Origin of the sequence: Lactiplantibacillus xiangfangensis (assembly GCF_001438845.1) — a bacterium.
In the GTDB taxonomy this organism is placed as follows: Bacteria; Bacillota; Bacilli; order Lactobacillales; family Lactobacillaceae; genus Lactiplantibacillus; species Lactiplantibacillus xiangfangensis.
In genome coordinates, this window is sequence record NZ_JQCL01000057.1 from 240,582 (window position 1) to 298,252 (window position 57,671).

Annotated in this window: 55 protein-coding genes and 1 other annotated feature (2 of these 56 cut by a window edge); of the genes, 45 read left to right on the forward strand and 10 right to left on the reverse strand. The window is 46.1% G+C overall.

Going from position 1 to position 57,671, the window contains the following annotated elements:
• Window positions 1–771 carry the 3' portion of a Nif3-like dinuclear metal center hexameric protein gene (locus IV64_RS06695; RefSeq protein WP_057706455.1) on the forward strand. It extends 69 nt beyond the left edge of the window, so the window shows 771 of its 840 coding nt (coding positions 70–840); its start codon lies beyond the left edge, outside the window; its stop codon occupies window positions 769–771.
• A 234-nt stretch (window positions 772–1,005) separates the two neighbouring features.
• Here IV64_RS06695 and rpiA read toward each other — a convergent pair whose 3' ends face one another.
• Window positions 1,006–1,677 carry a ribose 5-phosphate isomerase A gene (gene rpiA, locus IV64_RS06700; protein WP_057706457.1) on the reverse strand — a complete coding sequence of 224 codons (672 nt, stop codon included), beginning with the start codon at window positions 1,675–1,677 and terminating at the stop codon, window positions 1,006–1,008.
• Between the two features lie 209 nt (window positions 1,678–1,886).
• Between rpiA and IV64_RS06705 the strand changes: the two genes are divergently transcribed.
• The 3 genes from IV64_RS06705 (at window position 1,887) to IV64_RS06715 (ending at window position 4,736) form a co-directional block, all read left to right on the forward strand.
• A complete protein-coding gene (locus IV64_RS06705; RefSeq protein WP_057706458.1) occupies window positions 1,887–2,450 on the forward strand; it encodes a matrixin family metalloprotease in 564 nt (187 codons plus the stop codon).
• A gap of 292 nt (window positions 2,451–2,742) precedes the next feature.
• Window positions 2,743–4,248 (forward strand): multicopper oxidase family protein, encoded by a 1,506-nt coding sequence (locus tag IV64_RS06710; RefSeq protein ID WP_057706460.1) that lies wholly within the window; start codon window positions 2,743–2,745, stop codon window positions 4,246–4,248.
• Window positions 4,249–4,367: 119 nt separating this feature from the next.
• Window positions 4,368–4,736: a DUF1304 domain-containing protein gene (locus IV64_RS06715; protein ID WP_057706462.1), complete on the forward strand. Its 369-nt coding sequence runs from the start codon at window positions 4,368–4,370 to the stop codon at window positions 4,734–4,736.
• Window positions 4,737–4,914: 178 nt separating this feature from the next.
• Here IV64_RS06715 and IV64_RS06720 read toward each other — a convergent pair whose 3' ends face one another.
• Window positions 4,915–5,424, reverse strand: a complete 510-nt coding sequence (locus IV64_RS06720) for a YbhB/YbcL family Raf kinase inhibitor-like protein (RefSeq protein ID WP_057706464.1) — start codon at window positions 5,422–5,424, stop codon at window positions 4,915–4,917.
• Between the two features lie 31 nt (window positions 5,425–5,455).
• Window positions 5,456–6,652, reverse strand: coding sequence for a DUF2075 domain-containing protein (locus IV64_RS06725; protein WP_057706466.1), 1,197 nt, complete (start codon window positions 6,650–6,652; stop codon window positions 5,456–5,458).
• A gap of 112 nt (window positions 6,653–6,764) precedes the next feature.
• Between IV64_RS06725 and IV64_RS06730 the strand changes: the two genes are divergently transcribed.
• The 3 genes from IV64_RS06730 to IV64_RS06740 all read left to right on the forward strand — a co-directional run bounded on the left by IV64_RS06730 (window position 6,765) and on the right by IV64_RS06740 (window position 8,354).
• Window positions 6,765–7,235: an Rrf2 family transcriptional regulator gene (locus IV64_RS06730; RefSeq protein ID WP_057706468.1), complete on the forward strand. Its 471-nt coding sequence runs from the start codon at window positions 6,765–6,767 to the stop codon at window positions 7,233–7,235.
• Between the two features lie 150 nt (window positions 7,236–7,385).
• On the forward strand, window positions 7,386–7,706 hold the full coding sequence (locus IV64_RS06735; protein ID WP_157061080.1) for a hypothetical protein: 321 nt from the start codon (window positions 7,386–7,388) through the stop codon (window positions 7,704–7,706).
• A gap of 102 nt (window positions 7,707–7,808) precedes the next feature.
• On the forward strand, window positions 7,809–8,354 hold the full coding sequence (locus IV64_RS06740) for an acetyl-CoA carboxylase biotin carboxyl carrier protein (protein WP_057706471.1): 546 nt from the start codon (window positions 7,809–7,811) through the stop codon (window positions 8,352–8,354).
• A gap of 197 nt (window positions 8,355–8,551) precedes the next feature.
• On the opposite strand, the gene rihC is transcribed toward IV64_RS06740, so the two are convergent.
• Window positions 8,552–9,463, reverse strand: coding sequence for a ribonucleoside hydrolase RihC (rihC, locus tag IV64_RS06745; protein ID WP_057706473.1), 912 nt, complete (start codon window positions 9,461–9,463; stop codon window positions 8,552–8,554).
• A gap of 133 nt (window positions 9,464–9,596) precedes the next feature.
• Here rihC and IV64_RS06750 point away from each other — a divergent pair, with 133 nt between their 5' ends.
• Both IV64_RS06750 and IV64_RS06755 read left to right on the forward strand, forming a co-directional pair.
• A complete protein-coding gene (locus IV64_RS06750; protein WP_057706475.1) occupies window positions 9,597–10,511 on the forward strand; it encodes an oxidoreductase in 915 nt (304 codons plus the stop codon).
• A 50-nt stretch (window positions 10,512–10,561) separates the two neighbouring features.
• A complete protein-coding gene (locus IV64_RS06755) occupies window positions 10,562–10,867 on the forward strand; it encodes a hypothetical protein (protein ID WP_057706477.1) in 306 nt (101 codons plus the stop codon).
• A gap of 72 nt (window positions 10,868–10,939) precedes the next feature.
• Here IV64_RS06755 and IV64_RS06760 read toward each other — a convergent pair whose 3' ends face one another.
• Window positions 10,940–11,389, reverse strand: coding sequence for a ribonuclease H family protein (locus IV64_RS06760; RefSeq protein WP_057706478.1), 450 nt, complete (start codon window positions 11,387–11,389; stop codon window positions 10,940–10,942).
• 206 nt (window positions 11,390–11,595) lie between these two features.
• Here IV64_RS06760 and IV64_RS06765 point away from each other — a divergent pair, with 206 nt between their 5' ends.
• Genes IV64_RS06765 through IV64_RS06775 form a run of 3 tightly spaced genes read left to right on the forward strand, consistent with a single transcriptional unit; the run spans window position 11,596 to window position 15,443 of the window.
• A complete protein-coding gene (locus tag IV64_RS06765; protein ID WP_057706480.1) occupies window positions 11,596–13,122 on the forward strand; it encodes an ABC transporter permease/substrate-binding protein in 1,527 nt (508 codons plus the stop codon).
• Window positions 13,123–14,094 (forward strand): ABC transporter ATP-binding protein, encoded by a 972-nt coding sequence (locus IV64_RS06770; protein ID WP_057706482.1) that lies wholly within the window; start codon window positions 13,123–13,125, stop codon window positions 14,092–14,094.
• Between the two features lie 14 nt (window positions 14,095–14,108).
• A complete protein-coding gene (locus tag IV64_RS06775; RefSeq protein ID WP_057706484.1) occupies window positions 14,109–15,443 on the forward strand; it encodes a dihydrolipoyl dehydrogenase family protein in 1,335 nt (444 codons plus the stop codon).
• Between the two features lie 87 nt (window positions 15,444–15,530).
• On the opposite strand, the gene IV64_RS06780 is transcribed toward IV64_RS06775, so the two are convergent.
• The 3 genes from IV64_RS06780 to IV64_RS06790 all read right to left on the reverse strand — a co-directional run bounded on the left by IV64_RS06780 (window position 15,531) and on the right by IV64_RS06790 (window position 18,416).
• Window positions 15,531–16,679 carry an MFS transporter gene (locus IV64_RS06780; protein ID WP_057706486.1) on the reverse strand — a complete coding sequence of 383 codons (1,149 nt, stop codon included), beginning with the start codon at window positions 16,677–16,679 and terminating at the stop codon, window positions 15,531–15,533.
• 2 nt (window positions 16,680–16,681) lie between these two features.
• On the reverse strand, window positions 16,682–17,473 hold the full coding sequence (locus IV64_RS06785) for a Cof-type HAD-IIB family hydrolase (protein WP_057706488.1): 792 nt from the start codon (window positions 17,471–17,473) through the stop codon (window positions 16,682–16,684).
• Between the two features lie 70 nt (window positions 17,474–17,543).
• Window positions 17,544–18,416 (reverse strand): AraC family transcriptional regulator, encoded by an 873-nt coding sequence (locus IV64_RS06790; RefSeq protein ID WP_057706490.1) that lies wholly within the window; start codon window positions 18,414–18,416, stop codon window positions 17,544–17,546.
• Window positions 18,417–18,576: 160 nt separating this feature from the next.
• Here IV64_RS06790 and IV64_RS06795 point away from each other — a divergent pair, with 160 nt between their 5' ends.
• The 3 genes from IV64_RS06795 (at window position 18,577) to IV64_RS06805 (ending at window position 22,461) form a co-directional block, all read left to right on the forward strand.
• Window positions 18,577–19,392 carry a Cof-type HAD-IIB family hydrolase gene (locus IV64_RS06795; RefSeq protein ID WP_057706492.1) on the forward strand — a complete coding sequence of 272 codons (816 nt, stop codon included), beginning with the start codon at window positions 18,577–18,579 and terminating at the stop codon, window positions 19,390–19,392.
• A gap of 67 nt (window positions 19,393–19,459) precedes the next feature.
• Window positions 19,460–19,705 (forward strand) — a binding site (T-box leader).
• A 151-nt stretch (window positions 19,706–19,856) separates the two neighbouring features.
• Window positions 19,857–21,233, forward strand: a complete 1,377-nt coding sequence (gene brnQ / locus IV64_RS06800; RefSeq protein ID WP_057706495.1) for a branched-chain amino acid transport system II carrier protein — start codon at window positions 19,857–19,859, stop codon at window positions 21,231–21,233.
• Between the two features lie 43 nt (window positions 21,234–21,276).
• Window positions 21,277–22,461 (forward strand): cation:proton antiporter, encoded by a 1,185-nt coding sequence (locus IV64_RS06805; protein ID WP_057706602.1) that lies wholly within the window; start codon window positions 21,277–21,279, stop codon window positions 22,459–22,461.
• A 542-nt stretch (window positions 22,462–23,003) separates the two neighbouring features.
• Here IV64_RS06805 and helD read toward each other — a convergent pair.
• Window positions 23,004–25,313 (reverse strand): RNA polymerase recycling motor HelD, encoded by a 2,310-nt coding sequence (helD, locus tag IV64_RS06810; protein ID WP_057706497.1) that lies wholly within the window; start codon window positions 25,311–25,313, stop codon window positions 23,004–23,006.
• A 174-nt stretch (window positions 25,314–25,487) separates the two neighbouring features.
• Here helD and IV64_RS06815 point away from each other — a divergent pair, with 174 nt between their 5' ends.
• The 16 genes from IV64_RS06815 to IV64_RS06890 all read left to right on the forward strand — a co-directional run bounded on the left by IV64_RS06815 (window position 25,488) and on the right by IV64_RS06890 (window position 41,042).
• Window positions 25,488–26,264, forward strand: coding sequence for a carbon-nitrogen family hydrolase (locus tag IV64_RS06815; protein ID WP_057706499.1), 777 nt, complete (start codon window positions 25,488–25,490; stop codon window positions 26,262–26,264).
• Window positions 26,265–26,312: 48 nt separating this feature from the next.
• Window positions 26,313–27,482: a pyridoxal phosphate-dependent aminotransferase gene (locus IV64_RS06820; RefSeq protein ID WP_057706501.1), complete on the forward strand. Its 1,170-nt coding sequence runs from the start codon at window positions 26,313–26,315 to the stop codon at window positions 27,480–27,482.
• Window positions 27,483–27,787: 305 nt separating this feature from the next.
• On the forward strand, window positions 27,788–28,804 hold the full coding sequence (gene trpS / locus IV64_RS06825; protein WP_057706503.1) for a tryptophan--tRNA ligase: 1,017 nt from the start codon (window positions 27,788–27,790) through the stop codon (window positions 28,802–28,804).
• A 378-nt stretch (window positions 28,805–29,182) separates the two neighbouring features.
• Window positions 29,183–29,704, forward strand: a complete 522-nt coding sequence (locus tag IV64_RS06830) for a hypothetical protein (RefSeq protein WP_057706505.1) — start codon at window positions 29,183–29,185, stop codon at window positions 29,702–29,704.
• 4 nt (window positions 29,705–29,708) lie between these two features.
• Window positions 29,709–30,233, forward strand: coding sequence for a hypothetical protein (locus IV64_RS06835; protein ID WP_057706507.1), 525 nt, complete (start codon window positions 29,709–29,711; stop codon window positions 30,231–30,233).
• Between the two features lie 14 nt (window positions 30,234–30,247).
• Window positions 30,248–30,784 (forward strand): hypothetical protein, encoded by a 537-nt coding sequence (locus tag IV64_RS06840; RefSeq protein ID WP_057706509.1) that lies wholly within the window; start codon window positions 30,248–30,250, stop codon window positions 30,782–30,784.
• Window positions 30,785–30,796: 12 nt separating this feature from the next.
• Window positions 30,797–31,321 (forward strand): hypothetical protein, encoded by a 525-nt coding sequence (locus IV64_RS06845; protein ID WP_057706511.1) that lies wholly within the window; start codon window positions 30,797–30,799, stop codon window positions 31,319–31,321.
• A 23-nt stretch (window positions 31,322–31,344) separates the two neighbouring features.
• A complete protein-coding gene (locus IV64_RS06850) occupies window positions 31,345–31,818 on the forward strand; it encodes a GNAT family N-acetyltransferase (protein WP_057706513.1) in 474 nt (157 codons plus the stop codon).
• Between the two features lie 105 nt (window positions 31,819–31,923).
• Window positions 31,924–32,922: a tRNA dihydrouridine synthase gene (locus IV64_RS06855; RefSeq protein WP_057706515.1), complete on the forward strand. Its 999-nt coding sequence runs from the start codon at window positions 31,924–31,926 to the stop codon at window positions 32,920–32,922.
• A gap of 162 nt (window positions 32,923–33,084) precedes the next feature.
• Window positions 33,085–34,008, forward strand: coding sequence for a Ppx/GppA family phosphatase (locus IV64_RS06860; protein WP_057706517.1), 924 nt, complete (start codon window positions 33,085–33,087; stop codon window positions 34,006–34,008).
• Window positions 34,009–34,030: 22 nt separating this feature from the next.
• Window positions 34,031–35,305 carry a hydroxymethylglutaryl-CoA reductase, degradative gene (locus tag IV64_RS06865; RefSeq protein WP_057706519.1) on the forward strand — a complete coding sequence of 425 codons (1,275 nt, stop codon included), beginning with the start codon at window positions 34,031–34,033 and terminating at the stop codon, window positions 35,303–35,305.
• Window positions 35,298–36,257, forward strand: a complete 960-nt coding sequence (locus IV64_RS06870; RefSeq protein ID WP_057706520.1) for a hypothetical protein — start codon at window positions 35,298–35,300, stop codon at window positions 36,255–36,257. Before IV64_RS06865 ends, IV64_RS06870 begins: the two co-directional genes overlap by 8 nt.
• 21 nt (window positions 36,258–36,278) lie before the next feature.
• Entirely contained in the window at window positions 36,279–36,980 is a 702-nt protein-coding gene (locus IV64_RS06875; RefSeq protein WP_057706522.1) for an NAD-dependent protein deacylase, read from the forward strand.
• Window positions 36,977–37,819 carry a DUF72 domain-containing protein gene (locus tag IV64_RS06880; RefSeq protein WP_057706523.1) on the forward strand — a complete coding sequence of 281 codons (843 nt, stop codon included), beginning with the start codon at window positions 36,977–36,979 and terminating at the stop codon, window positions 37,817–37,819. The genes IV64_RS06875 and IV64_RS06880 overlap by 4 nt, the downstream gene beginning before the upstream one ends.
• A gap of 311 nt (window positions 37,820–38,130) precedes the next feature.
• A complete protein-coding gene (gene metG, locus IV64_RS06885) occupies window positions 38,131–40,182 on the forward strand; it encodes a methionine--tRNA ligase (protein ID WP_057706603.1) in 2,052 nt (683 codons plus the stop codon).
• Window positions 40,183–40,343: 161 nt separating this feature from the next.
• Entirely contained in the window at window positions 40,344–41,042 is a 699-nt protein-coding gene (locus IV64_RS06890) for a hypothetical protein (protein ID WP_057706524.1), read from the forward strand.
• Between the two features lie 187 nt (window positions 41,043–41,229).
• Here IV64_RS06890 and IV64_RS06895 read toward each other — a convergent pair whose 3' ends face one another.
• A complete protein-coding gene (locus IV64_RS06895) occupies window positions 41,230–42,069 on the reverse strand; it encodes a helix-turn-helix domain-containing protein (RefSeq protein ID WP_057706525.1) in 840 nt (279 codons plus the stop codon).
• A gap of 84 nt (window positions 42,070–42,153) precedes the next feature.
• On the opposite strand from IV64_RS06895, the gene IV64_RS06900 reads away from it, so the two are divergent.
• The 14 genes from IV64_RS06900 to IV64_RS06965 form a co-directional block, all read left to right on the forward strand.
• Window positions 42,154–46,368, forward strand: a complete 4,215-nt coding sequence (locus tag IV64_RS06900) for a MucBP domain-containing protein (RefSeq protein WP_057706526.1) — start codon at window positions 42,154–42,156, stop codon at window positions 46,366–46,368.
• Window positions 46,365–47,075, forward strand: coding sequence for a S8 family peptidase (locus tag IV64_RS06905; protein WP_057706527.1), 711 nt, complete (start codon window positions 46,365–46,367; stop codon window positions 47,073–47,075). Before IV64_RS06900 ends, IV64_RS06905 begins: the two co-directional genes overlap by 4 nt.
• Before the next feature lie 23 nt (window positions 47,076–47,098).
• Window positions 47,099–49,081 (forward strand): hypothetical protein, encoded by a 1,983-nt coding sequence (locus IV64_RS06910; protein ID WP_057706528.1) that lies wholly within the window; start codon window positions 47,099–47,101, stop codon window positions 49,079–49,081.
• A 14-nt stretch (window positions 49,082–49,095) separates the two neighbouring features.
• The gene (locus tag IV64_RS06915) at window positions 49,096–49,641 is read left to right on the forward strand and encodes a hypothetical protein (protein ID WP_057706529.1); all 546 of its coding nucleotides are present in this window, start codon (window positions 49,096–49,098) and stop codon (window positions 49,639–49,641) included.
• 33 nt (window positions 49,642–49,674) lie between these two features.
• Complete coding sequence (locus IV64_RS06920; protein ID WP_057706530.1) at window positions 49,675–50,220, forward strand: hypothetical protein; 546 nt, start codon at window positions 49,675–49,677, stop codon at window positions 50,218–50,220.
• 253 nt (window positions 50,221–50,473) lie between these two features.
• Complete coding sequence (locus tag IV64_RS06925) at window positions 50,474–51,664, forward strand: multidrug effflux MFS transporter (RefSeq protein ID WP_057706531.1); 1,191 nt, start codon at window positions 50,474–50,476, stop codon at window positions 51,662–51,664.
• A gap of 237 nt (window positions 51,665–51,901) precedes the next feature.
• Window positions 51,902–52,678 (forward strand): TatD family hydrolase, encoded by a 777-nt coding sequence (locus IV64_RS06930; RefSeq protein WP_057706532.1) that lies wholly within the window; start codon window positions 51,902–51,904, stop codon window positions 52,676–52,678.
• Entirely contained in the window at window positions 52,665–53,231 is a 567-nt protein-coding gene (gene rnmV / locus IV64_RS06935; protein WP_057706533.1) for a ribonuclease M5, read from the forward strand. The genes IV64_RS06930 and rnmV overlap by 14 nt, the downstream gene beginning before the upstream one ends.
• Window positions 53,228–54,115, forward strand: coding sequence for a 16S rRNA (adenine(1518)-N(6)/adenine(1519)-N(6))-dimethyltransferase RsmA (rsmA, locus tag IV64_RS06940; protein WP_057706534.1), 888 nt, complete (start codon window positions 53,228–53,230; stop codon window positions 54,113–54,115). Before rnmV ends, rsmA begins: the two co-directional genes overlap by 4 nt.
• A 104-nt stretch (window positions 54,116–54,219) precedes the next feature.
• Window positions 54,220–54,471: a Veg family protein gene (locus IV64_RS06945; RefSeq protein WP_057706535.1), complete on the forward strand. Its 252-nt coding sequence runs from the start codon at window positions 54,220–54,222 to the stop codon at window positions 54,469–54,471.
• Window positions 54,472–54,600: 129 nt separating this feature from the next.
• Window positions 54,601–55,467 carry a 4-(cytidine 5'-diphospho)-2-C-methyl-D-erythritol kinase gene (gene ispE / locus IV64_RS06950; protein WP_057706536.1) on the forward strand — a complete coding sequence of 289 codons (867 nt, stop codon included), beginning with the start codon at window positions 54,601–54,603 and terminating at the stop codon, window positions 55,465–55,467.
• 169 nt (window positions 55,468–55,636) lie between these two features.
• Window positions 55,637–56,596, forward strand: coding sequence for an alpha/beta hydrolase (locus IV64_RS06955; RefSeq protein ID WP_057706537.1), 960 nt, complete (start codon window positions 55,637–55,639; stop codon window positions 56,594–56,596).
• On the forward strand, window positions 56,596–57,444 hold the full coding sequence (locus IV64_RS06960) for a glycosyltransferase family 8 protein (RefSeq protein WP_057706538.1): 849 nt from the start codon (window positions 56,596–56,598) through the stop codon (window positions 57,442–57,444). Before IV64_RS06955 ends, IV64_RS06960 begins: the two co-directional genes overlap by 1 nt.
• A gap of 124 nt (window positions 57,445–57,568) precedes the next feature.
• Window positions 57,569–57,671 carry the beginning of a metal ABC transporter ATP-binding protein gene (locus tag IV64_RS06965; protein WP_057706539.1) on the forward strand. The gene runs 599 nt beyond the window's last position, so only the first 103 of its 702 coding nucleotides appear in the window; it begins with the start codon at window positions 57,569–57,571; its stop codon lies beyond the right edge, outside the window.

Below are 57,671 nucleotides of genomic sequence, written 5' to 3' on the forward strand. Positions count from 1 at the left end.
TCGATTGATCAGTTAATTATTGGTAATCCAGATAATGAAGTTCATGGAATTGTTGTGACTTTTATGGCAACTGTCGACGTAATCAAATCTGCGATTAAGGAAGGTTCAAATTTTATTATTACGCATGAACCAACTTGGTTTAGTGGGCATGATCAAACAGAATGGTTGGAGCAAAATAAAGCCTTTCAGGTTAAAAAACAGCTTATTTTGGATAACAACATTACTATCTGGCGTTTTCATGACCATATGCACTTTGCCAAGCATGATTTGATTATGAAAGGTTTTGGGCAACAATTGGGATGGCAGCAATTTTTAAAGCCTGGGGATACAGACGGTAAGAATGTTTTAGAGCAAGCTGAATTATGCTTTGATTTAGCAGATGAAACAACCCTAGAACAAGTTTTGCTAAGATTGAAGCAACGTTTGAACTTACATGCAATCCGGTATATTGGAGACCCAAAGCAAAAAGTTCGAAAGATTGCAGGGCTTGTTGGTGGTGCGAGTCTTGGTCTCGGTGATGAGCGTAATCCAATCGAGTTAATGGCTGATAAAAACGTTGATTTAGCAATTTGTGGAGATATTACTGAATGGACCCTTAGTGCTTATATTCGTGATTGCAACATGCTAGGAATTAACAAGTCGATGGTTATTATTGGGCATGAACGTAGTGAAGAATTTGGGATGAAGTATTTAGTTTCGTTGGTTGAACAACTGACAAACGTTAAAACTACCTTTATCGATGCAAATGAACCGTTTAGTTATTTTGTATAGTTAAAGCTCCGAAAAAATGGTGTTGATGGACTTTTCATCAATACCATTTTTTTGTGGCGTGTTTAGCTGATTACGTATTTACAGATACCAGTCGTAATCAAGGTGAAATTAATTATTGAAGCTAAAAAAAGAATCAATTCAAAAATAAATTGATTCCTTGTCAGATTTCTTTATCAAATACCATTGGTGAAGGACCATATTAACCGATGAGTAGTCCTACATGTCATCAGCGACTTAAAATAACTGGTTAACCGTTTGGGTTTCTGCGTCACCTAACAAGGCGTTAGAAACTAAACGGTCAAAGTAGGACGTTTCAACAACGCCGGCGAGTGCGGATAGTTCTGAATTAAGTTCGTGTAAATTGTCGTAGCTTGGAAAATGACAATCAATGAGTAAATTACCGCTATCAGTAAGGGTGAAACCGTCGCGGTTAGTCGCAGTCCGAATCGTGGCTTGACCACCCAACTCGCTGATGGTTCGCATGGCTAATGATAAGCCGGCGGTCAGCACTTCTAAAACGAGCGGCGTTTTCGTATCAAACTGATTGACGAGGCGTTCCTGCATGGTTAGCAGCCAGTATTCGTCTGCTAAACTGGCAATAATTTTTTCGTTAGCGTGGATACCACCGCCGCTTTTCAGCGCGTTGCCGTGGTGGTCCAGTTGGTCACAACCGTCAAATGCGATGTCGATACGGTCACAGTACTGCGTGTCGATGACGGTATAACCTAGAATAGTTGCAAGTTGCCGGGTCGTGGGTGAAGGGGTGACTACGGTAATGTCGTTGACGTGATTGGCCGCTTCTTTCACGAGTTCGCCAACGGTGGTGCCGCCCCCGAAACCGACGACCATCTGTGGTTTGATGAGTGTCAGGGCTTGCTGCACAATGGCTTGTTTAATACTTTCCATGCTAATTCCTCCAATTTTAAACGCTAGTAGTGATTAGTTTTATGATAGCACGCCGGTTGACGGATAACGTAATTAACTAACAGTTAAAATGGAAGTTGACGCGTTTCAACTCTGAAAACGGTACTTTCGAATACGAGTTTCAAGCAGTGAGTCGGTAGAATTGAACCGTTGATGGCAACCTTCGTTGTGGCGGAAGAAGGTTACAAGCAATGAGCAGAGAGAGAAGCTTTAAGTTAAGTTTAACTGTATTAGCCGTGTTGGTTGGGATAGGATTTACACCGATGACGAATGCCGGCGCGTCAGCAACGCCGTTTGCCCGTAATCGTTGGCCACGGGCCCGGGTCACCTACGTGATTCAGGGCGCACATTACGACCGCTCCGTTTACGGGGCGGCCATTCGCGCTTGGAACCGAACGGGGCAGTTTAAGTTTGTCGCGGGGACAAGGGCACATCATCAATTGACGCTCACCACGAGTAAGGCCACGACCGGGGAATATTACCAGTTAGCTGGGATCACGTTTATGACTGGCTATAATAATGGTTATTACACGCAGGGACTCGTCAAGTTGTTGACGCGTAATTTCTGGACTTATCGTTACAGTTATTGGGATGAAGTCCACGTTGCGGAACATGAATTGGGGCATTGTATGGGACTTCAACATAGTACGGATAGGCGCAGCGTTATGCTGGCCGACAATCGCTATAATGGGATTAGTCGGGCGGATATTGCGGCGGTTCGATTACGTTATCGGTTACCAGTTGGCGAACTTTGAATTTTAAGTTGGTCATCACACGGGGTTGCCATCGATATCAGTGGGTATGACCGACCCCACTTTGGTTTTTAAACCAAGGCCGTACCCAGGGGGCTGTGACGAATTGCCACGGTCCTTTTTATGTGCCGAGATTGTACGATTGGCGCGGATTCTGAGGGTTAACGGGTCAAATGTTGACCGGGTTAAGATTGACACTCGTTTAAAGTAATTCTAAACTGAGGGTAGCGTGTAAAGCGCTATCAGTATTCTGTTCACAAGTATTTGAGGTTTAGAATTTTAAGGGGATGTCAACATGGCAAAAAAAGTCTATACTGATTATTTTTTTGATGAACCAGCTTACAATACACACGACGGTGGCTATATTCCGTTAGTCACGCCTAAAACGGCCCCACAACCGTTGGCAATTCCGCCGCTGTTAAAGCCGGATAAGCAAACGGCAACGGACGATTATTACACCGTCAAAGCCCAAGCCAGTGAAACACAATTTTTACCTGGCAAGAAGACGAAGACCTGGGGTTATAATGCGGGTTTCTTAGGCCAAACGATTGTTTTTCGTAATGGCAAAAAGACACATATCGATTTAAAAAATGCGTTACCAGAATTAACGACTTTCCATTGGCACGGCTTGAACGTTCCTGGGCCAATTACTGATGGTGGTTGTCACGCACCGGTTTATCCGGGCGAAACGAACCACATTGATTTTAAAGTCCATCAACCAGCCGCAACCACTTGGCTTCACGCGCATCCATGTCCATCAACCGCGACCCAAGTTTGGAAAGGGTTAGCTGCGATGGTCATTATTAAGGATGACGTCGAAGATCAATTACCATTACCACGTAATTACGGGGTCGATGATATTCCGATGGTTTTACAAGATCGTGAATTCCACGAAGATAATCAATTCGATTATAAAGCGGACTACGATCCAGACGGTGTGCAAGGTCATACCGCACTAGTTAACGGGACCGTTAACCCATACTTTGATGTCACCACACAACGGGTTCGGCTACGAATCTTGAATGGTTCTAACCGGCGTGAATGGCGCTTGCACTTCGACGATGATTTGGCCTTTGCTCAAGTCGGGTCCGACGGCGGAATTATGCCAGAACCCGTCTACATGACAAAAGTTATGTTGACTTGTGCGGAACGGGACGAATTGGTCATTGACTTTGGCAAGTACCAACCCGGTGATGAAGTTACGTTGATGACTGACGATACGCCACTGTGCCACTTCCGGATCAAAGCCTTCGAACCGGATGACACCAAGTTACCTGACCATTTAGTTGATATTAAGGACGAAGCACCAACCCCTGGTTTACCCGTTCGTAAGATCACGATGGATGGGATGGACGAACAAGTTGCCATGGACGGTAAGAAGTTCGACATGCAACGGATCGATGCCCGTCAAAAAGTTGGCGACGTTGCCATTTGGGAAATTCGGAATACGAATAGTACTAAAAATGGGATGGTTCACCCGTTCCACGTTCACGGGACGCAATTCCAAGTATTAGCCCGTAATGATGGTCCGGTTTATCCTAATGAACATGGTCTAAAAGACACGGTTGGTGTCAACCCTGGCGAAATCGTGCGGATCAAAGTTAAGTTCGAGTTGACTGGGGTCTACATGTACCATTGCCACATCATTGAACATGAAGATGGTGGGATGATGGCCCAAATCGAATCTTATGATCCGGATCATCCAAAGACGTATCATTTAATGGATATGGAAACCTTGCGGAATGCCTTTGCCAAAGAAAAGGGCGTTAAACCGGAAGATGTTTGGATGCCCGGCTGCTAAAAATTAAACGTGTTATTGATTCTCAAGTTTACTAATTAACCGGTATACTAGTAATGAGAATCAGACGGCTGGTTAACGTCTGAGTTAACTGGCCGTTTTTTAGTAGGGGAGGAATTTAGATGCAGATTATTGCAACGATTATGGCTGTGTTGGTCGCCGTAGAACATTTCTTTATTTTATGGTTAGAAATGTTTAATGCGAACAGCGATATGGCCGCAAAGGCGTTTGGGGTACCGCGGGAGTTATTAAAGATGCCAGAAGTTCAAACTTTGTTTAAAAATCAGGGTTTGTACAATGGTTTCTTAGCGGTCGGGATTTTATTCAGTTTATTCGTCATGCCAGCAGCGGCAAGCGCAGGGGCCACACTATTTTTCTTAGCTTGTGTACTCGTTGCCGCGGTTTACGGCAGTGCGACGGCTAGCAAATCGATTATCGTGGTGCAGGGATTGCCCGCGTTGATTGCGTTTGTTTTGGTTTATTTGGCGTAAAAAAAGGAAAAACTGTTCGAAAATTCTCGAACGGTTTTTCCTTTTATGATGGTCGAAACGTGGTCCAAAAGGCAGTTTATTCCGCTTAACCCAAAATCAGCGACTATTCCAAACCCAGGAATAATCGCTGATTTTACGTTAATGCTCACAAACTAACCGCCTTTTGGCCCACTCTAAACTATGCGCGTCCGATGACCTGCGTCTTTGCGGTAGCTAGGACGTGGCCGGCAATGGCATCGTGAAATTCATTGAGCCAGTAACCGGATTGTAGCGGCAATTCAGTATCTAATGCGAATAACTTGAATGAATAGCGGTGATCTTTGTCGGGCGGGTACGGTCCAACGTAGTGTTGGCTAACTTTAGGATCGGTTTCGCCAACGTAACCCCCAGCCGTTGAATTATTCCCTTGGATCATTGGAATAGCACCAGTTTGGCTGGCGTTTTCCGGAATTTGAGTGGTGGTCGCTGGGATGTTTGCGGCAATCCAGTGAATCCAAGTAAAACCACCGACCGGAATGGCGTCGTGGTCGACGAAAGTAAATGCGAGTGAATGAGTTCCCGCTGGTACCCCACTGATGTTAATTGGAAATGAAATGATGGGGTGGCCTTTATACGTCTGTGCGGGCACAGCTTGTTTGGAATACAGCGCGGCTAGCGCGCCGTCAATAGTCGGAATCGAAACTTGCATGTGTTGGCAGCCTCCTTAATTGTTATCCTAATTATAACGCTAATAGGTGCCGCCGTAACACGGGGTCAACCGCATAGAGGTATAAACCGTAACGGCCACGTTTCATTAAAACGTTAATTGAGTTAAAGATGATTTGTTGCTGCAACGGTTCAAGGTTACCGAGGTCTGACCGCTTTTTAAAAGCCTCTTGGTCTTCGTAACGTTCCGGGCGAACGATGACTCGGTTGTGGGCTTCATCGTAACCGACGGAAGGACCTAAAATAACGCCGGCATAATTGAGATCAAACCCCTGGATCGTGTAGATTGACCCTACTTCATTGAGGGTCTCCGGCCGTAACGCCCAGGGTTCGTCCGTCAAATTGACTTTATCCCAGGGCAATTTGAGTTGTCCCGCTGTTACGTACCACGTGCCGTGGTTGACGACGTAGGGAAAGTCAGCGGTGGCAATCATTCGGGACAGCCCGACGCGTTGATCTTGTTGCTGAATTTGGTCGTACATGGGCTGTCCGTCAGCAAAAATCTGCAAATCAAAGTTGGCATCGGTCGGCTTGGAAAGTAGTTTTCCTTGGGTGAAGCCGTCGATCCAATTGATGACTTGGTCGTTACCGGTGACGCGAAACTGTTGGTCGAGGTTAAACGTTGTGTGCGGATAGTGGGCCAAAAATGGCGCTAAATCAGCGCTGTGCCAATAACTTTTCAGCTTGAGCACTTGCCGGGTATCAAAGACGAGTACGACGACGCGACTGTGGTTAATAAGCTCGCTGAGTTGGTTGTGGCCGTTGAACCGGTTATAGCGATCCGACTGGGTCAACAGTAAGTGGGCTTCGTCGATAAAGACGACGTCAGCGGTTTGGCTAGTCTTGGCTAGCCGATTGATCAGTGGTGTCGGTTTTTGAAAGTCCTTTTTACGGAGAGCAGGGTCGTCACCTGCGAGCTGTTTATAAATTTTGAGCATTTCATTGTGATTGACGACGAGGTAATTGTCAGTCCCTTGTAAAGGAGTTGCATCCTTACTCCGACTTTGGGCCTGTAGCCGACTGAATGCGGCGGCTAGTACGGCGCTTTTTCCCGTTCCGGCGTCCCCGTGAATGACGAAGAGCCCGGTTTGTTTCTGGTTCAAATGGGTCGTAATGAAGTTAAATAGTTGAGTTTCTAATCGTTGTTGTGCCGGCGATAATGCGGCTTGATCCGTCAGTTTAAAGGTGGCGGCACTCATATTTGATTGCATGTGTGTTCCTCCCGAGCGCCATTATAACGCAACTTTTAGGCTAATTGAAATGATACTGATTACAGTTGGTGGTAAAATAAGGGTACCAGTAAAAGGCGGGAGGGATTGTTAAATGAAACTCGATTTTTCGGTTGCCGTCCACAGTATTCTCTACTTGGACGCACACCGGCCTAACAAGGTATCTAGCCGTGAATTAGCACAATCGTTGAACTTAAACCCAGTGATGATTCGTAATATCTTATCCGTTTTGCATAAGCAAGGCTATTTGATTGGAACGGTCGGCAAGAATGGCGGGTACCAACTTGAAAAAGAACTTACCGCTATGAATTTAGGTGATCTTTATGATCTCACGATTCCGCCAACCATCAGTTATGCGCGCTTTATTACGGGACCGTCGAAGACCGACGAACGGGTCGGCCAGTCCCCAATTGCGACCAATATTAGTGAAACGTTGACGGACCTGTTCACCGTTGCTGACCGGCAATACCGGGAATACTATCACCAGTTTACGATGGCGGATCTTAAAGAAGATTTGCATCACCACGGTTATTTTTTAGCTAAAGAAGCACATTTAGAATCTTAATTAAAATGGCGGACTAGTTTGGATATTAAGGCGGTTGAACTTAACAACCTTAATTAGAAACGGGTTCGCCGTTTTATATTGCCATGTCCCGGTGACGATGCTATCTTAGACCCAATGTTTAATTGGTAACCGTTGAAAGGGGTCTTGGCAATGAAGCCACGTTTAGTTATTGTTCATGAAGAGGGCCGTTATCGCGAACTTTCTGACAACCGTTACTGGATCGAATCACCTGAATTTTGGGGTGTTGATGGTCGCGGTGACACGGTCAGTGAAGCCATTGGGAATTTTTTGACCAACCTCGTTCAATATTGTCATGATTATTATCAACGGGATCTGTGGCGGCTTGATGACCGGCTACTGCAGTTAGACCACGTTGACGCGGTGTTAGCGTACGCGAATGCGGGCAAGTCCCCAGCGCCACTTTTTTTATTTAAAGTATTGCCGACTAGTGGGGCTCTGGCTTCTGCCTAGGACTTAAAATAAACGAATTCTTAAAAAAGCGTTCATACTTCTAACACAATCCTGCGGTACACTAGCGTTATAATCGATGCGTAACCACAGGAGGGTTGTTTGATGGAATTAGATAAGATCTATCAATTAATGGATAAATTTGAACAAAGTAGTTTAACGAGTTTTGAATATCATGATCAAGATTTTGGCATTCAAATGGGTAAAAAGGGCCATGGCAAACCGGTCGTCACGACGCAGCCAACCCCGTTACCAACGCAACCAGTTGAGAGTCAAGCACCAGTTGCACCGACGCCGGTAGGAACGCCCGCCGCCGCAATGGCTGAACCAGCTGCGACAACGGTCACTCCCGAAACAACTAGTGCCCCCGTTGCTGAGGTTGATCCAATCGACCCTAAGGAATGCGTCACGGCACCGGTTGTGGGGATCTTCTATCAAGCCCATTCGTCCGAAGAAGCACCGTACGTGCAATTAGGCGATCACGTTACCGTGGGTCAACAAGTTGGGTTGATTCAGGCCATGCAGATGATGCGGCCGGTCGTTGCTAAGCAGGCGGGCCAAGTGAAGGCCTTTCTAGCTAAAAATGGTGATGAAGTCAACTTTGGTCAACCACTGATTCAGTTGATTCCAGATACACCAGACGATATTTAAAGCAAATCTAGGACAGAACTCAAAAAGCCGTTCAGAAATATTTCTGGGCGGCTTTTCCTAGTATTAGGGTCGAAACGTGCGCCAAAAGGCAATTTGTTCCACTTAACCCAAAATCAGCGACGATTCCAAACCTAGGAATCGTCGCTGATTTTTACGTTAATGCTCACAAACTAACCGAATTTTAGCACAGGCGCTAATTAACCGATCGCGGCAACGGTCGTCAAGAACCAGTCGTTGAAGGCTGCGGCGTCGATGTCAACACAGACCGTTGCGTTGGTTTGCCCATCGTGATAAGCACCACGGATGTCACCAACGGTCTCACCATTGGCCGGCCCATCCGTTTGCACGTCAATCCACATTTTTTCAGTGGTGAAGGCTTCGGGATGGAGCAAGTAGAAGAGGGTGTTCACGTCGTGCATTGGAATTCCAGCTTGGCCGCCATCGTGATAGTGGGCAAAGAGAGCGTGCAACATTTCACCGGTACGACCGACAGTGGTCAACTTTGCCATCGTTTCTGGGGTCAGTAAGGCTTTCATGGTGACGTCCAAACCGACCATCGTGATGGGAACGCCGGATTGATACATGATTTCAGCGGCGTGCGGATCCGTAAAGACGTTGAATTCCGCGGCACTGGTCATGTTTCCTTTGCCAAGGGCCCCACCCATGGCGATGATCTCTTTAATGTGTGGTAAGACTTCGGGATAAGTTTTGAATAGTAGGGCGATGTTCGTGTACGCCCCGGTTGGCACTAAGGTAATGGGCTTGTCAGCGGCTAAAATGTAGTCCCGCAATGCTTCGACCGCCGTTTGTGGCAGTGGATCAGCTAGGTCGGTAGGGAAGTCGTAGCCCGGCATGCCCGAGACGCCGTGAATGCGGACGGCATCTTCGAATGGTTTCAGTAATGGCTGGGGTGCGCCACCCGCTACCGGAACGTTACTGTTGAAAAAGCGGGTCAATTTCAAGGCGTTGAGGGTTGTTTTATCAACCGTCACGTTGCCTGCGACCGTCGTCAATAATTGTAAGTCCAAATCGGGGTGATTTAATGCGATGGTAATTGCTGCAGCGTCGTCAATTCCTGGATCGGTGTCCATAATAATCTTAGTTGCCATGTTCTTTCCCTCCAATTAATTACGTGCTGTGATAGCTCTATTTTAGCATAACGGGAACCATGAATTCGATTGCATTTGCGTAGTGATTGACGTAGCATGACAGTAAGATTATGAAACAATGGAGGAACCAAGTATGAATCAACCACGCGTGATTTTAATCACGGGAGCGTCCTCGGGAATCGGTAAAGCCACGGCCTTGAAATTACAGGCCCAAGGAAATATCGTTTACGGGGCAGCGCGCCGAATCGAAAAAATGACCGACTTAGCCGCGGCCGGTGTACACGTGCTAAAAATTGATGTTACTGATGAAGCGACCTTAGTAGCTGCGGTAAAAACGATTCAAGTGGAACAGGGACGCCTGGACGTGTTGATCAATAATGCGGGTTACGGCTCGTACGGGGCGCTTGAAGACGTGCCGTTGTCTGAAGGCGAATACCAGTTTAAAGTCAACGTCTTTGGGGTCATGCGGTTGACGCAACTTGTTTTGCCAATAATGCGGGCGCAACATCGTGGTCGCATTATCAACACGTCATCGATTGGTGGCAAAATCTATCAACCGCTGAGCGCCTGGTATATGGGGACTAAGCACGCCATCGAAGGAATGAGTGATTCCTTGCGAATGGAAGTGGCCCCGTTTGGCATTGATGTCATTTTAATCGAACCCGGTGGAATCAAGACGGAGTGGGCTGGGATTGCGGAAAAGAAACTCTTAGAAGTTTCTGGTGATACGGCGTACGGCCAACAAGCAGTTAAGGTTGGGGCGATGTTGTCGTTATTTGACCAGTTCGCATCCAATCCCGGGGTCATTGCCAAATTAATGGCGCGCGCTGTCAACGACGTGAAACCTAAGACGCGGTACCACGCGGGGATGGCTTCTGGGCTATCGCTAACTGCACGCAAATGGCTGACTGACCGTCAATTTGACCGGGCGATGAATCAGTCGGTAAACGGCGCGGCGAAACTGGCCAAAATTATTGGTCGTTCAGATCGGCGGGTCGGCAGTCGGCACTATCGCCACCGTACTAAGGGAACTCCTGAACAAGATTAGCTATTGGATGGGGCTATGAAAGCCGGCCAATGCTGTAGAAAGGAAAGACCATGGATATTGATATTTTTGATAGAAACGAGCTAATCCTTGATGTGTTGAATCGCTTAGCTGACAAGGCTAATTTGGAATGTGTCGATTTAGTTCTCTTGAATTTCAATTTATCAGCTAAAGAGAGCCGTGAACTGATGGATTTTGTAGCCGAAAAACAAGTCAAAAAGCAAGCATTGTCTAAAAAGGAATGCTCGGAGCAAGTGTTAAAGATCAAGCCTGATATTGAAGATGCAGATAGCTTTGTTACTCAGCTAAAACGTTCATTTATTGCGGAAGGTCGCTTTCCAGATATTTTAAATAATTAGTAATGGGACTTAAAATAAAACTATCAAGTGCGCCGGGAATTTTTCCGACGCCTTTTTAGTCTGTGGATGGCATCATAATGTCGCTAAAGTTTTCTGAAGCGCCGTCGTTGCTAGGGAGGCATTCTTAGAGCTGTGGGCCGAATGTTCTGTAAGGGTTAAATCTGGAAAACGGTCAGTTAAAGTAATCAAAGTTTCCCATAATTGTTGGTTGGCAATCGGGTGGTCGTCGGTTTTCCAACCATTTTGACGCCAGACAACGTAGGTCTGCTGGTTGAACGCGGTTAAGACGTCTCCGGCTGGTAGGCTCACAATAATGGGTAAGTCGTGTCGTTTTAAAGCTTTGAGGCTACTAATGAGCGCAGTCAGCAGAATGGCGTTACTGGTGAGCGTGTACTGGCCCGCTGTGAGTACTTTTTGTTGATCACGATATGTTAAAACGGCGGCCCAAGCTGCGGCGGGCGCGCCTTTCTTTGGCGACTTGGTGACGACTTCGGTCACGAGGTACATCTGAATGGTTGTCATGGGATCACCTTTCCGAAAAAATTTAGTGGACACTTTTAAATTACGGATATGGGTGGTAAATCATTTTTTTGACAGATGACGAATTAAGGTTTATTATCATTGATGAAACTTTTGTTGTTACAGGAAAACACGAGAATGCAAATTACTGGGCTTTTTAAGTTGGTATGCTACGATTAAGAAAATCAAGGGAAATATTGGGGGTAACCATGCACACTTTAATTCAAACGTTTATGGAACGCCGTGGTGACCTATTAACTGCGTTATGGCAGCATTTAGGGATATCAATTGCGGCATTAGTTATCGCAATGGTGATTGCGATTCCACTAGCTATCTGGGCCTGTCGGCGACCAAAATGGGCGGAAGGGCTACTACAATTGACAAGTGTTTTACAGACGATTCCGTCGTTGGCACTTTTAGGTTTGCTCATTCCGCTTGTTGGGATTGGGACGGTGCCAGCGGTCATTGCACTAGTGATCTACGCGCTGTTGCCAATTTTTCAAAATACGTATTTAGGAATTTCAGAAATCGACACTTCCATTGAAGAAGCGGCCGATGCTTTTGGGATGTCACGGATGCGAAAACTATTTAAAGTTGAACTGCCCATTGCGATGCCCCAAATCATTTCTGGTATCCGGACGGCGCTCGTTTTAATTATTGGGACGGCCACGTTAGCCGCGTTAATTGGAGCCGGTGGTCTGGGGACCTTTATCATGCTCGGAATTGACCGTAACGATACGTCGTTATTATTAATTGGGGCCGTTTCGTCAGCGCTTTTGGCCATTTTATTGAGCGCCTTAGTACGTTGGTTCCAGACGGCTAGTCCCCGGCGTGCGCTTACGGTTTTTGCCGTGATTTTAGTGTTGCTCGGCGGTGGGGGTGCGTACAGCGCCTATGCCAACCGGGTTGAAACAATCACGATTGCGGGAAAGCTTGGTTCCGAACCTGAAATCTTAATTAATATGTATAAAGAACTCATTGAAGCCCAGAATTCGCACGTTAAAGTAACGTTAAAACCTAACTTTGGGAAGACGACGTTCCTATTCAGTGCGTTGCAACACGACCAAATTCAGATTTATCCGGAATTCACCGGGTCGGTGCTTGAAACCTTGGTAAAGGGGACGAACCCCAAGGGCATGACGGCGGATCAGACTTACAAATTAGCAAAGCAACGCCTGAGTCAGCAAGATCAGATGACGTTGCTTGAACCGATGAAGTATAACAATACGTACGCGTTAGCGGTCACTAAGAAGTTCAAACAGAAGCATAAGTTGACTAACATTAGTGATTTGAACCGGGTTGAATCAATTTTGAAACCAGGGATGACACTGGAATTTATCGACCGTAACGATGGTTTGAAGGGACTCAAAAAGGCGTATAACCTTGATGTGACGGCGAAGTCCATGGAACCGGCGTTACGTTATGAAGCCATTAACAAGGGACGGATTAACTTGGTTGATGCCTATTCGACAGATAGTGAGTTGCGGCAGTATAACTTGGCGATTTTAAAGGATAACCAGCACTTCTTCCCGACGTATCAAGGTGCGCCGTTGATGAAGGCTAGCTTTGCCAATAAGCATCCACAAGTTGTCAAAGCCCTAAATAAGCTATCTGGTCAGATTTCTGAAACTGATATGCAGGAAATGAACTACGAAGTGAACGTTAAAAACGAGGCGGCTTCTACGGTAGCGCATCATTACTTAGTCAAACACGGCTTACTAAAGGGGGCAAACTAGATGACCACGGCAATTGAATTTCAACACGTTCAAAAGGACTTTCATGGTCAAACGGTGATTCCCGACCTGAACTTATCAGTCTCACAAGGTGAACTCTTCGTGTTAGTCGGCACTTCTGGTAGTGGTAAGACGACGTCGTTAAAGATGATTAATCGCTTAGAACCACTGACTAAGGGCACCATTTTAGTGGATGGGGTGGATACGACCACGGTGCCCGTCCGCGATTTACGGTGGCAAATGGGTTACGTGCTCCAACAAATTGCGCTTTTTCCAAACATGACGGTGGCGCAAAACATTGCGGTGATTCCTGAAATGAAGGGTACCCCGAAAAAAGAAATTAACCAGGCGATCGATGATTTACTGACTGAAGTTGGCCTTGATCCTCAGGAATACCGGGACCGACTCCCAAATGAGTTATCAGGTGGTGAACAACAACGGATTGGTATCTTGCGGGCAATTGCCGCAAATCCTAAGACGGTGCTCATGGACGAGCCGTTCAGCGCACTGGACCCGTTGTCGCGCCAACAGTTGCAGGAGCTAGTTTTACGACTCCACGATCGTTACCATAATACGATTGTTTTCGTTACGCATGATATGAATGAAGCATTAAAGCTAGGTGATCGGGTTGGCATTATGCGGCATGGCCAACTATTACAAGTCGATACGCCAAGTGAGCTGGCACAACATCCAGTCAATGACTTTGTCCGGGAATTCTTTGGCGCTAGTCGGGCTAAAAATGTTTACGATGTTTACGTTGGCCGCGTTGGCTTAGTCCAAGGTTATTTAGCCAATCAACCGGACGTTTCTGCCGAGCGAGTGCAACGTTTAGACGGTCAGGCCACGTTACGTTCAGCGTTTGAAGCACTCAGCAATCATGATTACGTGGCGGTGACGGAGGATGACCAAGTTCGAGGCTACCTCGACCGGCAGACCGTGATGGCCTACTTAAGTGCCTATGAGGAAGTTAATTGATAAGGAGGACGCACATGTCTACACAGTATGATGTTGTTGTCATTGGTGGTGGCCCCGCTGGTACGGCGGTTGCCAGTGGCTTAAAGGCTAAGGGTAAAAACGTACTAATTGTCGAAAGTGACTTATGGGGTGGCACCTGTCCTAACCGCGGGTGTGATCCTAAGAAGATTTTGTTGAGCGCCGTTGAAGCGAAGGTCGCCGCGCAAAATTTGCAACACACCGGGTTGACCGGCGTGCCGGATGTGGATTGGCCAGCTTTGATGGCCCATAAGCGCGGTTATACCGATAAAATTAATGACGGTACTTTGGCCGGTTTAAAGGGTCAGGCCATCGACACGCTGCATGGCGAAGCCTTCTTTCAAGCTGATGGTCAGTTGACGGTGGACGGGACCGTGATTGCGACGAACGACGTCGTAATTGCAACCGGTCAGCGTCCTGCTATTTTACCAGTTACAGGTCACGAGTACTTTAAAACGAGCACCGACTTTTTGGACTTAGACACGATGCCTAAGCGGGTCACCTTTGTCGGCGGGGGCTACGTTGGGTTTGAATTGGCAACGATTGCGAACGCTGCGGGTGCCGATGTTCATCTGATTCATCATAATGACCGGCCCCTCAAGGAATTTGATCAGACCATGGTACAAGCCCTAATGGCGAACTTGACCGATGCGGGTGTTAAATTTGACCTCGACCAAGACTTACAATCAATTACGCAGGAAGCGGACGGCTTACATCTAAAGACCGCGACGGGATTTGAACTAGTCACGGACTTGGTTATCTGTTCGGCGGGCCGGGTCCCTAACGATGATCATTTAGGCTTAGCCCACGTCGGCGTTCAGTTTGGCCGTCACGGGATCGCCGTCAATGACCACCTCCAGACAACCAATCCCCACATTTATGCGGTTGGAGATGTCAGTGACACGCCGATACCAAAATTGACGCCCGTTGCTGGGTTTGAAGCGCGTTACGTGGTGGGCCAATTGACCCAACCGGGTGCTCCAATTGATTATCCTGTTATCCCAACGCAAGTTTACGCGGCGCCCAAGTTAGCTCAAGTAGGGTTAAGTGCGGCAGAAGCAACGGCACAACCGGACCGCTACGTCGTTAACGACCTCGATATGACGACGTGGTTTACGTATTATCGGTTTAGCGCTAAGCAGGCCTTAGCTAAAGTGGTTGTGGATCAGACAACCGGGCAAGCTGTCGGGGCCACCGTGTTAAGTGACCTTGCGGATGAGATGATCAACTATTTGACGTTGCTGATTGAGCAGCGTTTAACGGTGGCTGATTTACAACGTTTGGTTTTGGCTTACCCAACCCCGGCTAGTGATTTACAGTATTTATATTAATAATGACGTGATTTAGCAATCAAAAATACCTCTTCAGAAGTGATTAACTTTTGAAGGGGTATTTTTAGTAGGATAAAAGCGCATCAATCATCGGGCCTTTTGGGGTAGTAATAAAGTTAAAACAGCCAGTAACGCCAGCGTGAAGGTAATCCATAATAACACGTTATCCGTCAGTGCTTGGGGCCCAATTTTACCTAATTGGTTCCAAACTAACGGGGCGAAAAAGGCGCTAATGATGGTGGCAATCGTTAAGGTACTACTAAGTGTGTTGATTTGTGCTGGGTCTAACCCGTTGTTACTCGTGAAGACCAGGTAGGGCCCGGTATACGAGTAGATGAAGTTAAAGCCAATGGCGGCGATAATGGCGATGGTCGTGTTGGATGTCGCCCATAGCAGTAGAACGGCCAACGCTGCCCCGGCATAGCCTAAGGTCAAAGTGAAGTGGTGTAGCCGTTTGTGGAGCGCCCCGAAACTGAGACCCGCCAGCAAGCCACCGACATTCATTGCGGCTAGTGTGAGGTTTAGCACTTGCGCATTACCAAAGTGTCGAAGCTCAAAGTAGCTTGGTAATTTTAGTTGAACACCCCAAATCAGTAAATAAGTGAGGAAGGTCAACGCGACGAGGAGCCACTGGCGCCGTGGCAAGGTGGCAGTCTTGGTTGCAATCGGCTTGACTGATGCTTGTGCGGGTTCGGGGACGTAGCATGCCACGAGCAGGGCGATGAGAGCGAGTAGCCCGTATAACCAAAAAACGGCGTGCCAGCTGAGGCCGATCAGCAGACCAGCTAAACTGAGTAACACTGCGTTGCCTAAAGCCGACAGCCCCGTTTGGTAGCCAAGCAGGCGGGCGCGCAGGTCACCTTGATAGCTGTGCGCAATTAAACTAATGGCATGGGGTGAAAATAGTCCGATTCCAATTCCGAGGAAAATCCGGCTAATCATAATCAGCGCAAAGCGACTCGTTAACGCGGGAATGATGCCCGTGACGGCACTAATGACTAAACCAATGATGACGGTTTTGCGGATGCCCCACCGTTTGACGAGCCACGGGTTAAGCAAGAGGGTGATCAGCGCACTCAGGTTCGCAATCGTGACTAGCCATTCGATAACGGTGGTCGAAACGGTTGGAAAAGTCTGTTTGAGTTGGGGAATAACGCCCGTAATGATGGTTGCCACGCTACTGACAGTGGATAGGCTTAAAATGCTGACCGTCGTTTTTAAATTAGGTTGCGCCATTGCTAGTCACTTAAGAGTTGGGCGATGGTCGTTAACACGCCCTGGGCTTGATTGGTGCCCGTCGTCTGGTCAGCCACGGCCGATACAGCGGGTTGGGCGTTTGCCATTGCGACCCCCAGGCCAACTTCGCGGAGCATTTCGAGGTCGTTGCCCCCGTCACCGAAAGCGACCATGTCCGCTAACTCAACCCCAAGGATTTGGCCGAGTTCTTTTAACCCGGATGCCTTGTTCATTCCGGGTTGGATGATATCGATGTCGCCGTGACCACTGCTAGTTGGTTCACCTAGGCCGGCAAGTGCGGTCCGCAGTTGTGCGACAATGGCGTCGGTTTTTTCCGGGGGGCAACTGATGGCAAACTTTAAGATGTTGTCATCAATGTCCTGGTAATTGTCGATTACGGCCAAGTGGTAGTAATAGTGGCGCATGTTTTCAACGTGTTGTTGGTCGGTCGTGTTCAGGGTGTAAGCACTCTTGGCGCCGCAGACGAGTAGTTTTAGTTCAGGAATCGCTTGGAGCTTTTCTAAAATCGTGGTCACCGTTGTCGGCGCAAAAGCGTGTTGCGCGTAAACGTGTTGTTGGTCACGGATGTAGGCCCCGTTTTCAGCGACGTAAATCAGTTCAGGATAGTCCTTAAAAAAGGACTTGAGTTGGTAATACTGGTTACCACTGGCGACTACGAAGCGAATGCCACGCAATTGGAGTTGTTGGTAGAGTGACGCGAACTTAGCTTCGTCGTAAGTCATATCGTCTTTTAAGAAGGTGCCGTCCATATCAGTTGCCATTAATTTAATCATGTTGTTGGTCCCCTTTGCTTTAGTTGATGGCCGTAGTTTACCATGCGAAAAAAGGGGGTAGCGGACATTTTTACAAGCAACTGGTGTCAATTTTGTGATAACGGGCAAAAGCTTGCCGGTAATCAGTGGGGGTCATACCCTTCCAAGTCTTGAAATTCCGGTTAAACGTCTTACTGTTGGGAAAGCCACAGCTCGTTGCGATGTATTCAATCTTGCGGTCGCTTTCGAGGAGCAACCGGCGGGCATTCATGAGCCGAATCAGGCGCAAGTAGCGGTTGACCGACAGCTGAACGTTTGCGTTGAATTGCTGGTTGAGCGTGGTCAAAGAAACGTGAAACTCGTCTGCAAGGGTGTTCCCGCTGATGGGTTCGGAGTAGTGCTGATTAATGGTCGTCATCACGTGATCGACTAATGAAAAATTCGGATTAACGTCGTTCTCGTCTAACGGTGTCGTGAACGTCGCTCCCAGAGTGGCTAATAGGCCGTAAAAATGGCTGAGAATTTCGAGTCGTAATAGGTCGGTCGTTGGTTGCTTTAGAAGTTTGCGGATGGCAACGAGGTGCTCGCGGATGAGTTTGTACGCTTCGGGATGGTCTTGATTGGAAGTTGCGCCGGATAAATTTAGTTGCCAGTTGACACTTTCGACGATCCGGTTCGTTAGAAAATCATCGTCAATAATTAGGCCGAACTCGTCCCAATCGACTTGTTCGGGGCCACTCGCACTGTGAACGACGCGCCGGTTAACGGCCCAGAGGTCGCCCGGGCGGTATTCAGTAGTGTGCCCGTCCGTGACGAATTTTAACGGTGCACCGGCTTTTAAGTAGTTAAGTTCAATTCCTTGATGCCAGTGCGGTTTTACGGCAATGGGCGTTAGGGGATCGTGTTCATAAAATTTAAAGGGAAGGCGGGGAATCGTTTGGACCGCCTCGTGTAAAATTTCCATAAAGTGCCTCACTTTGTTAGCGTCTTAAAAATGTCACCGCCAGCTTTCAAAAATTAACCATAATAGTGGTCAGTCCATGCTATATTAAGAATAATCAGGAAAGCGGATTCGGTGATCCATTTAATTGTAACCGGATTCGTGAATGAAAGGAAATTTAACTATGACGATTAAACTAATTGCAATCGATATCGATGACACGTTACTCAATTCGGCGGGAAAATTACTGCCAAGCACAATCCAAGCAGTCCAACAAGCAACGGCGCAGGGCGTTAAAATTGTCCTCTGTACCGGCCGTCCTCTAGCAGGAGTCAAACCATACTTAGCGGGATTGGGCATTGCGGGCGACGACCAGTACGTTGTGACGTACAACGGCGCCGTGATTGAGAGTGTTACCGGTCGCGTCGTCGCGAAGCACCTCGTGGCTAACGCTGACTACCGCCGGATGACGGCATTTGCGAAAGAACACCACGTGCCATTTAACGTCTTGGATGCGGAAAGCACGATTTACACGGCCGATCGGGACGTCAACTGGGTCACGGTTATTCAGGCCTGGGAGAATAAGGCGGGATTACTCGTGCGTGAACCGGATGAATTACCCGCTGATTTTCAGATTGCAAAGGGACTCTTTGTCGGGGAAGGTCCACAACTCGATGCCGTGGAACCACTAGTTAAAGCAACCTTTGGTGACGATCTGTACGTTGTTCGGGCGGCCACGAATTTCTTGGAACTGATGCACGCCCAGGTCAATAAGGGCCAGGCGCTTAAAGACTTAGCCAAGGTCTTAGGACTTCATGCTGACGAAGTGATGGCGGTTGGTGACGAACGTAACGATTTGCCAATGTTTGCGTTTGCCGGCACCGCGGTCGCCATGGGAAATGGTAGCGACGTCGCAAAAGAGGCGTCGGATTACGTGACGCTTACAAATGACGAGGGTGGCGTGGCGGACGCCATTCAGAAACTAGTTTTGGTGAATTAGCGAATAAAAAAAGATTGACAGCTCATAAAAATGAGTTTATGATTGCAATCATTAAAAATAAATGAGATTAAATGTGAAGATCAGGAGAGTAAGTTTGGGCCTAGTTTCAGAGAGTCGCCGGTGTCTGCAAGGCGATACTAGTCCTAACCCGAAAGTAACCTGTGAACTGCTGATGCGACGATTGACGAGTGTCGGCTGGGGGTCCCCATTATTGGACAAACGTATCGCAACTCAAGGTTGCCGTACGTGATGAGGTATTTTACGATTTGTAAAATACGAAGATAAGGTGGTACCACGCGCAAGCGTCCTTACTGAATTCAATTGGATTCAGTAAGGACGCTTTTTTGATTTCGAAAGGAAATTGAGGCTTATGCGGAATTATCAAAGTAGTGATGGTGGTTTGAACCGAGTGTAAGAAAATCGCTGGCAGTTGGTGTTGAACATGACAAACGGAGGTTTTTAAAATGCAAACACAAAAATTATCGCTCAAACACTATATTATTATTGGCTCAATGCTATTCGGCATGTTTTTTGGCGCTGGCAACCTGATCTTTCCTATTCACCTAGGCCAGTTGGCGGGCGGCCACTGGTTAACGGCTGGCTGGGGGTTCCTGCTGACGGGGACGATCCTACCTTTACTCGGGATCATTGCGATTAGCGTGACCCGTAGTAGCGGCATTTACGACTTAGCCAAACCAATTGGTAAACGCTACGCGACCACCTTCATGATCCTAACTTGTGCGACCCTTGGCCCCTTGTTTGCGACGCCCCGGACGGCGACCACGCCGTTTCAAATCGGGATTGCAAGCCACGTTAGTGCCAGTCAAGCCCCGCTATACTTACTGATTTATTCGCTACTTTTCTTTAGCTTTACTTACTGGGCGTCCCGCAAACCAACTGGCATTATTGATACAATTGGCAAACTCCTCAACCCGACCTTTTTAATTTTACTGGCACTGATTTTTGGCCTAGCTTTCACGCACCCGCTCGGGACCGCTGGGACGGCCCGGGTCACGGTAGCTTATCAGGGTGGGGCTTTCCTGAACGGCTTTTTGCAAGGCTATAACACGATGGACGCACTCGCGGCCTTACTATTCGGGATTGCGGTGGTCACGACGATTCGCGGTCTTGGTCAAAAAGAACCTAAGGCAGTTGCGCAAACGGCGGCCAAATCCAGCCTACTCAGTATTAGCCTAGAAGCCATGATTTATTTGGGCTTAATCTGGCTCGGCGCAACGTCACTGTCACACTTTAAGTTATCGACGGATGGCGGGATCGCCTTTTCACAAATTGCGAATGCTTTGATGGGCGTCCCAGGAGAAATTATTTTGGCTATCATGGCGACCCTGACTTGTTTAACAACGGCGGTTGGCTTGACGACATCGTTTTCGGAAGCCCTACACGCTAAGTTTCCTAAAATCAGTTATCGGGCTTGGAACCGGCTATCTTGCGGCGCATCACTCTTGATTGCCAACATCGGCTTAGACCAGATTATTGCGTGGTCGACGCCAATGCTCATGTTTTTATACCCATTAGCAATCACGCTAATCATTTTGGCCATCGCCTCCCCACTTTTTCACAACGACCCCGCCGTTTACCGGTGGACGACCGCGTTGACTTTAATTCCCGCCGTCTTAGACGCGTTGGGAGCGGCCCCCGCAATTATTACGCATTTAGGTTGGGTGCAACAGTTACTGGCGTGGGATGACCGCTACTTACCATTGGCAAAACTTGGGTTGGATTGGGCCTTGCCAGCACTGATTGGGTTAATGATTGGGCTTAGCTGGCACGTGATTCAACAAGGGTTAGCCGCGCGGGATTACAAAATGAACCGGAATTAAATGGTGTATGATAGAAAGTAACTAATTAATGGATGGTGAGTCGATGGCTTTTTTGGGAATACTTTGTTTGTTGATCGTTGCGACCACGCTAGCGGGACACTTTGCGCACCGGATGGGAATTCCGGCGGTGATTGGGGAAATTTTGGTCGGAATCGTACTGGGTCCCGCAATCCTCAACTGGGTCCATCTAACGACGATGGTTCAAACATTTTCGGACATTGGGGTTGTCGTACTGATGTTTATCGGTGGCCTAGAGAGTAACTTGGCGTTGTTGCGCAAGTACTTACGGCCGGCAATCGTGGTGGCCATCATCGGGGTGATTTTTCCGGTGGTCATCATGGGCGTTGCTAGCCGGTTATTCCAATTTAGCTGGTTCGAATCGTTGTTTATTGGGGTGATCTTTTCTGCAACCTCTGTTTCAATCTCGGTGGAAGTTTTAAAAGAATTTAAAGCGTTAGATACCAAAGAAGGTGCGACGATTTTAGGTGCAGCCGTCGCGGATGACATCATTGGCGTGATCTTACTCAGTATCATGATTTCAATGATGGGGCATCAAAGCGGCGTGAGTCAGACCAATTTAGGCGTCGTATTGCTTGAACAAGTCGCTTTCTTTATTGGCGTGTTCATTGTTATTAAATGGGTAGCGCCGTACTTAATGCGGCTGAGTGACCATTTGTTGATGGCGGCTAGTCCGACCATCGTTGCCATCATCATTTGTTTGGCCATGGCGTGGTTGGCGGACTTGGTTGGTTTGAGTGGCGCAATTGGGGCGTTCTTTGCCGGTGTCGCCATTGCACAAACGGACTACCAACACGTTGTGGACGTTTCAATTGAACCGGTCGGCTACACGATGTTTATCCCGCTATTTTTCGTCAGTGTCGGTCTGAACATGACGTTTAAAGGGTTCTGGGAAGCCTTGCCGTTTATTGCGGTGATGACAGTCCTCGGTGTCCTAACCAAGCTATTGGGCTGCGGCCTGGGCGCAAAACTGAACGGCTTCAGTGGGTCTAGTAATTATTTAGTCGGAGCCGGAATGATCTCGCGTGGTGAAATGGCGTTGATTACGGCGCAAATTGGGTTTTCAGCACACTTACTGTCCGGTGACTATTATTCCGATGTGATTCTGGTCATTATTTTGGTCACCATGATTGCACCGTTCGTATTGAAGGATGCGATCCACCGTGCCCCGCACGCAACTAGAACTCCCAAGTCCGTAGAAGAAAATTAATTTTAAATTTGAGTCTAAAAAAGCCTTGTTACTAACACTTTGGCGGTGTTAATAACAAGGTTTTTAGTTTTCTTAAAATGGTATTTATATTAGTCGCTACGGCTGGCAGAACTGGTGTGCTATGGGGACGGTCCCAGCCAAAGTGCGGTCTGGAACCTCAATTTAAAGCCGATAGACCGCGTCTTTAAATTGCCCCGCAACATTAACTGGCAAAGAACGCCGGCTAATGTTGCCGACACAGCACACCAATTCTGCCTGCCTTCGCTAAATCCAGCTACGATATGGTGGTTAATCTTAATTTGTTGAATAGCCTGAGGTTGACACTGATAGCATCGGTCGTGAAGGTGGTGTTTGGTCGGCGTTTTTTGCCGGCCTTACACCACGGACGGTCCGGGATAGTTGCGTTTTTTGCAATTATTCCGGGCGAGGGTTAAGACCGCCCCTCAGGCTTAACCCGGTCCCATGGCCGCATGTTATCAGTGGCGACCGGAACTGTTGGTTCGAGTTCTGGCCGCCGGAGCGGTTAATTTAACCGTTACGCGTTACACACGGACCTGATGCTCGATCGTGAATAAGGTTGGATCGAGGTGGGCGACTAGTGGGGAGACGTCGCCGATGCTGAGTAGGGTCAAGTGATGCATGGCCCGGGACGCAATGGTGTAGAGCACCCCAACGGAAGCGGCGTCCGGATAGTTTTCAGCCGAGACGTCGTAGGCCACGACCGCGTCGAATTCAAGTCCCTTGGCCAAGTAGATCGGCATGACGATGACTCCTTGTGGCATCGTGCGGTCACTGTCGGCCATTAAGGTCGTGACCGTGTGATGTTTCAAGTATTGATAAACGCGCTTGCTTTCGGCAAGGTCCTTAGTCAAAACGGCGACGGTGTGAGTTGATTTTAACTGATACTGAACCTCGGTCAATAGCCCGCTTAACGCGGCGTCCGTTCCGTAGCGAATCATTACTTTGGGCAAGTCGCCTTCACGGGTGAACGCTTGAATCTGATCACCGTCGGGTAAGAGAGCCTTAGCAAAGTTGGTAATTTGCTTGGTCGAGCGGTAGCTCTTGTTTAACGTGATGAGGTTAGCGCGCCGAACGTTGAAGGCGTCACGGAGCCGTTCCAGCAATTGTTGCGGTTGTTCAATATCTTTGAAAAGGGCCTGCTCGCTATCTCCTAATAAAGTGAACTTTGCTAACGGAAAGGCGTGCTTGATGTAGAGCAGTTGTGCGAGTGAGTAGTCCTGCATTTCATCGACAAAGATGTACTGCATGCGCCGGTTCTGACCGCTCCCCGTTAAAATATCACGAAGTAGCAATAACGGTGCGCAGTCCACGAGGGCGATGCGATGGTACTCGATGCCGTGACGGAAAGCCTGCATCCGGGCACGCCACTGCTCAGGCTGCACGTCGTCCGGGCGAGTGATTTGCCCTAGAAAATCATTGTACTGTTCGTAGGTGTCTAAGAAGTAGCCGTTATAAATGGCGTCGTAAACTTGGCGCAGGCGTTTGGTCACGATCTGCTTACCAATGTAGAAAACTTCGTCATCCATGGACTGGAACTCACCGCGGCGCTTGTTGCCAAGTAAGTCGTGGTAAGCTTCGTCGGTCAACTGGTCAATGATGTCGTTGACCCAGTCGGCCTGGGCTTCGTCGTCGATGCGGTGTTTCAAGCGTTTGATCAAGGTGTTCTTAACGGCTAAGAAGCGATCGGCTGGTTGCATGGCGGCGGGAAGTTCCGCCGCAATTTTTTCGATGGCCGCTTTATGGAAGAAAATCTCGCCATTAAAGACAATATTGGTAAAGCGCATCTGATCAGCCGGTAAAGTGTGACAGTAATGGTCGACTTGCTGCATGAAGTCGGCACTTTCTTGAAACGCTCGAATGGCTGGCGTTATTGCCGCGCCTTTGCGGTCACTTTCGTAACGTTCGAAGAGACTTTCAACGGTGAGGCCTTGGAACCGTGCACTGAGAAATTCAGCAAGGGTCACTTGCCGCATATTGCGTTCGCCTAAACTCGGGAGCACTTCAGAGATGTAGTGACTAAAGAGCCGGTTTGGTGAAAAGAGCACCATTTGATCCGCTTCAAGGGATGCCCGCGAATGGTAGAGCAAAAAGGCAATCCGCTGTAAGATGGCGGACGTTTTGCCAGAACCAGCGACGCCTTGGACCACGAGTAAATCGCTGTAAGTATCACGAATGATGTCGTTTTGTTCCTTTTGAATCGTCGCAACGATGTTTTGCATGTAAGCGTCGTTTTGTTCGCCAAGCACGGACTGTAAAATTTCGTCGCCAACGGTTTCGTTGGTATCAAACATGTTTTTGATTTGACCCTGATTGATTTGAAATTGGCGTTTCTTCATTAATTCGGTCGTTTGTTGGCCAGCTGGCGTCTGATAGTCGACTTGTCCCAGCGTCCCGTTATAGTAGACCGAAGAAATCGGGGCGCGCCAGTCGTAGACCAAGAAATTTTGGTCAGCGTCCACGAATGAGGCGGTCCCAATGTATAGCCTTTCGGGGTCATCACTGGGGTCGTCTTGAATATCGATGCGGCCGAAATAAGGTGAGTTGCGCAAATCCTTTAAAACGCCGACCTGACGTTTTAAAATAGACTCAGACTCCACGGCTCGTTCGACCATTTGTTTTTGTTGTTGAAGTTCGGCGTTGGTTTCAATCCGGTCGTCGACTTCGAACGTGTTGACGGAGTTATTATCACCATAGTTTGTTTGAATCACATCGGTTTCTCGATGGGCCTTGGCCAATAAATCATCGGTCTGTTTTGACCGTTCTTTAATTTGTTCAATGACCCGATCGACCCGCCGTTGTTCTTGTTGTTGCTCCTGCTCTGATGTTGCCAAGAAAAGGCCTCCCGTCTGTTAAATCGTCTAAATTGCTTGAACAATTCTAGGCGGATTTGGGCGGGGTGTCAATTAAAGCGTTTGACCGGTGGCAATAAATTCTAGTCAGCGCTTGCATGGATTCAAAAAGTATTCTAATATGATTTTAATAATTCTAATCAATGGGGTGAGAAATTGCGAGTAGCTTTAGCGCAAATTGACGTTCAATTTGGTGATCCGGATGCCAACTTTACTCAAGTTCAAGCAGCAATTCAACGGGCCGCGGAACAAGCGGTAGATGTAATCGTGTTGCCAGAAATGTGGAATACGGGGTACGCGTTACAACGATTAAACGTTTTAGCGGACGAGGAAGGTCAACGGACCTTAAAGCTCCTGAGTCAGCTAGCCAAGAAATTTAACGTCAACATTGTTGGCGGCTCGGTGGCAGTGGCTAGGGATGGGCAATACTATAACGAAATGTTAGTGGTCAATCGGCAGGGTGAACTGTTAAGCCGTTATGACAAGGTTCACCGCTTTGGTTTGATGGCCGAAGACCGCTACATCACGGCCGGTGCGACTGAGAACTTGTTTGCGATTGACGACGTGCCCGCGATGGGGGTCATCTGTTACGACATTCGTTTCCCAGAATGGTTACGTAAGCAGGCGGCTCAAGGGCCCCGGGTGATCTTTGTCAGTGCCGAATGGCCGACCGTGCGACTACCACAGTGGCGGTTACTCTTACAGGCGCGCGCCATTGAAAATCAAGCGTTCGTCGTGGCCGTTAACCGGGTCGGTAGTGATCCGGACAACGACTTTGGCGGCCAGTCACTGGTCATCGATCCGCTCGGCAGTATTATTGCGCAGGCGGAAGACCACGCGCAAATCGTCACGGCGCAGCTTGATTTAGCACAAGTCGATCAGGTTCGCGGCCAGATTCCAGTATTTGACGACCGGCGTCCAGAATTATATTAAATTGCATTTTAAACGATAAAAAAATCATGAATAGAAAGTGGTGCCTCCATGGAATTCTCAGAGTCTGATATTTTGCAACATTTACCCAAACAATTTTTTGCTAGTTTAGTTCAACATGTTAACGCCAAAGTGGCGAGCGGTGCGGACGTTATTAACTTAGGTCAGGGGAACCCGGATCAACCGACGCCACCCTTCATCGTTGAAGCGTTGTCAACCGCAGCGCAAGACCCGGCAACCCATAAATACGCGCAGTTCCGCGGGCAACCAGATTTCAAGCAAGCGTGTGCTGATTTTTACGAACGGGAATACGGCGTTAAGCTGGACCCCGAAAAAGAAGTCGCTGTTTTGGGTGGAACCAAGATTGGATTAGTGGAGTTACCCTACGCATTAATGAATCCGGGCGAGACCATTTTGATGCCAGATCCCGGCTATCCGGACTATTTCTCTGGGGTCGCGTTAGCTAAAGTGAAACTCGAAACTTACCCATTATTGGAAGAAAACAACTTCTTATTAGACTTTGATCACCTTGACCCGGCCGTCGCCGACGCTGCCAAGTTATTGTATATGAACTATCCGAACAACCCGACTGGTGCGGTCGCAACGCCTGAATTTTATGCGCAAACGGTGGCCTATGCGAAGGAACATCAAATTGGCGTGGTCAGTGATTTTGCTTACGGTGCAATCGGTTACGACGGGAAACGGCCGATTAGCTTCTTGCAGACGCCGGGTGCTAAGGACGTCGGCATTGAATTTTATTCCTTCTCCAAGACGTACAACATGGCCGGCTGGCGCTTAGGGTTTGCGGTTGGTAATCCAGACATGATCGAAGCCATTAACCTCATTCAAGATCATTTATTTGTCAGTGTCTTCCCAGCGATTCAACGGGCTGGGAGCGCGGCTTTGAATAGTGACCAAAGTGCGGCTAAGGAAATCAGTGACCGTTATGAATCGCGGCGCGATGCCTTATTAGGCGCCGCAGCCAAGATTAATTGGCCAGCCTATAAGCCGGGTGGTGCTTTCTATACCTTGATGAAAGTGCCTGCCGGTTACACCAGCGAACAGTTCGCTAACTTACTGTTAGATCAAGCCAGCGTGGCCGTTGCGCCATGTAATGGGTTTGGGCCGCACGGAGAAGGCTACGTCCGCATCGGCTTACTAGTCTCCGAAGAACGGTTAGTTGAAGCCGTTGAACGGGTTGGTAAACTGAACCTATTTTAACTTTGACAGCGTCCGTGATAACGCTTAGACTAGAGCTAATTAATCGTTGAAGAAAAGAACAGTAAGGCGTCCACTAACAGAGATCTGGCAAATGCTGAAAGCCGGAACGGACAAATGAATTGGCTTTTTGGAGATTCGGTGAAAACCGGGAACCCACCCTTATCGGCGTACGAGTGGCAGAAACATGTTTCTGCAATTTAGGTGGTACCACGGTGATGCGTCCTAATTGACTGATGAAGTCGATTAGGACGTTTTTTCGTCCGAGTAGATGGTGAATAAGGATAGGTATGAAAGGATGTTTGACGATGACAAAAAAAGTATTATTAACGGGTGACCGCCCAACCGGTAAGCTACACATTGGCCACTATGTTGGCTCATTACGTAACCGGGTCGCATTACAAAATACGGGTGATTACGATTCTTACATTATGATTGCGGATAACCAAGCTTTGACGGATAACGCCCATGATCCTGAAAAAATTCGGAAGAGTTTATTACAGGTTGCCATGGATTACTTGGCCGTGGGGATCGACCCTAAGAAGTCGACGATTTTAGTGCAGTCACAAATTCCAGCTTTAACGGATATGATGAACCAATACCTTAACTTGGTGACGGTCGCACGGTTGAACCGCAACCCAACCGTTAAGACGGAAATTAAACAGAAGGCGTTTGGTGAAAGTGTGCCAGCGGGCTTCTTCGTTTACCCAGTTAGCCAAGCCGCTGATATTACGGCGTTTAAAGCAACGACGGTCCCTGTTGGGGATGACCAAGAACCAATGTTGGAACAAACCCGTGAAATCGTGCGGAGTTTCAACCGAACTTATGATACCAATACGTTAGTTGAACCAGAAGGCTACTTCCCAGCAAAGGGGTTAGGCCGAATTCCTGGGTTAGACGGTAACGCTAAGATGAGTAAGTCATTGGGCAACGCCATCTACCTTTCCGACGATGCGGATATCTTAAAGAAAAAGGTTATGTCGATGTACACTGACCCAGATCACATTCACGTTGAAGATCCTGGTAAAGTTGAAGGCAACGTGGTCTTTACTTACTTAGATATCTTCGATACTGACAAGGATAAAGTCGCCGACTTGAAGGCGCAGTACCAACACGGTGGCTTAGGTGATGTTAAGATCAAACGTTACTTGATGGAAGTCTTGGACGGTGAATTACGGCCAATCCGTGAACGGCGTGCGATTTACGAAGCTGATCCTGCCCAAGTGCTCCAGATTTTGAAGGACGGAACGGCTAAAGCTAACGTCGTTGCTGATCAAACTTGGAACGAAATGAAAGATGCCATTGGGATCAACTATTTTAAATAATTAGCTAATCCGGTTGTCGCTGATAACATGCGGTCGTGGGACCGGATTGAGCCTGAGAAACGGTCTCGATCCTCGCCCGGAACAGTTGCAAAAAGCACAAATGTTCCGGACCGTCCGTGGTGTAAGGGCAAAAAAACATTGCCCTAACGCCACAACCACGACCGATGCTATCAGCAACAACCTCTGAGCGTTCAATGTGTTTTAGCGGTTATAATTTATTTAAATCAGTAGAATTTTCTAAATGGAGACTTGTTTTGGGTCTCCTTTTTTGTAGTTATTTAAGCCTATTCAACTGTTAGTATTAATTAGATTATAAATACAGTAGTCATTTAATTATTAAACGCGTAATATAAAAGAAAATAGCGAGGGGGTGCTCGATTGAAAGCGTTAATTAATTATCGTCATAAGCCAAAGCATAAATTACATGCTATTAAGCTGTTTCGCGCCATGTATCAATTGACGAACGACGATGTGGACGCAATGTGGCAGAATCGAATGGCACTGATCGGTAATGACCGCGTATTAAATGACCAGCTTGGAATGCTTGTCCGACCGGCGTGGTTTGATCTACCTGAAATTCGGGATAATGATGACTGGGATGCCTTGGAAGATGATCATGAGTATAGTTCGATTGAGATGCGGACAACTGAACAAGAGCATCAGCTGTTGATTCAGACGGACTGTCCCGCCGAGACGTTGGTACAAACCCGTGCCTACGCCGTCTTAATTAGTCGAATGTTGGGGATCCTGGGTGGTTGTGTCAGTGAGGATAACGGGCGCTCCTGGCAGAAGTGTGCGGCGTTTGACCAGAAGTACCACCCAATTGTGAAGATGTCGCGGGATGAAATTATCCGCTTGACGGCACTTGAATTGCCGAACTTTTCACAGGAAGGGGACTGACTAAATGCAGGCTATTTTAAAATATCAACCTCAACGGACGCACTTTTCAGCACAGGATTTTGTGCGCCAAATGTGGCAACTAACGCCAGATGAACCGATTGAATTCAGTCATGATGGTTGGGATGAGCAGTTGAATGTTGATCATAGTTGGCATGTGAATCCCTTTATTCCGGACTATGAGCGGCTTGTTCCTAACGGCGGTTTTGAAGCGTTGTCGGAGGTAGATAGTCGGGTAGGCGTTGAACCGTTCAAACAGCCATACCGTCTTTGGTTGGCAACTCAATATCAAGCTGAAGCGCTTGTAACTGTGCGGGCCTACGTTGTCATGGTCGACTTACTGATGCAACAACTTCCTGGGACCATTAGTTTGGATTTGGGAAAGACCTGGATAAGCCGGGAGGAGTTTCTAGCACCGTACGCGACTATTTTGACATTGAATCGGGCGGAAATTCACCGTATCACCGCGTTACAAACGTTGAGTATAAGCCATGATGATGAAATTGACCCACCGTTTCCGTTGCGGTGGTGAGAAAAGGGGAAATTATGAAAGCGTTGATTAGGATGGAGGATGAGTGGACACAAGACTTATCACTGTCGGCACTGGTTGCAAAAATGTGGCAACTAACACCAACAGAGGTTGCACTTTCACTGAAAGAAGCCTCCGATGAACCCAAGTTAAATGAGCAGCAAACATTTGATGTGTGTCCAGCACTTTTTAAATTTAAAAATATTGCAAGTGATCCGTTATGGCAACAGTTTCCAGCAAAAAGAGAGTACTCGTCTGTCTATATGGCCCCATTACAACGTTATCGACGGTTGCAAATTACCACGCCTTTTTGTGCCGAAACTGTGATGCAGGTGCGGGCTTACGCCGTCCTGATTTTGGAGGTAGCCCAGGCGACCAACGGTAAGATTAGTGAAGATGAGGGGCAATCGTGGCAAAGTATCTCTGAGTTTGAGTCGAAGTACCGATCATTATTGGATGCGCCAAGAGAAGTGTTACAGCGATTTAGCGCTTTAGAGGGAGATACCTTGTCATTAGATGAGACTGGATTTTCAAAATTCAGTTATTTATATTAAGGAGGTTTAAGAATGCGAGCAATTATTAAATATAAGCACCGCTTTGAAACGAAGCTATCTTGGGAAAAATTAGCCGTCAAAATGTGGCAACTGGGAAAAGATGAAGCCGTCGCAGTGAACCACACCGGTGATGATCAAGAATTAAATGAACAATTTACAATCGCGTTGGGATTACGATATTGGGAATATGACGAGAAATGGCATGAATTGCCAATTAAGCGAATTGGGGAAATGATTACTGTGCAGCCGTTTAAAAAGAAGAAGCGGGTGTTAATTTCAACGCCGTATCGTGATGAGTTAATGATTACCAGTCGCGCTTTTTACGTGCTGGTTGATGCGATTGCGACTGCACTTGATGGGGACATTTCTGAAGAAGATTCGTACGATGAAATTGGAACGAAGTGGTGTAGTCCCGCGGATTTTGAAGAAAAGTATCAACGCGTGATTGATTTGCCACGCCAAGATGTGAAGCAAGTGAGCTTTTTAGAAGCAATTGCATTACCTACAATTGATGAAAAACGGACTAAAGGTGTTTAGCCAGTAGTAGATTGAGGCAGTATATGGGATTAATAAAGGTTGAATCAACGGAATTGCCACGGGTGCAAGCCATGTACCGACGAGCGTTTAAGCCGTTATATGAAAAGTACCACGATCGATTGACGAATCCTTACTTGGAATCACTATCAGACTTGCATGCTAAGTATCGACAACCTAACAGCAGGTTTTACTATTATCAGGTTGACTATCAGACGGTTGGCTTCTTACGCCTTGTTTTTGATGCCAGTCAGCAAATAGCCCGCATTTCACCACTGTTGATTTTGCCACAGTTTCAGGGTCAACACTACGCCCAGCGTATGTTATGTTCTGCTGAAAGTGCCTATCCGGGAGTGCGTCAATGGCAGGTGGATACGATTGCTGAAGAGACTAAACTAGTTCATTTATATCAGAAATTGGGTTATCGCCAGGTTTCTAATCGTTGCGACGAGGTTCAACCGGGAATGCACCTAATTTATTTTGTGAAAGAAATCAAGTAGTTAATTTAAGCTACTGTTGACGGTGATTAAGCGGAATATGGGTATTTACAACCCGTTCATGCTAAAATGAAAATCATTCATACCAACAGATAGGAAGGACTTATTTTGACAGAAACCTTATTTTGGACCCCAATTGCAACGCGAGCCCGCCAAGCTGGACGGCCCTTTTTTACCATGGCACCGATGGAAGCCGTCAGTAACACGGTCTTCCGGCAAGTTGTTGCCCATGCCAGCGCACCCGATGTGTTTTTCAGCGAATTCGTTTACGCAAAGAGCATCACGAATCCGGCTACTAAGTTCCCAGTTCACGGCCGGCTCTACGTGGCCCCCGCTGAACGGCAAAAACCAGTTGTCCAACTGTGGGGCAACGAAGCTGCGGACTTTGAGACCGGTGCTGCGGCGTTGCGTGACCAAGGCTTTAGCGCCGTTGACATTAATATGGGTTGTCCAGATGGAACGGTCATCAAAAATCATGGTGGCAGTGATTTAATTCGTAATCCCCAGTGGGCGGCTGACGTGATTGCTGCGGCGAAAACATCCGGCTTAACGGTCAGCGCCAAGACGCGGCTTGGTTATAGTAAGTTGGCTGAGTATCAAAGCTGGATACCAACGTTACTAGAACAACACGTGGCTCTCTTAACGGTCCATTTGCGGACCAAACAAGAAATGAGTAAGGTCCCAGCGCACCTTGAAGTCATCGATGACTTGATTCGAATGCGGGATGCGATTGCACCGGAAACATTATTGCAAATCAATGGAGACATCGCGACCTATCAGGACGGGCTTGAATTAGCGAAACAGCACCCCGGCCTTGATGGCGTGATGATTGGTCGCGGGGTATTTGCGAACCCGTTTGTTTTTGAAGCCCAACCACAAGCGCATTCGTTAGATGAACTATTGGGGCTGCTTAAAATGCAGTTAGACTTATTTGATGACTTTGCGACGCGCTACGACGTACCCCGCTTTCCGTCACTCAAGCGTTTCTTCAAGATCTACGCGCGCCCGGAACTCGGCGCGACGGCGCTGCGTAACCGCATGATGGATGCAAAGTCGACGGACGATGTACGGAAAATCATTGCGGAGTTTATGACAACTGAACATTAGAAAAACGATGGAGTTTGTGGCTAAGGCTGCAAGCTCTTTTTTTGATTGGGGCGTATTCCACCAGTTCGACTAAGCTTGTGGCACTCAACCCCAGTCAGCGGGGGATTAATGGTAAAATAAACCTAACTAAAACTTCAATGGGAAAAGCGAGCGTGGTGTTTTATGAGAAATTTAGCAATTGTAGACCTAGGCTCCAATTCAGCGCGGATGGCGGTTAGTCGGTTGCATGCCAATGGCCACGCTGAGGAGATCAGACGGGTCAAAGAAGATACGCGGTTATCCGAGGCGATGGGGCCGGAACACGTCTTACAACCAGCTGCGATTGAACGGACGATTAAGGCGTTGTTAAATTTTCGGCGGCTATATGAACGCATGCCAAATACCGATGTCATTGGAATTACCACGGCGGCTGTCCGGATGGCGAAAAATCAACGGGCGTTTTTAAATCAAGTCAAACAAGAAGTGGGTTTGGATTTAAAAGTGTTGTCTGGGGACGATGAAGCCTACTATGATTACTTGGGCGTGGCCAATTCCTTAGTGATTCACGACTGTTTGATTTTGGATACCGGTGGTGCCAGTTGCGAACTGATTTTAGTGAAAAATGGGTGCAAGCAACAGTTGATCAGTTTGCCATTTGGTGCGGTGACCTTATCAGAACAATTTGAATTGGACGACGTGGTGCCGTCTGACAGTTTATTTCGAGCGCAGATGTTTTTACGGAACCGCTTGGCCGATGTTTGGTGGCTGACCGAAGCGATGCACTACCCGATTATTTTGCTGGGTGGCGCTAACCGCACGTTGGCCCGGATTAACCGCCGGCGTCAAAAAAAATTAAAAGTGGAAGATATTCACGGTTATCGCCTGAAAACCGAAACGGTGTACTATACCTTTTTAGATCTGTTGACCCGTTCCAAGCAGGGCCGCCAAGATATTTCCGGGATGGAATACGACCGCGCCAACATTATCGTTGGCGGGATGTTGCCACTAGTGACGTTACTCCAAATGCTCGACAGCGACCGGGTGATCTTTTCGGAGAGCGGTGTCCGTGAAGGCATTATTTCGGAACATTTGAATTCAGAAAATTGAACCTTAAGATGGGAATGATATCATGACTGCGGATTTCCGCCATTTTTATCAAAAAACGTGGGCCGAACGAACCGCCATTGTTGCGGAACAGGCCCGGTTAACGTCGGCTGAACAAGCCCTGTTTAAGAAGTACTACGTGACTGAACATCACGAGATTATTGAAAATTATTTAACGGACTATCCGTTACCCATGGGATTAGCTGTTAATTTTGTGATCGATGGCCAACCGAAAATCGTGCCCATGGTGACTGAAGAACCGTCCGTCATTGCGGCGGCGAGCAACGGGGCCAAAATTGTGAAGCGTGCCGGTGGGTTTACGACGAGTTTGACGCAGCGCGAGATGGTTGGCCAAATTGTTTTGGAAAAGTTGGCTGATCCAAAAACAACCGCTACCTTAATTGAACAACATTCGGCGACGTTGTTAAAAATCGCCGACGAAGCACATCCTAGCCTAAAACGCCGTGGCGGTGGGGCCCGGCGGATTCGCACCCGGGTTCTTGGCCAGGGCTATTTGTCCGTCGACTTATTCGTGGACGTGCAGGCTGCGATGGGCGCCAACATGCTCAACAGTATGTTGGAAGCCGTCGCCAAGTCAATCGGGGTCATTGCGAAAACGAATCCGTTGATGAGTATTTTATCGAACTACGCGACGGCTAGCTTGGTCAAAGCCGAATGCACGATTCCGGTCGGCCTGTTGCAGGCTGGCCGCTATTCCGGTGCACTCGTTGCGCAGAAAATGGCCTCTGCCAGCACGGTCGCCCAGATTGATCCGTACCGGGCAACGACCCACAACAAGGGCATTATGAACGGTATCGACGCGGTCGCCATCGCAACTGGCAATGACTGGCGGGCGCTTGAAAGCGGGGCGCACGCCTACGCTGCTAAGGATGGCCAGTACCGTGGGATGAGCACCTGGACGACCGACGGCAAAGTTTTACGTGGTTGTTTAGAACTGCCCCTACCAGTCGGCGTCGTTGGGGGCTCGATTAAAATCAACGAGTTGGCCCAGTTAAACCAGCGCGTCCTAGGCATTAAGACGGCCCCCGAGTTGGAACGCGTGATGGTTGCAGCTGGCTTAGCTCAAAACTTAGCCGCACTGCGCGCCTTAGTGACGACTGGGATTCAGCAGGGTCACATGCACCTGCAATTAAAATCACTGGCCATGGCCGCGGGCGCAACACCGGACGAACTCCCCATTATCTTGCAGCGACTAGAACTCGCACCGCAGCAAGATTTAACGACGACTCAAAAATTAATTGCGGCGTTACGCCAATCAAAGGAAGAAAACGATGACTGAAACTAAATTGAACCAAACCGTAACCGACTTATTAAGTACCGCCAATTCACTGTATCCTGGCAACATTAGTGTCAGCTTTGGGCAGGATCAATCGGGTTATGTCCGCCATGATCAAGCCCAACAAGTGATGAATGACGGTGATTTGACCGTGCAAGTCAACGATGTTACGGCGCCAAATTACACGGCTTCGCACGAATTATTGCATTTATTGTTGTTATTACAAGGCTTTCCACAGATCACGTTCAACTTAACGACGCGTGATCAACAGTTGGACGAGCAACTGATGGCCATCGCCATGGAACTTTACGACATGGTTAGCCACGTCTTGGTCGTTGGAAAACAGCGGCAACATGATTTGATTGACGCCAATATCGAAGACTTATACGTGAAAGGGGTCTACGCAACGATTGACCCGGAAGACCCTAAGAAGACTGACGCCATGATGACGTTACGACTATTGACGTTAACGGACTTATTAGTCTTTTTCGATGGTGAACTCACACCTGAGTTGATTGGACGCGTGGCGGATGACTTTCCACAGGCGTTCCCTGCGGCCCAAAAGTTATACGGAGTTATTACGCAAAAGGCGGTCGATACACCGTTTGCGATGCGGCGCGCCGTGGTGAAGCTCTTTAAAGCTTTTGATGATCAGATGACGGCTTGGCACCTGCCAATGCTACACGGCACCGAATTTGTGACGATGCAGAGTGTCTTGAGCGAACGTCAGGAACGACTGGAAGTGCGGCAACTCTTTGATATCTACCATTCAGATATGTTGGATAAAGAAAAGCACACCCGGGCGTACATCGGGCTCAATAAGGGCGACCAACAAAATGCCTTTGTTTTGCCGGCACCGGCCCAAAAGAAGAGCGACACCTTTTTCAAGGAAACTTATGACAAGACCGTCAAGGAATTATTCCAAGAAATGAATTTACCGTATACGTTACGTTAGTTTTAAACGGGGGGTGGCAGTATGGAAAATACCGCACAAGAGTTACTTGCAACGAGTCAACACATTGTTTTTATGACCGGCGCCGGGGTTTCGACGCCCTCAGGAATTCCCGACTACCGTTCTAAAAACGGCTTATACACTGAACATCACAACGCTGAGTACTATCTCAGTCACGCGTTTTTACAAGATCATCCGGAAGATTTTTATAAATATTTGAAGGAAAACTTGTATTACCCGGAGGCTAAACCCAACGTCATTCATGAAAAAATGGCGGCGTTGACCGAGCAGGGACGGGCTAGTGTGATCACCCAAAATATTGATAATCTGTATAACGTAGCCAATACTAAAAACTTAGTGGAGTTTCACGGTAACTTATACCAGATTTACTGTACGAAATGTAAGCAACACGTGGATTGGCAAGATTATTTAAAGTCGCCATACCATAAGCTTGACCACGGTTATTTACGACCTAACGTGGTGTTATACGATGAAGGCATCGGTCAGATGAACGTCCAACGCGCCGTTACCTATTTGCAACAAGCCGACCTCGTCGTGATTTGTGGGACGTCGTTTCGAGTTTACCCGTTTGCTGGACTGATCGATTACCGCAATCCGCAGGCGCAGGTGTTGGCAATTAACGAGGAGCCATTACAGTTGCCATTTGACTTTACGATGGTTCAGCAAAATGCGGTGGACTTCTTTAAGGATGTGAACGTGGGATGATTACAATTGGCCTAACAACTTGGACGGAACACCCCAGCTTACTTGGGGGAACCGACAAGCTGACCTTAACAGAATATTCCGGCGTCTTGCCGGTCGTGGAAGTCGACACCCCGTTTTATGGGATTCCTAAGGTTACGACCGTTGCTAAGTGGCAAAAGGAGGTCCCAGATAAATTTCAATTTATCTTAAAGGCCAATCAGGTCATGACGTTGCATAATGTGCAAGACGAAGGGCTGTCGATGGACGCCTTGAAGACGGCTTACCGGGAATACCGGGCCATGCTAAAGCCGCTGACGCAGCACAACCAGCTCAAAGCGATTCTGTTCCAGTTTCCGCCGTTTTTTGAACGGTCTAACAAGAACTTTCATTACTTACAACGGATGGTGGACTGGTTACCAGGGCTGCCAATTGCCGTTGAGTTTCGTAACCAGAGTTGGTATGAGCCAGGCGTTAAAGATTCGGTCTTTGATTTCTTGAAAGATTTGGGTGTGGCCCACGTCGTTGTGGATGAACCGCACGCCTTAAATGACGGGGTGAGTTTTGAGCCGGTCGTCACGAGTCCCCAACTTGCGCTGATGCGCTTGCATGGTCGTAACCAGCAAGGCTGGTCAACAAAGGGGCCCGGTTGGCGCGGCCAACGCACGTTGTATCGGTATAGTGATGCGGAATTGACGGAATTTAAAGCGACCGTTGAGCAGTTGCAGCAACAGGCCAAAGAAGTCTGCGTGATCTTCAATAATAATTCCGGTGGTGACGCGGCCGATAACGCGTTGACGCTAAAAGATATGCTGGGAATTTCCTTTGGTGACCTGGGACCCCAACAGTTGGACTTGTTTTAGGACAATGACAATTTAAAAATAGCGGTTCAGAAATTTAAGAGTTCTGAACCGCTATTTTTAACGCCGGCTTGACTTAAATAGTGTTGGCAATTTTTCCCGTTAAATCAGTTAAACTAATCCCTGGTTGAAAGATGTTGCTCTCATCAGTTCCTAACCTGACCGGGAAGTATGATACAATGGAAAAGAGTTTACACCGGGACCCTCGTTAGTTAGCGGGAACCGTCGCGTCGTCCGTAAATGAGTAAATTTTAATGGACGGCGCTAAACTAATTATGAGTGAACTACAAACAAGTTTGAAGGGGATTTACGTCATGGCAGAAACAAAACCAACCTATTATATTACGACGCCGATTTACTATCCTTCGGGGAAATTACACATTGGTAACTCTTACACGACCATTGCGTGTGACACCTTAGCACGCTACAAGCGGGCCATGGGTTACGATGTCTTCTTCCTGACCGGGACGGATGAACACGGTCTTAAAATTGAAGAAAAAGCTGAAAAATTAGGCACTGATCCTAAGACTTACGTGGACGGGATGGCTAAGCAGATCAAGGATTTATGGAAGCTGCTTGAAATCTCAAATGATAAGTTTATTCGGACAACCGATGACTACCACGAACACGCCGTTCAAGAAATCTTTGACCGGTTGCTTAAGAGTGGCGACATTTACTTAGGCGACTACGAAGGCTGGTACTCAGTTGACGATGAAGAATACTTCACGGAAACGCAATTAGCCGAAGTCTTCCGCGACGAAAACGGTAAGGTCATTGGTGGGAAAGCACCAAGCGGTCACACCGTTGAATTGGTTAAGGAACAGACCTACTTCTTCAAGATGAGCAAGTATTCCGACTGGTTATACGACTACTACCAAGCCCATCCTGAATTTATCGAACCTTCGAACCGGATGAATGAAATGATCAATAATTTCATCAAGCCAGGTTTGGAAGACTTATCAGTGACGCGGACGAGTTTTACTTGGGGCGTTTCCGTTAAGTCTGATCCCAAACACGTGGTTTACGTTTGGCTAGACGCGTTGATGAACTATATCACCGCACTGGGCTACGCGACTGGTGATAGCGAAGACTTATTCAACCATTACTGGCCAGCTGATGTCCAGATGGTTGGGAAAGAAATCGTGCGTTTCCATACGATCTACTGGCCAATCTTCTTGCATGCTTTGGGCTTACCATTGCCAAAGAAGGTCTTTGGTCACGGCTGGTTGTTGATGAGCGATGACAAGATGTCCAAATCAAAGGGGAACGTGATTTACCCCGAAACGATTGTGGAACATTACGGTCTTGACGCCTTACGTTACTACTTGATTAAGGCAATGCCTTATGGCAACGACGGGTCATTCACACCGGAAGACTTCGTTGCTCGGGTCAACTACGACCTCGCTAACGATCTCGGTAACTTGTTGAACCGGACCGTTGCCATGATTAATAAGTACGAAGATGGAAAGTTGCCAGCCTTTAAGTCGGACGTCACTGAATTTGACGCCGACCTTGAAGCAACGGCCGCTGACGTGATCAAAGCTTATAACGATGACATGGATAGCCTGCACTTATCCAACGCATTGGGCGAAGTTTGGAAACTGGTTAGCCGGACGAACAAGTACATTGACGAAACGGCGCCTTGGCAATTAGCTAAGAGCGAAGATTCAGCGGACCAAGCTAAGCTAGCCAGTGTCATGGCTCACTTAGCCGCTAGTCTACGCGTTATCGCCAGCTTGATCAGTCCCGTTATGACGCACGCACCAAAGGAAATCTTTACGCAACTTGGCTTAGATATTAACGACTTAGCCATCGCTGACTTGAAGATGAGCGATTTACCAGCCGGTGCGCAAGTCGTTGCGAAGGGAACGCCAATTTTCCCACGGGTTGATATGGACGAAGAAATCGACTTCTTGAAGAGTCAGATGACCAAGTCAGATAAGCAAAAGGGTCGTAAAGCAATGGCAGCTGCGAAACACGAAGCTGAAGTTGAACACGACTGGGACCCAGCGCAAACGAGCTTAAATTTAACGAAGCCCGAAATCAAGATTGAAGATTTCGACAAGGTTGAATTAAAGGTTGCGGAAGTCATTAACGTTCAAAAAGTTAAGGGCGCCGACAAGCTCCTCCAATTCCGATTGGATGCAGGGGATGCGGATCACCGTCAGATCTTATCTGGAATCGCAAAGTGGTATCCAGAACCAGAAGATTTGATTGGTAAGAAAGTCATCATCGTTGGTAACTTGAAGGCCCGCAAGATGCGTGGCGAAATGAGCCAAGGAATGTTGCTCTCTGCCGAACACGATGGTCAAGTTCAATTGATCACCGTGCCAGAAGCCATGGTTAATGGATCATTGATTTCGTAATTAGTCACTTGAATAACACAAACCGCTACACGACTGTCTTTGGCAGTGGCGTAGCGGTTTTTTGTTGCCTTGACGTAAATAGTTAGAACATCCTTACTTTCTTGTTCCCATGAATCACACGGGTGATATAATTATATTTATAAAAAGGGAGGATTTTAGTTATGAAAAGATTTTTAAAAGCTGGCTTAATGCTGGTGTTGGGGTTAGCACTAGTTGCGCCAAGCTTAACAACTACGGCAGATGCTTCTAGTAAAAAGGTGAAGGTCATCTCAACGACTAAGGTTGCGAAGAAGGCTTATCATGGTAAAAAGGGGTACATTTACAGCAGTGCTAAGCTAACCAAGAAAAAGTACAACATGAAGAAATACAAGTACACGACTTGGTACCGTTCAAAGAAGGCTAAGATCAAGAAGTCGGGGAAGAAGTCTTCTTTGACGTATATTAAAGCTGGCAAGAAAAAGGGCTGGATTTACAGCAAGTATTTGACTGCCGGGAAAGCACCAATTAACAAAAAGAAAATTTTGAAGAACGATTTAACGGCATACAATCGCGCAATGATGTCAGCTAGTCCGGAATTACAAAGTAATCTTCAGGAGCTGTCTCCCAATGATTATTATGCAATGGGGCTGTTGCTGAATGATTACTATTATGAAAAAGAGGACGCCGCACAGGATAAAGGCGCAATCTTGAAAACTTATAAGATTTTCAAGGGCCGCTTTAGCAAATCCCAGAATAAGAACTTGGCTGCAATGGCTAAGGATGTGAGTGGGTTCCATTTTACTAAGTCTAATCAAGAAATGAGCGCAAGAAAATTAGCAACATTTGGTACTGCACTTGGTAAGCTAATTGAGGATCTTTAAACATAACTGAATCAGAAAGACCGTTCGAATTTGGAGCGGTCTTTTAGTTTGCAAAATGGGTTTGAGTACTAATTCGATTAAACTTTAATGGCCCGTAGAATAAAACAAACCGCTACATGACTGTCTGAGATAGTCGTGTAGCGGTTTTTATGGTGTTGACGTGGTGATTGCGGCGGCGTAACAATAGTTATTTCAATACTAATTCTGGAAAATCTTGTTTGGCAATGTCAGCAACTGGCTTAGCGCCCATTGCATCTAACACATCACAAGCTTGGCGAGCCTGATCAATATTATGGTTTAAGACTGCGAGCCGAATAATACTGAGTAAGCGTAGGTCGTAGCGGTGATTTTGTTCAGTTAGGTGGATGCTCTCATTGAGATATTGCCTAATTTGGTCCTTACTAATCGTCCCCGGGTTCTTGATGCCCATATAGGCAAGATTGGCCACAATCGCATTTTTCAGTAGTGGGTATCTAGGTGAATATTGATCGATACGTTCCAGGACCCGTTTCCCCTTTTGTTGGGCGGTAAGGGGATCAAAAATGTAGAGCATGTTATTAATTAGAAAAAAGTCCGTTTTACTCCAATTTTTAGTAGCAGTGACTTCATTCCAAACGGGCATGACTAAGGTCGTTAGCTGTTCGCGCGAATAAGAATCAATGTGAATTAGTGCCACTAGTATGGGAATGAGTTGGTGAATATATTTCAAATTGGAACTGGATAATAGCTGTTGCGCATCGACTAGTAATGTTTGTAATTCACTCATCTGGGAGGTGTCGGATAGGTGCTCAAATTGATAGACCAGCGCCTGATCCGCTGGTAATTGATGGTCATGGCGGTAATCTTCAAAATCACGGAGTGAAACGCCTAAACGTTCAATGATTTTTATCATGGTATTGTACGGAAGAACGCGATCTTTGTGCTCAGCTTCAATAATGGCTTTACGAGTTGTGATGTCAGCTGCAAGTTGCGCCTGAGTTAAGCCTTGAGTTTTACGGAGCATTTCAATAACTTTACCTGTTTTCATAAATTTACCTTTCACTAAAAATTAATGTGCTAATTTGTCACATTTCAAATAATAACTTATAGACAAGAAATATAATAGGGATAAATGATTAAAGGGGAGGATAAAAATGAAAAAATTAATGGTATTGGGGCTTACAGTTTGGAGTTGGATTATCGGAGGATATGCGAGGTGGAGTATATGAACGGGGAACCAAAAGTAAGAGTAGATACAAAATCATACTTAAAATTGAATATTAAAAGTCATATATGGCTGTTTGCGGGTGTGACACTTACAAGTATCAGTTTGGGGAATGCAAAATTATCAACGCTGAATGCTGATGCTGCGGTTTTGAATAGCCAAAATAGTGGAATAACCGAAATGGTGTCTAAAAAAAGTGGAGACAACAACACAAGTGCAGTTAATATCAAGGCTGGTGGAGCAAGTGTTAATGATGGAAACTCAAAATCGGATACCGGTATTGTAGATAGTGGTAATGAGAAGTCTACTGATGAAAAAGAAAACACTGAAACGGTGGTTTCCAGTAATGAGGAGACCAACTCAGTTAAAAATACCGATACAGCTTCTACGAAATCAAATGTGGAAAGAATGAATATAAAAACTGCTACGCAAGAAAACAGCAAGGTAGACAGTAATTCTTCTAACGATAGTATTTTAAGGGTAAATAATACAAAGGTAATATCACCAAAGACTGTTGTCAGACGAACCGCTATGGTACGCAGTGCAAATACGTCGTCCACGACAACTGTGACAGATTACAATAGCGCTACACCAATAGCTAGTAACGAAAAAGCAATTATCCCAAAGAAAAATGATAGATTAAATTCTAAATATAGTTTTATTCCAAAAGCAAATGCTAGTGGAAAAACAAAAGTTACGGCAATTGGAGATGCAATTACTAGTACGGGTACTAATCGAGTTGCGGTTAATATGAGAACATCAGCTAAGGGACAGACTGGTTTTAAATATACCAATGTTGGTTATGATGCGGTTGGTAGAAGTGTCGATATGGAATTGATCTATACAAATTGGGGACGTATGGATACTAATGATACGCCCTATATTGAAGCATATACGAACAAAATTAAGACGGATTTAGCAGGTGTTGGTTGGGCAGATGTTGAGTACCGCTTTTTAAGCAGTGATACAGAAACGCCGGTAGCGGTTTCAGGACTATTAACGTTAACAGATATTGATGGTAGTCAATCTGTTAGTTTAAATAATAAACAATGGTCCCAAATTGATAACGTTTATATTCCAGAAAGTGATGATCCAACTACTGGGAAGGTTGATAACTGGTTACGTTATGTAGCAAACGATGACTATCTAACAATTGTTTCTCCCAGTGATAATAGTGGGAATACTGATGAATATGCGATGCTAACATTTACATATACAAATCTAAGTGTAATTAATTTTCGTATTAGTAACGGTAGAACTGGTAAAAATAAAGTAGAGAATGTATGGGGCGTTAATTATATTGCACAAAAGCCACTTGCTACAGCAGTAATTGCACCTAGCATAACGGTTTCGGATGATGATCAAATTAATGTAAGTAGTAATACTTTAAGAGATGGAGAAGCTAATTACAATTATACCTTTACCCAACAGATTCCAGATGAATGGGCAGCTTTTTATTATCATGATATTTTATTCTCTGGTAAATTGCCAAGTGATACCCGACTAACGAATTATCGAGTGACTGATGAATCTGGAAATGATATCACGCCAGAATTTATAGACCAGTCGGATGGTCAGAACTTTAAATTGGGAGTTGCAACAGACTATGTTGGTAGTAAAAATTTTTACGGGCATCGCTACACAGTTAATATATCTGTAATAGCGTCGCAAGCAGATGTGATTCAAAATTTTCAAATGAAGGTAAAGACGAATATTGATGGGGATGTTCAATCCTCAAATCAAGTAATAACCGTAATTCCAAAGAAGAAGTATGTGATAACACATTATTATTTAGCTGGTACAACGACTAAAATGGCAGAAGATCAAACGGATCGGGTGATTAAGAATGATAGCTATACGACAAATTCAGTAGATATAGCTGGATACCAACAATTAGTCCCTAAAAATGTCACAGGGGTAATGGGGGACAATAATATTGTAGTGATATACCAATATTCTCCAGTGTCAATTTCGATTCCAATTGAGTATGTTGATCAAAATAAAACTCATATTTTATCTGATACGGTAATAAAGGGTAACTACGATAAGGCTTATGACGCTAGTAGTTTGGTAAAACGTATCAAAGGTTATAGCTTAGTGAAAGTAGATAATCAAAGTGGACAGTTTAAACTAGATAATTCTCCAGTTATCGTACATTATCAAGCACAAAAGGTTACTATACCGGTAATCTATGTTGATCAAAATGGAAAGTCTATTTTACCAGCTACTAGTATTACTGGTTACTATAATGACCCCTATGAAGCCAATCGTCTTTTGAAAGATGTCCATGGATACTCTTTTAAAAATGCGATTAACTCGCAAGGTCAATACCAGCTGGTTAATCCAACAATTATTTTTCACTACCAGGCATTACCGGGTTCAGTGGATGTAAAATATTTGGATTTGCATACAAATAATAATTTATCTTCTTCGAAAATCTACAATGGTTTTTATGGTGACAACTATGATTTGACGATGACAAATAAATCATTTACTGGGTATCATTTGATAAAAACTCTGGGTGGATTGACCGATTCTTTTGGAATTGGTAATAAAAGCGTTGTATACCAATTTATGCCAGATAAGGTAACAATTCATGTGAAGAATGTTACAGATTTAAATGAAACTCTTGGTGAGTATGATGTTTCCGGATATTACAATGATACGTATGAAATTCAAACACTAAAGGATTTGCCGACAGAATTGGCCTATAGCGCGACGATTGGAAGCTTACGGGGGAAATTCGGTTATACAGGGGAATCAGTTGTGAACGAGTATCGTTATTCATACGGTAATACAACCAAAAATGGAAATGGTGCATTGACAACCATTTACAGAAATGGTGATGACGATATTGTTGGGTTAGAACAGATGCATGTGGATGGTAACGAGACGTATGCTTTCTTTAATGCTGACGGTAAACTACAGGCAGGGGAGTATTCAATTGATAACAATAGTTTTGTAAATCTTTCTAACCCGATGTCAAAAGGTGACTACGTTATTCTAACTAGTATTGATGGAAGCTTTACGCGGGTTGATTACCTACAGGATGGTTCAATTTCTATTAGCAAGCAACTGAGTAGTTTAGATACGAAAGGCGATAGTGTGACCATGGCAGCTGATGGAAATTTGAGTTTCTCAACATTGCACTATAAAACTATTTCAGAAGATTTGTCTAAAAATCGACAATCTGAACTACTCCAACAAGTTTGGCCTACTGGGGAGACTGTAACAGTCAACATCAGCAGTACACCGACTTTTGCATTTGCAGATGTGTTGCATCAACTACGATTTATTGCGGATATCAAGTGCTTTGATACAGCGCAAAGTATTAATGTTGACGGGAGCAAATATCAATTTTCAAAGACCAAAGCTGGTTTATTAGTAATTCAGCAGATTAATGCAAAGGGGAAGCCAACGTATAGTAGTTATTATACGAATCAGGGACAATTGGTTAAATCTGATTATCAAATTGAAAATAAAGTTGTTGGTGGAAATAAAAGCTATGTGCTGACGAAATATACTAAATATGATCAAACGGAAAGCCTGCTAGAAATTCAGGTTGGTGGGCAAAAGATTACAATTACGTCATCATTTGGTTTGGCAACATTAAGAGTTGTTAGGTCGAATGGAACAGCGACCTTAAAACGTCGATTTAATAAAAAGGCTGCTTTTGAGTTGACCAATGGTGTTAAAGCCGTATTGGTACTAAATGACAATAGTAAATACGTATTAACGTTGACTAAGATGAGTAATGACCAAGTTATTGGTCAAACAATAGTCATTGATAAGACAGATGGTCGAATTGTTAGAGCAGACACTTTTATTGAAAGAACGAAGGTTCTGAAAAATGCAAACTATCAGAAAACTAATGGTGAAAATATGACGAACAGTAAAAATGAGCACTCTGAGAGAAGATCAATTGTTTTCAGTAAGGATAGCCCGTCAAAAATGAACTCGCAAAGCCATATAAATAAGCCACGTTCAACTGCAGAATTTCGCAGGCATCATGGAAGATTGACATTACCTAAAACGAATGAACGAAGTGGGTTAACTTTAATTTCACTTGGATTATTATCTCTAATAGTATTGCTAACAACAGTATTGAAGCGTAGACAATGATACGAAAAAAGTATTTGTGGATTTCAGGAATTGTGATGGCTTTGTGTATGGTGGTCATTATAGTAGTTTTAAATAAAAATTCCGCAACTGTTAGAGTAGCGGTTATTGATGGCGATACAGGAATCCGGACAACAAATATTAGACATAAACGATACGTTAAAGGTAGTCATTCTTCTAAAGTACATGCAGATATTGTTATCAATCGTATTTTGAAAGGATTATATCATAATAAGGATATAATCATTTATGATTACGCCGTCATGGACAGTGATGGTGGAATATCAGAAGCAAATTTTCAAAAAGCATTGATGCAAGCAAGAAAAGATCATGCACAAATCATTAATTTTTCTGGTGGATTTGACGTTACCCAAAGTTCGACTCATACATTAATAAGAAAACTTGTGAATGAAAAAGTCGTAATTGTTGCAGCAGCGGGAAACAATTATGGTGCGAATGCGGATTTTCCCGCAGATGTACCAGGAGTGGTATCAGTTGGCAGTACTGCAAACGGTACAAGGGCTGATTATTCCGCACGGGGTAAAGTAGATGTCTATTGTAATGGATCGAATATTCAATACAAAGGAAATAGGTACTACGGAACATCGTTTGCTGCGCCACAATACACTAATCGATTAGTACGGGAGCGATTAGGACATCCCAAGAAGGCAGTATGGTATTTAAATAAAAGGCTTTTGGCGAAAAAATGAATTAATTTACAGGGGAAGTTATTATGAAGCAAGTGATAAAAAAATTAGCACTGGTTATGGCGGGGATTTTGTTAACCAATTGTCTAACAGTATTCGTACCTGCAACTATTCGTGCGGAACAAGTAGGAACAACATCGGTTAATGCAAGCCATGTTCAATCAAAACGTTGGTCTGAAAGCAAAATTAGTAAGTATTTAGATCAGAAGTCAGATTTCTTTATTAAGCATGGTATGAGGTTACAAGGAGCAGAAATTGATGATAAAGGTACTACGTTGGTTTCAACGAAAAAGCTCAAAGATAATCGACATTTAGAATATATTACGATGATGCAAAATGGTTCGGCAAATCTTACAACCCGGATTATTTTGTACAAAAATAAAAGTAAAGTAAGTTGGATTGATGTTCAAAGTCATATTGCTACGACTAAGAATGGTCTTCCAGAATTAGTTTCACACGTCAGTGGCAAGACAAAAACGTATACGACACCATTAACGAATGGGCATACTTCATTTGTGCCTGCGATACCGGTCATAGCGGGTGTTGGTGCTAGTCTTGGCCCAATTGGGTGGGCCGTTGTAGGTGGTGTTGCAGCGGCTTCAGCCGGATTAGCTGCCTATCGATATTATGAGAATTCAAAGACTTATGTTGTTAGGACGCCGGTTAGATCTAAAAAAAAGTCATATAGCTCGGCTAAAGTGCGCCATGCTGCAAAAAGTATGACCAAGGCATCGGCGCATTATCGTGCAGCACGGCATTCAATTAGTAAGGTAAAATATCATACTGGCAGTCGCTTGTCTGTAAAATCAATCAGTAAAATTAACTTTGCCTTTAAGTCTATTAGAATGGGAAATGTTAATATTGGAAATTTAGGTATTCGTAAATTAAACATTCCCAATATCAACTTAAAAATCAAGCCCATCCATATTGGTAAAATCAATTTTGATATTAAACCTATACATGTGTTGAGCCGAAAAGAAGCTCGTGCGCTCAATAAAATAACTTTGGAACTCAAAAAAACTGATGTATCCTTAAAAGAAAGTAAGACACGTCTTAGCAATTATAATTTTAAAGCGTTGGCTAATATGAAATTTGATATGCCAATTTTGAAAACTACCAAAGTGGCCGTAAATCCTTTTAAATTAGATGCTAAAGCGGGGAAGATAACGATTTCGGGGCGGATTTCTGCACCAGGAACGGTTAGTCTATATGTTACTGGACAGCCAATACTTACAAAGAAAACGAATCGGGATTTTTCGTTTACAATTGATAAACAAAACGTGTTAACTAGTGATAAAACATTGTTTGGGTCATCAATCAGTCTAACGGCATCAGGTACGGGTAGCAAAAAAGTTTCATATTTTTCATCGCCAGATTTAAATATCAATCTTGATAAGCAAGGTAGCTTGATTGGTGATGCCAACTTTAAAAAAGCCATCATTGAGAGTATTCCGACGGTTACTCCTAAAATCAATAAATTTTCACCTGGGAAAAAGGTAAGGATAACTGGTACTGCCACACCAAAAGCGCGTATTTTTATAACTAAAGGAGGAAAACAGTACCATGGTACAGCCAATGCAAAGGGAAAGTATTCAGTTCCAGTTGGCCGGGTAAAGAGTGGTGGCTATGTTGAAGTGGTGTCACAACTACCGAATACGTTTAAGATTAATTATAGCCGGTCACGGACTGCTAAAAAACGTGCTAATAAGAAATCAGATAAGGCTAATATAAGACAAACAAGTCATTCGTTTGGGAAAAATTCTGAAGCAAAATATAATGGGAAGACTGGTCACTATAGAGTTGATGCAGAGCCGGATAGTAAAAAGATTCAAGTCCAATTTAATGAAGTAGAGTTTAAAAAATTGGATACCCGTATACCGTTACAAGAAGCAAAAAAACCAGAGGGAGATTTAATAATATATTTAAAGAGTGTTTTTGGGAAGAACATTAAGGATTATAAAAAACTCGCTGGCTATGTAAAAAAAGCCTTGGATTATTTATACAAGTAGAAAAGAGGGAGCAAATGCAGTCAACTATTAGATATCATCGTTCGCACCTACGTGTCTACGATGCGGAGTGGCAAGTATTAGCAAGAGAGATGTGGGATATTCCCACAACGGATACTCGGCCAGTAGAAATTAATATAAATGCGGTGGATTACGATGATTTAAACCGATATCTGTACTTTAGAGTGGGTTTGCGATTGGAAGAATATCCGGATACTGAGGCTTTTTTTGACAAAGTTCCAGTTCAAAATGCTGGTGAAAACATTGTGATACGTCCCTATCGCCATCAGCCTAAAGCAGAACTAGTAACGTATTTAAAGGAGCCACTTATGATTACGCAAAAGGCGTATTACGTTTTTGCACACTATATTATTGCGCATTTGCCGGGACAAATTAGTGAAGATGAGGGCCAAACTTGGCTAACGGCCAAGCAGTATTATCAGCGACATGCCGATGTCATTGAGCTATCAGGTGCGGAAGTTCGCAAGATCAGTCTTGAGCAGGCTGGTAAAACATCGTTAGAAGAAGAACCGTGGGATACGCCGGGCGTTATCTGGGCCTAACCACTTAATGAGTAGAATTATGGGGTGTTAATTATGCAATCAACCATTAAGTATCACAAATCACACCTACACGTCTACGATGCGGAGTGGCAAGCGTTAGCAAGAGAGATGTGGGATATTCCCGCAACGGATACACGGCCAGTTGAAGTTAATATAGGTGCTAGAGATTATGATGACTTGAATCGAGACCTATATTTCAAGATGGGTTTAAGGTTGGAGGAATACACTGATACTAAGGATTTCTTTGATAAAATTCCAGTTAGAAACGCTGCCGAAAACATTGTATTACGTCCCTATCGTCATCAGCCTAAAGCAGAACTGGTGACGGTCTTGAAAGAACCGCTAATGATCACGCAAAAGGCGTATTACGTTTTTGCACACTATCTTATTGCGCATCTACCAGGACAAATTAGCGAAGATGAGGGCCAAACTTGGCTAACGGCCAAGCAGTATTATCAGCGGCATGCCGATGTCATTGAACTATCAGGTGCGGAAGTTCGCAGAATTAGCCTCGAGCAAGCCGGCAAAACGTCAATGGCGGAGGAGCCGTGGGATACGCCGGGCGTTATCTGGGCCTAATCAGCTAACGCAGGAGTTACTTTAAGTGTTGCGCCACAAGCGTGATTAATAATGAGCTGGTCGTAGTGGACATTTAAGTTGTCACTTGCGACCAGCTTTATTATCTTTTTTGACAAATTTGCTAATTTTCAGTAGAGTAGTGGGATTGAAATGAGGTGACTACGCATGAAATACGAACAAATTTTAGTGTGTGTAGCCGTAGATGGAAAAGGACGTTTTTCCGCAAATTAATTTAAATAGGAGTCTAAATTAAATGAAAAACGTCCAAAAACAAGTTCCATCACTACTATTATTAATCACGTTGGTGGGGTTCCCACAAATCAGTGAATCAATCTTTACCCCCATCCTACCGGCACTGAGCAGTGCCTTACACGTCAGCGCCAGTCATAGTCAGCTGACTATGAGCATTTACTTCGTCGCGTTTGCCATCGGGGTCCTTTTCTGGGGCCAGTATGCGGACTACCGCGGTCGGCGTCCTGCCATGCTCGGTGGCCTTGTCTTTTATTTACTGGGCAACTTAGGGTTATTTTTAAGCCCCGGCTTTAGCTGGCTATTAGGTAGCCGCTTAGTGCAAGCGTTTGGAGCGAGTGCCGGGTCGGTCGTCACGCAAACCATCATGCGCGAAAGCTTCAGTGGCGTGCGCGGGGCGAAAGTCTTTGCGAAGGTCAGTGCTGCTATGGCGTTGTCGCCGGCACTCGGGCCATTGATCGGTGGCAGCGTGCAGACCATGTGGGGCTACCACAACGTCTTTTCTGTTTTGATCATGATGGCGGTGGCCTGCCTCTTATATGCAGGGGTCCGTTTGCCCGAAACGCGCCCGACCACGGTAAAGGTGGCTAATTGGTCGCAACAAAAATTGGTCGTTAAACGGCTGTTGAGTGACCCGGTCGTGTGGACCTACGGGATTTTAATTAGTGGGATCAATGGAATTTTGTTTAGTTATTACGCCGAAGCGCCGTTTATCTTTGAAGCGCACTTTGGTTTTTCGGCCGTCACGTATGGCAGCCTCGGTTTATTACTGGCAGCCGCCAGCTTAGGTGGTGCGCTATTAGTGAACTGGCTAGTGAATTACTGGTCACCGATGCACATTGCGTTGGGTGGGCTGATGCTCAGTAGTGTCGCAGCTGTTGGACTAGTCGTTGCGGCTAGTTTGAATCAAGTTCTCGGGATGTTGGTCGGAATTTTCGTCGTTTTCCTAGGACTAAACGTGACGTTACCCAACGCGCTCAACCGGGCCTTAATTGGTTACGAGTCCGTGATGGGAAGTGCCAGTGGCTGGTTTAGTCTCGGCTACTACTTGGCGGTCAGTGCCCTGACATACTTGATGAGCCGGTTGCATCATGGCAGTATTACGACTTTGCCCGCTTATATTCTAGGGATTTGCCTAGTGATGAGTATTGTTTACGGGTGGCTATGTCAGCGAACAGCTGCGTCACGGAGTTAAAACGGTTATTATGAACTAGATGAACACTCGCCCCCTCACCTATATTGGGTAGTGGCGAGTGTTTTTGATTGGATTAAAAATGACTTAGGCTGGGTCCCCACGGCAGAGGGCGTCACTGGCAACCGGAAGTGACAATTCCAGTTATAAATGACCACCCTTTTAGTTGACGCTCTGTTGCCTGCTTGCGTCCCATGTTAAAATCAACTAAGATAACAAAAGTCGAAAAGGGGTTCTGACATGCGTATTTTTGATTCTCATACCCATTTAAATAGTGAAGAATTTATTCAAGACGTGCCGCGCTACTTACAGCAGGCTAAAGACCTCGGTGTGGTTCGGATGGCCATCGTGGGGTCCAATACCCAGTTAAACGCCGACGCCATCAAGTTGGCGGAAACGTATTCGGAGTTAGTCGCAATCGTTGGCTGGCACCCGGAAGATTCAAAGAATTATACGAAGGCAACTGAAAAAGTTTTAATTGAACAATTGCAGAAGCCGAAAGTCGTCGCGTTAGGCGAAATTGGACTGGATTACCATTGGGATACGTCGCCTCAGGAAACCCAACGCAAGGTGTTTGCACGCCAAGTAGCCATTGCAAAGGACATGGGGCTACCGATTTCAGTGCATAACCGCGACGCCTTTGAAGATACTTACAAGATCTTAAAGGCTGCGGATATCCGTGATACTGGCGGTGTGATGCACAGCTTTAACGGTGATCCTGAATGGTTGAAGCGGTTCTTGGACCTCGGCATGCACATCTCATACAGTGGGGTGGCGTCGTTTAAGCACGCCGACGAAGTCCATGATTCCGTTAAGCTCACCCCGCTAGACAAAATGTTAGTGGAGACCGACGCGCCGTACTTGACGCCCGAACCATACCGCGGTAAGCAGAACGAACCGGCTTACACGCGTTATGTTGTTGAAGCGATTGCCAAGTTGCGGGAAACTACACCGGAAGCCATCGCAAGTCAAACTTATCAAAATGCAGAGGAATTTTTTAAGATTGAAGAAGATTAAAGAAGTGATCGTCGTTGAAGGCAAGGATGATACCAAGCGCTTAGCGTTGGCCGTCGATGCCGATACGTTAGAAACAAACGGCTCAGCGATTTCCGAAGAAACGCTGGCCCAGATTAAGCAACTCCAAGCAACGCGCGGCGTCATCGTGTTTACCGACCCAGACTTTTCTGGTGAGCGGATTCGCAAGATTATTTCCGCCAACGTTCCGGGAGTGAAGCACGCCTTTTTGCCCCGTAAAGCGGGGGTTCCCACGAAGGCGGGTGGCAGTCTCGGCGTTGAACACGCTAGTCCGGAAGCAATTCGGACGGCGCTTGCGAACCTGTACACGGAACGCGTCGATGAACCAGCTACCTTGATCAGTCAAGGTGACCTGATTCGAGCGGGTTTGTTAGCGGGGCCGCAAGCCCGTCAACGCCGCGAACAACTAGGAGAACTATTGAAGATTGGGTACGTCAATGGCAAGCAATTGCCTAAGCGGCTCCAACTTTTTCAAGTACAGCCAGACGACTTCTGGCACGCTGTTGAACAACTAACTACAGAGGTGAACAAATGAGTAAAGCTTTAGATATTGCCAACCCAGCTCGAACGCAAGCGATTATGCGTACGTACGGCTTACAAGTCAAAAAGAGTCTGGGCCAAAACTTTTTAACGGATCAAAACGTCTTACACAACATTGTTTTCACGGCGGATATCAGCCAAGAAGATAACGTGATTGAAATCGGACCCGGAATTGGGGCCCTAACGGAATACTTAGCACGGGCGGCTCACAAAGTCTTAGCCTTTGAAATTGATGACCGGCTCCTGCCTATTTTGGATGAAACGTTAGCCGACTACGATAATATCGACATCGTTAACCAGGATATTTTAAAAGTCGACTTGCCAGCGATGATCAAAGAACACCTAGAACCCGACCGTCCTTTGAAATTAGTCGCGAACTTACCGTACTACATTACGACGCCGATCTTAATGAATTTATTGGCGGGAGACGTCCGTTTTGAAAACATCGTCGTTATGATGCAAAAAGAAGTGGCGGACCGGCTTGCCGCTGAACCCGGCACTAAGGCGTACGGCGCGTTAACGATTGCCGTGCAATACCGGATGGCTGCTGAAATGGCAATGGTGGTACCACGGACCGTTTTCGTGCCGTCACCAAACGTGGATTCAGCGATTGTAAAGTTAACGGCCTTACCGCCACGGACCCACTTACCGTTTGATGAAGACGCCTTTTTCAAAGTGGTTAAGGCGGGATTTGCCCACCGGCGGAAAAACTTATGGAACAATTTACAGAGCCTTTTTGGCAAGCTCCCAGAAACCAAGGAAGCCATTCAAAAGGCCTTGGATACAGCTGAAATCGATCCTAAAATTCGGGCAGAACGGCTGACAGTGGACGAGTTTATCACCCTGACGGACGCCCTGCACCAAGCCGACTTACTTTGAGATTGGTCTGGTTATAAAATGGTTGCACATTGGAAAACCTTGTGATATAATATTGACTTTTCTATGAAAAGCTAGTATAGTAGCTTTCATGAGGAGGATTCTGAATGCCAATTTCATTAGCTGCAATTAAAGATAAACTCGACTCCCGGATCGGCCAACGTATGAAGGTCGTCGCTCAAGCGGGTCGAAAGAAAACCACTGAACGCCATGGTATCTTAAAAGAAACGTACCGTTCTGTGTTTGTTGTAGATTTAGACCAACAGGAAAACGCATTTGAACGGGTCTCCTACAGCTACACCGATGTGTTAACGAAAAACGTTCAAATCGCCTTTGAAGACGAAACAACTGAAGCTTAATTCGCGTCACGTGAATTCTCAATATTAAGACCCCCAGCAAGGTCTTTTTATTTTGCTCTGATATTAGTATAATTGTATCAAAGCAAGCTAGCACTCGTGCGAGCACGGGGATGGAAGAGGGTGAGACGCGTGCAAATCGTGGAAAAAGCGCCAGCCAAAATTAACTTAGGGTTAGATACTTTATTTGAACATCCTAATGGGGATAAGGAATGGGACATGGTGATGACGTCGGTCGATTTAGCCGACTACGTACAACTAGAGGACCTGAAAACGAACCGAATTGAGATCGTGACTGACAGTGGCTTTTTGCCCAATGATCGGCGTAACTTAGCCTTTCAGGCGGTCAGTGTCTTGAAACGGCACTACCATGTCGACCGGGGTGTGCGAATTACGATCAAAAAGGCGATTCCGGTCGCAGCGGGGTTAGGTGGCGGTTCATCGGACGCCGCGGCGGTTTTGCGCGGCCTCAACCGCATGTGGGGGTTACATTTAGACTTAGCGACGTTAGCGCGTCTGGGGCTACAGATTGATTCCGACGTCCCGTACTGCGTATTTAGCCAAACGGCCCACGTGACTGGTAAGGGCGAAATCGTCACGGCGTTACCTAAACTCCCGCCGATGTGGATCGTGTTGGCCAAGCCGAAAGTCAGCGTGTCGACGCCTAACATCTTACGGCAGGTCGACTACGATCAGCTAACGACCCATCCGAACATCGAACGGTTGTTAGCGGGTATTCAGAATCAGGATTCGGCTGAGGTTTTTGCCAATATGGGGAACGTTCTAGAACCGATCACGTCACGGCGTTACCCGGAAATTACGCAAATTAAAGAACAATTATTGAACTTTGGTGCGGACGCCGCTCAGATGAGTGGCACCGGGCCAACCGTTTTCGGCGTCTGCCGCAAGCAGTCCCGCGCACAGCGGGTTTACAATTCACTAAAGGGTTTTTGCCGCGAAGTGTATTTAGTGCGACCGGTTAATTTAGTCGAACATTAGTGGTATTAAAGCCTGGGCTGTCTCGGGCTTTTTTTTGAAAAGTCAATGAAAGCGCTTGCCGTAGGGGCGACTTTCTGTTAACAATTGAGGTGAGTCATAACAATAAAGCGGTTTATGACGTGTTACGCGGCAAATTATGATTAAATGAAGTTGAAATGAGGTGGCTAAGATGAAACAGACAACGAAATTAGGATTAAAATTAGCCGGCGTTGTGGGTGCTGCGACTTATGCCGGTTCATTAGTCGGTGGCGTGTTGGCCTATAAGATGGCGATGCACGTTAGCGATGCGCAAAAGAGTCGGGGACAGGAATTATCACGCTCTGAAAACACCGAAATTGAAAACTTTTGGTATGAAAAGCAACCCCAACAAGAGTGGGTGATCCAGTCGTTTGACGGGTTAAACTTGGTAGCCACCTATATTCCTAACCCGAAGACGGTGGGCCGGCTAGTGATTTTGGCACACGGCCTCGGCCATTCACGGGAGCAAATGATTCCGTACGCCCGGATCTTTATGAGCTTGGGCTATGACGTCTTAATGCCGGATGCCCGGGCATTTGGTGACAGTGAAGGGCACACGATTGGTTACGGCTGGCTTGACCGTTTGGACTATGAGCGGTGGATCACGGTGGCTTTGAATCAGTTGGGGGACGACGTTGAGATCGTCTTGATGGGCATTTCAATGGGCGCCGCAACCGTCATGGCCACGAGTGGTGAACCGCTACCCGAAAACGTGAAGGCCATTATTGAAGATAGTGGGTACGTGGACCTGTATGATGAGGCGAAGTATCGCTTGACGCATAAATTCCATTTGCCGGCTTACCCAATCATGCCCGTCGCCAACTTGATTGCAAATCGGCGCGCGGGGTACGCCTTTAAAGACGGCCGCATCTTACACCAAGTTGCCATCAGTGGGTTACCGATCCTAATGATTCACGGGTCCCGCGATAAAACGGTGCCGGTGCGCAACGCACATCAATTATACGATCAATTGCCACAACAAAAAGAACTCTATATTGACCCGGATGCCGCCCACGTGCAGGCGATTCGAACCCACCCTGACCGTTATCAGGAAGTGGTCGATGAGTTTTTACGTGAAGAAGCCGGGCTAAGTGGAAACGGAGAAGGATAATGTCAACACCAATTAACATTCTAGTGACCTTAGATGCGGGCTATTTACCGCCACTGAAAGTGATGCTATGGTCGCTAGCTGCCAATAATCGCAACCAGGACTTTCACATTTGGTTAGTACACGAAAAGCTGACCGCGACCCAGATTGAAGAAGTGCGGGACTTGACCGATGCGCTGGGATGGAAACTGACGGCGTTAACGACTAAAATCGATCTGACGGACCAGCCGGCGCTGATCAAACGCTACCCGCCAGCCATGTATTTTCGGTTACTCTGTGGGCAGGTGTTGCCCGCCGACGTGCACCGGATGATTTACTTAGATCCCGATATTATCGTCATCAACGACATCACGCCGTTGTGGGAACTCGACTTGCAAGGCAACATGTTAGCTGCGGCCGCACACCGCGGTGTGACTAAGCTAGTTGATAATGTGAACCAGCTGCGGTTAGGGACCACGACGAGTTACTTCAATTCGGGCGTCTTAGTCATCGATGTGGACCAGGCTCGCGAGAAGATTCACTTGTCAGACATTACGGCGGCCATTGAGACTTACCACGATTATTTGATCTTACCGGATCAAGACGTGCTGAACTTCTTATACGGTGAAACAATCTTGGAAATCGATGAAGAAGTCTGGAACTACGACACCCGGAAGTACTTGGTGTACCAGACACGGACACTGAGTAAGCACGATATTCACTGGGTGATGCGCCACACCCGCATTTTACATTATTGTGGTACGCCGAAACCGTGGGACGCGACTAGTGATAGTAAATTTACGAGTTTATTTTTAAATTATCAACAACAAGTCCAACGCTTACTGGCCGATTTAAAGCCAACGGAAGCGTAACCAAAAACACGTGATCTTTTGATCGCGTGTTTTTTAGTGTCGGCATTCTATTGACAAATGGGCCGGTTCAGGTAAACTAAAATAGTAATCATTACTATTTACTTTTTGAGATGGGGGTAGTGAAATGACGGAACCCTTAATTGCCGTCCAACATTTGGAAATTGCGTTTCCAAATAATCAGGTCTTTAAAGATCTAAATTTTGATATTCAACGCGGAGATTTTTTAA

Excerpts from the sequence above, each read along its gene's own strand:
- rpiA (WP_057706457.1), bottom strand. The coding sequence starts at position 1,677 with ATGGAAAGTATTAAACAAGCCATTGTGCAGCAAGCCCTGACACTCATC.
- IV64_RS06705 (WP_057706458.1), top strand. The coding sequence starts at position 1,887 with ATGAGCAGAGAGAGAAGCTTTAAGTTAAGTTTAACTGTATTAGCCGTG.
- IV64_RS06710 (WP_057706460.1), top strand. The coding sequence starts at position 2,743 with ATGGCAAAAAAAGTCTATACTGATTATTTTTTTGATGAACCAGCTTAC.
- IV64_RS06715 (WP_057706462.1), top strand. The coding sequence starts at position 4,368 with ATGCAGATTATTGCAACGATTATGGCTGTGTTGGTCGCCGTAGAACAT.
- IV64_RS06720 (WP_057706464.1), bottom strand. The coding sequence starts at position 5,424 with ATGCAAGTTTCGATTCCGACTATTGACGGCGCGCTAGCCGCGCTGTAT.
- IV64_RS06725 (WP_057706466.1), bottom strand. The coding sequence starts at position 6,652 with ATGCAATCAAATATGAGTGCCGCCACCTTTAAACTGACGGATCAAGCC.
- IV64_RS06730 (WP_057706468.1), top strand. The coding sequence starts at position 6,765 with ATGAAACTCGATTTTTCGGTTGCCGTCCACAGTATTCTCTACTTGGAC.
- IV64_RS06735 (WP_157061080.1), top strand. The coding sequence starts at position 7,386 with ATGAAGCCACGTTTAGTTATTGTTCATGAAGAGGGCCGTTATCGCGAA.
- IV64_RS06740 (WP_057706471.1), top strand. The coding sequence starts at position 7,809 with ATGGAATTAGATAAGATCTATCAATTAATGGATAAATTTGAACAAAGT.
- rihC (WP_057706473.1), bottom strand. The coding sequence starts at position 9,463 with ATGGCAACTAAGATTATTATGGACACCGATCCAGGAATTGACGACGCT.
- IV64_RS06750 (WP_057706475.1), top strand. The coding sequence starts at position 9,597 with ATGAATCAACCACGCGTGATTTTAATCACGGGAGCGTCCTCGGGAATC.
- IV64_RS06755 (WP_057706477.1), top strand. The coding sequence starts at position 10,562 with ATGGATATTGATATTTTTGATAGAAACGAGCTAATCCTTGATGTGTTG.
- IV64_RS06760 (WP_057706478.1), bottom strand. The coding sequence starts at position 11,389 with ATGACAACCATTCAGATGTACCTCGTGACCGAAGTCGTCACCAAGTCG.
- IV64_RS06765 (WP_057706480.1), top strand. The coding sequence starts at position 11,596 with ATGCACACTTTAATTCAAACGTTTATGGAACGCCGTGGTGACCTATTA.
- IV64_RS06770 (WP_057706482.1), top strand. The coding sequence starts at position 13,123 with ATGACCACGGCAATTGAATTTCAACACGTTCAAAAGGACTTTCATGGT.
- IV64_RS06775 (WP_057706484.1), top strand. The coding sequence starts at position 14,109 with ATGTCTACACAGTATGATGTTGTTGTCATTGGTGGTGGCCCCGCTGGT.
- IV64_RS06780 (WP_057706486.1), bottom strand. The coding sequence starts at position 16,679 with ATGGCGCAACCTAATTTAAAAACGACGGTCAGCATTTTAAGCCTATCC.
- IV64_RS06785 (WP_057706488.1), bottom strand. The coding sequence starts at position 17,473 with ATGATTAAATTAATGGCAACTGATATGGACGGCACCTTCTTAAAAGAC.
- IV64_RS06790 (WP_057706490.1), bottom strand. The coding sequence starts at position 18,416 with ATGGAAATTTTACACGAGGCGGTCCAAACGATTCCCCGCCTTCCCTTT.
- IV64_RS06795 (WP_057706492.1), top strand. The coding sequence starts at position 18,577 with ATGACGATTAAACTAATTGCAATCGATATCGATGACACGTTACTCAAT.
- brnQ (WP_057706495.1), top strand. The coding sequence starts at position 19,857 with ATGCAAACACAAAAATTATCGCTCAAACACTATATTATTATTGGCTCA.
- IV64_RS06805 (WP_057706602.1), top strand. The coding sequence starts at position 21,277 with ATGGCTTTTTTGGGAATACTTTGTTTGTTGATCGTTGCGACCACGCTA.
- IV64_RS06820 (WP_057706501.1), top strand. The coding sequence starts at position 26,313 with ATGGAATTCTCAGAGTCTGATATTTTGCAACATTTACCCAAACAATTT.
- trpS (WP_057706503.1), top strand. The coding sequence starts at position 27,788 with ATGACAAAAAAAGTATTATTAACGGGTGACCGCCCAACCGGTAAGCTA.
- IV64_RS06835 (WP_057706507.1), top strand. The coding sequence starts at position 29,709 with ATGCAGGCTATTTTAAAATATCAACCTCAACGGACGCACTTTTCAGCA.
- IV64_RS06840 (WP_057706509.1), top strand. The coding sequence starts at position 30,248 with ATGAAAGCGTTGATTAGGATGGAGGATGAGTGGACACAAGACTTATCA.
- IV64_RS06845 (WP_057706511.1), top strand. The coding sequence starts at position 30,797 with ATGCGAGCAATTATTAAATATAAGCACCGCTTTGAAACGAAGCTATCT.
- IV64_RS06850 (WP_057706513.1), top strand. The coding sequence starts at position 31,345 with ATGGGATTAATAAAGGTTGAATCAACGGAATTGCCACGGGTGCAAGCC.
- IV64_RS06860 (WP_057706517.1), top strand. The coding sequence starts at position 33,085 with ATGAGAAATTTAGCAATTGTAGACCTAGGCTCCAATTCAGCGCGGATG.
- IV64_RS06865 (WP_057706519.1), top strand. The coding sequence starts at position 34,031 with ATGACTGCGGATTTCCGCCATTTTTATCAAAAAACGTGGGCCGAACGA.
- IV64_RS06870 (WP_057706520.1), top strand. The coding sequence starts at position 35,298 with ATGACTGAAACTAAATTGAACCAAACCGTAACCGACTTATTAAGTACC.
- IV64_RS06875 (WP_057706522.1), top strand. The coding sequence starts at position 36,279 with ATGGAAAATACCGCACAAGAGTTACTTGCAACGAGTCAACACATTGTT.
- IV64_RS06880 (WP_057706523.1), top strand. The coding sequence starts at position 36,977 with ATGATTACAATTGGCCTAACAACTTGGACGGAACACCCCAGCTTACTT.
- metG (WP_057706603.1), top strand. The coding sequence starts at position 38,131 with ATGGCAGAAACAAAACCAACCTATTATATTACGACGCCGATTTACTAT.
- IV64_RS06890 (WP_057706524.1), top strand. The coding sequence starts at position 40,344 with ATGAAAAGATTTTTAAAAGCTGGCTTAATGCTGGTGTTGGGGTTAGCA.
- IV64_RS06895 (WP_057706525.1), bottom strand. The coding sequence starts at position 42,069 with ATGAAAACAGGTAAAGTTATTGAAATGCTCCGTAAAACTCAAGGCTTA.
- IV64_RS06900 (WP_057706526.1), top strand. The coding sequence starts at position 42,154 with ATGATTAAAGGGGAGGATAAAAATGAAAAAATTAATGGTATTGGGGCT.
- IV64_RS06905 (WP_057706527.1), top strand. The coding sequence starts at position 46,365 with ATGATACGAAAAAAGTATTTGTGGATTTCAGGAATTGTGATGGCTTTG.
- IV64_RS06910 (WP_057706528.1), top strand. The coding sequence starts at position 47,099 with ATGAAGCAAGTGATAAAAAAATTAGCACTGGTTATGGCGGGGATTTTG.
- IV64_RS06915 (WP_057706529.1), top strand. The coding sequence starts at position 49,096 with ATGCAGTCAACTATTAGATATCATCGTTCGCACCTACGTGTCTACGAT.
- IV64_RS06920 (WP_057706530.1), top strand. The coding sequence starts at position 49,675 with ATGCAATCAACCATTAAGTATCACAAATCACACCTACACGTCTACGAT.
- IV64_RS06925 (WP_057706531.1), top strand. The coding sequence starts at position 50,474 with ATGAAAAACGTCCAAAAACAAGTTCCATCACTACTATTATTAATCACG.
- IV64_RS06930 (WP_057706532.1), top strand. The coding sequence starts at position 51,902 with ATGCGTATTTTTGATTCTCATACCCATTTAAATAGTGAAGAATTTATT.
- rsmA (WP_057706534.1), top strand. The coding sequence starts at position 53,228 with ATGAGTAAAGCTTTAGATATTGCCAACCCAGCTCGAACGCAAGCGATT.
- IV64_RS06945 (WP_057706535.1), top strand. The coding sequence starts at position 54,220 with ATGCCAATTTCATTAGCTGCAATTAAAGATAAACTCGACTCCCGGATC.
- IV64_RS06955 (WP_057706537.1), top strand. The coding sequence starts at position 55,637 with ATGAAACAGACAACGAAATTAGGATTAAAATTAGCCGGCGTTGTGGGT.
- IV64_RS06960 (WP_057706538.1), top strand. The coding sequence starts at position 56,596 with ATGTCAACACCAATTAACATTCTAGTGACCTTAGATGCGGGCTATTTA.